At 52.2% G+C, this 42,145-nt stretch carries 41 protein-coding genes; 23 read left to right on the top strand and 18 right to left on the bottom strand.

Translation table 11 applies throughout. The annotated features are described in order from the left end of the window. Nucleotides 1–275 precede the first annotated feature (275 nt). The 4 genes from HUF18_RS13075 to ilvY all read right to left on the bottom strand — a co-directional run bounded on the left by HUF18_RS13075 (nucleotide 276) and on the right by ilvY (nucleotide 3,726). Nucleotides 276–890: a sulfite oxidase heme-binding subunit YedZ gene (locus tag HUF18_RS13075; RefSeq protein ID WP_225692497.1), complete on the bottom strand. Its 615-nt coding sequence runs from the start codon at nucleotides 888–890 to the stop codon at nucleotides 276–278. Nucleotides 891–905: 15 nt separating this feature from the next. Beyond that, complete coding sequence (msrP, locus tag HUF18_RS13070; RefSeq protein WP_145471079.1) at nucleotides 906–1,901, bottom strand: protein-methionine-sulfoxide reductase catalytic subunit MsrP; 996 nt, start codon at nucleotides 1,899–1,901, stop codon at nucleotides 906–908. A 110-nt stretch (nucleotides 1,902–2,011) separates the two neighbouring features. Further along, nucleotides 2,012–2,815 carry a CDP-diacylglycerol--serine O-phosphatidyltransferase gene (gene pssA, locus HUF18_RS13065; RefSeq protein WP_371736687.1) on the bottom strand — a complete coding sequence of 268 codons (804 nt, stop codon included), beginning with the start codon at nucleotides 2,813–2,815 and terminating at the stop codon, nucleotides 2,012–2,014. Nucleotides 2,816–2,850: 35 nt separating this feature from the next. Further along, nucleotides 2,851–3,726 (bottom strand): HTH-type transcriptional activator IlvY, encoded by an 876-nt coding sequence (gene ilvY / locus HUF18_RS13060; RefSeq protein WP_225692496.1) that lies wholly within the window; start codon nucleotides 3,724–3,726, stop codon nucleotides 2,851–2,853. A gap of 142 nt (nucleotides 3,727–3,868) precedes the next feature. On the opposite strand from ilvY, the gene ilvC reads away from it, so the two are divergent. Beyond that, a complete protein-coding gene (gene ilvC / locus HUF18_RS13055) occupies nucleotides 3,869–5,356 on the top strand; it encodes a ketol-acid reductoisomerase (protein ID WP_145471081.1) in 1,488 nt (495 codons plus the stop codon). Nucleotides 5,357–5,437: 81 nt separating this feature from the next. Here ilvC and HUF18_RS13050 read toward each other — a convergent pair whose 3' ends face one another. The 3 genes from HUF18_RS13050 to HUF18_RS13040 all read right to left on the bottom strand — a co-directional run bounded on the left by HUF18_RS13050 (nucleotide 5,438) and on the right by HUF18_RS13040 (nucleotide 7,685). After that, nucleotides 5,438–6,172 carry a fibro-slime domain-containing protein gene (locus tag HUF18_RS13050; protein ID WP_145471082.1) on the bottom strand — a complete coding sequence of 245 codons (735 nt, stop codon included), beginning with the start codon at nucleotides 6,170–6,172 and terminating at the stop codon, nucleotides 5,438–5,440. Between the two features lie 86 nt (nucleotides 6,173–6,258). After that, entirely contained in the window at nucleotides 6,259–6,924 is a 666-nt protein-coding gene (locus tag HUF18_RS13045; protein WP_145471083.1) for an outer membrane beta-barrel domain-containing protein, read from the bottom strand. Further along, nucleotides 6,894–7,685: an SH3 domain-containing protein gene (locus tag HUF18_RS13040; RefSeq protein ID WP_145471084.1), complete on the bottom strand. Its 792-nt coding sequence runs from the start codon at nucleotides 7,683–7,685 to the stop codon at nucleotides 6,894–6,896. Before HUF18_RS13040 ends, HUF18_RS13045 begins: the two co-directional genes overlap by 31 nt. 257 nt (nucleotides 7,686–7,942) lie before the next feature. On the opposite strand from HUF18_RS13040, the gene HUF18_RS13035 reads away from it, so the two are divergent. The 17 genes from HUF18_RS13035 to HUF18_RS12955 all read left to right on the top strand — a co-directional run bounded on the left by HUF18_RS13035 (nucleotide 7,943) and on the right by HUF18_RS12955 (nucleotide 27,179). After that, the gene (locus HUF18_RS13035) at nucleotides 7,943–8,515 is read left to right on the top strand and encodes an AraC family transcriptional regulator (protein WP_222428628.1); all 573 of its coding nucleotides are present in this window, start codon (nucleotides 7,943–7,945) and stop codon (nucleotides 8,513–8,515) included. A gap of 5 nt (nucleotides 8,516–8,520) precedes the next feature. Beyond that, entirely contained in the window at nucleotides 8,521–10,206 is a 1,686-nt protein-coding gene (locus HUF18_RS13030; protein ID WP_225692495.1) for a tetratricopeptide repeat protein, read from the top strand. Continuing rightward, nucleotides 10,203–13,040 (top strand): tetratricopeptide repeat protein, encoded by a 2,838-nt coding sequence (locus HUF18_RS13025; protein ID WP_225692494.1) that lies wholly within the window; start codon nucleotides 10,203–10,205, stop codon nucleotides 13,038–13,040. Before HUF18_RS13030 ends, HUF18_RS13025 begins: the two co-directional genes overlap by 4 nt. Then, nucleotides 13,027–13,755: a tetratricopeptide repeat protein gene (locus tag HUF18_RS13020; RefSeq protein ID WP_186436049.1), complete on the top strand. Its 729-nt coding sequence runs from the start codon at nucleotides 13,027–13,029 to the stop codon at nucleotides 13,753–13,755. Before HUF18_RS13025 ends, HUF18_RS13020 begins: the two co-directional genes overlap by 14 nt. Before the next feature lie 3 nt (nucleotides 13,756–13,758). Further along, nucleotides 13,759–14,040: a hypothetical protein gene (locus HUF18_RS13015; RefSeq protein WP_145471088.1), complete on the top strand. Its 282-nt coding sequence runs from the start codon at nucleotides 13,759–13,761 to the stop codon at nucleotides 14,038–14,040. A 1-nt stretch (nucleotide 14,041) separates the two neighbouring features. Continuing rightward, entirely contained in the window at nucleotides 14,042–14,731 is a 690-nt protein-coding gene (locus HUF18_RS13010; protein ID WP_145471089.1) for a MotA/TolQ/ExbB proton channel family protein, read from the top strand. Next, nucleotides 14,731–15,219: an ExbD/TolR family protein gene (locus HUF18_RS13005; RefSeq protein WP_145471090.1), complete on the top strand. Its 489-nt coding sequence runs from the start codon at nucleotides 14,731–14,733 to the stop codon at nucleotides 15,217–15,219. The genes HUF18_RS13010 and HUF18_RS13005 overlap by 1 nt, the downstream gene beginning before the upstream one ends. 5 nt (nucleotides 15,220–15,224) lie before the next feature. Further along, nucleotides 15,225–15,728 carry an ExbD/TolR family protein gene (locus tag HUF18_RS13000; RefSeq protein ID WP_145471091.1) on the top strand — a complete coding sequence of 168 codons (504 nt, stop codon included), beginning with the start codon at nucleotides 15,225–15,227 and terminating at the stop codon, nucleotides 15,726–15,728. A gap of 1 nt (nucleotide 15,729) precedes the next feature. Then, nucleotides 15,730–16,650 carry an AgmX/PglI C-terminal domain-containing protein gene (locus HUF18_RS12995; RefSeq protein ID WP_225692493.1) on the top strand — a complete coding sequence of 307 codons (921 nt, stop codon included), beginning with the start codon at nucleotides 15,730–15,732 and terminating at the stop codon, nucleotides 16,648–16,650. A 436-nt stretch (nucleotides 16,651–17,086) separates the two neighbouring features. Further along, a complete protein-coding gene (locus tag HUF18_RS12990) occupies nucleotides 17,087–22,879 on the top strand; it encodes a PKD domain-containing protein (RefSeq protein ID WP_225692492.1) in 5,793 nt (1,930 codons plus the stop codon). A 427-nt stretch (nucleotides 22,880–23,306) separates the two neighbouring features. Further along, nucleotides 23,307–23,618 (top strand): phage virion morphogenesis protein, encoded by a 312-nt coding sequence (locus HUF18_RS19855; RefSeq protein WP_225692500.1) that lies wholly within the window; start codon nucleotides 23,307–23,309, stop codon nucleotides 23,616–23,618. Nucleotides 23,619–23,880: 262 nt separating this feature from the next. Further along, nucleotides 23,881–24,768 (top strand): hypothetical protein, encoded by an 888-nt coding sequence (locus HUF18_RS12980; RefSeq protein WP_225692491.1) that lies wholly within the window; start codon nucleotides 23,881–23,883, stop codon nucleotides 24,766–24,768. A gap of 31 nt (nucleotides 24,769–24,799) precedes the next feature. Further along, the gene (locus HUF18_RS12975; protein WP_225692490.1) at nucleotides 24,800–25,048 is read left to right on the top strand and encodes a hypothetical protein; all 249 of its coding nucleotides are present in this window, start codon (nucleotides 24,800–24,802) and stop codon (nucleotides 25,046–25,048) included. After that, complete coding sequence (locus HUF18_RS12970; RefSeq protein WP_225692489.1) at nucleotides 25,048–25,440, top strand: hypothetical protein; 393 nt, start codon at nucleotides 25,048–25,050, stop codon at nucleotides 25,438–25,440. The genes HUF18_RS12975 and HUF18_RS12970 overlap by 1 nt, the downstream gene beginning before the upstream one ends. A 348-nt stretch (nucleotides 25,441–25,788) precedes the next feature. Then, entirely contained in the window at nucleotides 25,789–26,004 is a 216-nt protein-coding gene (locus tag HUF18_RS12965) for a hypothetical protein (protein WP_225692488.1), read from the top strand. Nucleotides 26,005–26,016: 12 nt separating this feature from the next. Next, nucleotides 26,017–26,841 (top strand): DUF2971 domain-containing protein, encoded by an 825-nt coding sequence (locus HUF18_RS12960; protein ID WP_225692487.1) that lies wholly within the window; start codon nucleotides 26,017–26,019, stop codon nucleotides 26,839–26,841. A gap of 158 nt (nucleotides 26,842–26,999) precedes the next feature. Next, nucleotides 27,000–27,179 (top strand): phage protease, encoded by a 180-nt coding sequence (locus tag HUF18_RS12955; RefSeq protein WP_225692499.1) that lies wholly within the window; start codon nucleotides 27,000–27,002, stop codon nucleotides 27,177–27,179. Nucleotides 27,180–27,328: 149 nt separating this feature from the next. Here the strand turns inward: HUF18_RS12955 and HUF18_RS12950 are convergent, their stop codons facing one another. From HUF18_RS12950 to HUF18_RS12940, 3 genes are all read right to left on the bottom strand, one after another. After that, nucleotides 27,329–27,880 carry a PepSY-associated TM helix domain-containing protein gene (locus tag HUF18_RS12950; protein WP_225692486.1) on the bottom strand — a complete coding sequence of 184 codons (552 nt, stop codon included), beginning with the start codon at nucleotides 27,878–27,880 and terminating at the stop codon, nucleotides 27,329–27,331. 217 nt (nucleotides 27,881–28,097) lie between these two features. After that, nucleotides 28,098–29,312 carry an alkane 1-monooxygenase gene (locus HUF18_RS12945; RefSeq protein ID WP_145471094.1) on the bottom strand — a complete coding sequence of 405 codons (1,215 nt, stop codon included), beginning with the start codon at nucleotides 29,310–29,312 and terminating at the stop codon, nucleotides 28,098–28,100. 26 nt (nucleotides 29,313–29,338) lie between these two features. Beyond that, complete coding sequence (locus HUF18_RS12940) at nucleotides 29,339–30,412, bottom strand: 2Fe-2S iron-sulfur cluster-binding protein (protein ID WP_225692485.1); 1,074 nt, start codon at nucleotides 30,410–30,412, stop codon at nucleotides 29,339–29,341. Nucleotides 30,413–30,586: 174 nt separating this feature from the next. Between HUF18_RS12940 and HUF18_RS12935 the strand changes: the two genes are divergently transcribed. Beyond that, complete coding sequence (locus HUF18_RS12935; RefSeq protein WP_225692484.1) at nucleotides 30,587–31,639, top strand: AraC family transcriptional regulator; 1,053 nt, start codon at nucleotides 30,587–30,589, stop codon at nucleotides 31,637–31,639. On the opposite strand, the gene HUF18_RS12930 is transcribed toward HUF18_RS12935, so the two are convergent. The 3 genes from HUF18_RS12930 to HUF18_RS12920 are packed head-to-tail and all read right to left on the bottom strand — an operon-like array spanning nucleotide 31,631 to nucleotide 33,726. After that, nucleotides 31,631–32,479 carry a patatin-like phospholipase family protein gene (locus HUF18_RS12930; RefSeq protein WP_225692483.1) on the bottom strand — a complete coding sequence of 283 codons (849 nt, stop codon included), beginning with the start codon at nucleotides 32,477–32,479 and terminating at the stop codon, nucleotides 31,631–31,633. The genes HUF18_RS12935 and HUF18_RS12930 overlap by 9 nt on opposite strands. A 1-nt stretch (nucleotide 32,480) precedes the next feature. Beyond that, nucleotides 32,481–33,026, bottom strand: coding sequence for a PaaI family thioesterase (locus HUF18_RS12925; protein WP_225692482.1), 546 nt, complete (start codon nucleotides 33,024–33,026; stop codon nucleotides 32,481–32,483). Then, nucleotides 33,013–33,726: a TetR/AcrR family transcriptional regulator gene (locus HUF18_RS12920; protein ID WP_186436051.1), complete on the bottom strand. Its 714-nt coding sequence runs from the start codon at nucleotides 33,724–33,726 to the stop codon at nucleotides 33,013–33,015. Before HUF18_RS12920 ends, HUF18_RS12925 begins: the two co-directional genes overlap by 14 nt. Nucleotides 33,727–33,966: 240 nt before the next feature. Between HUF18_RS12920 and HUF18_RS12915 the strand changes: the two genes are divergently transcribed. The 3 genes from HUF18_RS12915 (at nucleotide 33,967) to HUF18_RS12905 (ending at nucleotide 35,745) form a co-directional block, all read left to right on the top strand. Next, on the top strand, nucleotides 33,967–34,380 hold the full coding sequence (locus tag HUF18_RS12915; RefSeq protein ID WP_145471100.1) for a MarR family winged helix-turn-helix transcriptional regulator: 414 nt from the start codon (nucleotides 33,967–33,969) through the stop codon (nucleotides 34,378–34,380). 16 nt (nucleotides 34,381–34,396) lie between these two features. Next, a complete protein-coding gene (locus HUF18_RS12910; RefSeq protein WP_225692481.1) occupies nucleotides 34,397–35,239 on the top strand; it encodes an alpha/beta hydrolase family protein in 843 nt (280 codons plus the stop codon). A gap of 65 nt (nucleotides 35,240–35,304) precedes the next feature. Continuing rightward, nucleotides 35,305–35,745 (top strand): hotdog fold domain-containing protein, encoded by a 441-nt coding sequence (locus HUF18_RS12905; RefSeq protein ID WP_225692480.1) that lies wholly within the window; start codon nucleotides 35,305–35,307, stop codon nucleotides 35,743–35,745. A gap of 48 nt (nucleotides 35,746–35,793) precedes the next feature. Here the strand turns inward: HUF18_RS12905 and HUF18_RS12900 are convergent, their stop codons facing one another. Beyond that, on the bottom strand, nucleotides 35,794–37,023 hold the full coding sequence (locus HUF18_RS12900) for an NADH:flavin oxidoreductase/NADH oxidase family protein (protein WP_225692479.1): 1,230 nt from the start codon (nucleotides 37,021–37,023) through the stop codon (nucleotides 35,794–35,796). An 84-nt stretch (nucleotides 37,024–37,107) separates the two neighbouring features. Between HUF18_RS12900 and HUF18_RS12895 the strand changes: the two genes are divergently transcribed. Beyond that, nucleotides 37,108–37,605 (top strand): MerR family transcriptional regulator, encoded by a 498-nt coding sequence (locus tag HUF18_RS12895; protein ID WP_225692478.1) that lies wholly within the window; start codon nucleotides 37,108–37,110, stop codon nucleotides 37,603–37,605. Here the strand turns inward: HUF18_RS12895 and HUF18_RS19725 are convergent. The 4 genes from HUF18_RS19725 to HUF18_RS12870 form a co-directional block, all read right to left on the bottom strand. After that, on the bottom strand, nucleotides 37,596–38,894 hold the full coding sequence (locus HUF18_RS19725; protein WP_274704269.1) for a methyl-accepting chemotaxis protein: 1,299 nt from the start codon (nucleotides 38,892–38,894) through the stop codon (nucleotides 37,596–37,598). The two genes, HUF18_RS12895 and HUF18_RS19725, sit on opposite strands and share 10 nt — an antisense overlap. 244 nt (nucleotides 38,895–39,138) lie before the next feature. Next, nucleotides 39,139–40,140 (bottom strand): NADPH-dependent aldehyde reductase Ahr, encoded by a 1,002-nt coding sequence (gene ahr / locus HUF18_RS12880; RefSeq protein WP_225692477.1) that lies wholly within the window; start codon nucleotides 40,138–40,140, stop codon nucleotides 39,139–39,141. A gap of 106 nt (nucleotides 40,141–40,246) precedes the next feature. After that, nucleotides 40,247–40,669: an organic hydroperoxide resistance protein gene (locus HUF18_RS12875; RefSeq protein ID WP_145471107.1), complete on the bottom strand. Its 423-nt coding sequence runs from the start codon at nucleotides 40,667–40,669 to the stop codon at nucleotides 40,247–40,249. Nucleotides 40,670–40,840: 171 nt separating this feature from the next. Continuing rightward, on the bottom strand, nucleotides 40,841–41,278 hold the full coding sequence (locus tag HUF18_RS12870; RefSeq protein WP_145471108.1) for a MarR family winged helix-turn-helix transcriptional regulator: 438 nt from the start codon (nucleotides 41,276–41,278) through the stop codon (nucleotides 40,841–40,843). Between the last annotated feature and the right edge of the window lie 867 nt (nucleotides 41,279–42,145).

Raw genomic sequence — 42,145 nt, 5'->3', positions numbered from 1 at the left:
TCAAGCGTTAATTTTCAAAATTTCTTTTAAAATCAAACACTTAACTCAGCTTCAAACAACCCTTCCGGGTCACTCTCAAAGCAGGTGGCGCATTCTACGCTCTTACTGACCGAAATCAACACCTTTTTCGAGAATTTTTCAGCGACTGGCGATTCGTTAGAATATTGCAAGTCATTGAAAAATAAAGCTTTTTCAATCTCCTCGACATGCCGCAGCGGTCGAGAGGGGCGCATTATAGGGATATGAATCCGGGGGTCAACTGCTTTTTACATTACTTAACTATTATGTCCATCAGCGTGCTTCGTGACCGTGGCTTTCTGCCACCGCAGTAATAGCAGACAGAGTACGAGCGCGGCATACAACACAGGCTCGAACCACGAAGAACGGATCTGCAGCAGATAATGAACCGCCACGAGAACAGATAACGGATAAATCAGCTTATGCAGACGCTTCCACCCCTGCTTCAGCCGCCGTTGCCAGCCACGGGTGGATGTCACCGCTAATGGCAACAGCAGCAACCAGGCTGTCATACCTAATAGTAAATAAGGCCGCTTAATCGTTTCAGCCCCCAATTCAGCGAAACGCCACTCCAGAAGGAACGCAAAGTAAGACAGTAGGTGCAGAGAGGCATAGAAGAAAGCAAACAAGCCCAGCATACGGCGGTGCTGAATCAGCCAGGGCTGTTTCAGTAAGCGGCGCAGCGGTGTGACCGCCAGCGTCAGCAGCAGAAAGTTGAATGCCCAGGTACCGGTAAACCAGACAACCGCCTTCCCCGGTTCCGGGCCTAAAATATCCCATTCACCAGACTGTAGCCGAACGATTGCCTGACCTATATACAGGAATGGCGTGATACCTAATAAGAAGAGAACAATGCGGCGCAGCCTGATCATGCAAACAATCCTGGTTCAGTAGTACTTGTGCAGGTCCATGCCTGAATAGAGAGAAGCGACTTCGCTGTAACCGTTAAACAGACGCGTCGGAATCCGGTTTGGTTTGAACAGACCAGATGGTAAGCGCCGCTCACTGGCCTGACTCCAGCGCGGGTGATCAACCTGCGGGTTCACATTGGCATAGAAGCCGTACTCATTCGGTGCAATATCATTCCAGGTCGTGCGCGGCATGGTTTCGCGGAAGCGGATGGCAACAATCGACTTGATGCTTTTAAAGCCGTACTTCCACGGCACCACTAACCGCAACGGCGCACCATTCTGATTAGGAAGCACTTCACCATACAGGCCGACTGCCATCAGCGTCAGCGGGTGCATGGCCTCATCCATACGCAGACCTTCTCTATACGGCCAATCGATGGTTGAGAAAGCCGAGCGCTGACCCGGCATCTGCTTTTTATCTTCCAGCGTGATGAATTCAATGTATTTAGCGCTGGCCAGTGGCTTGAAGCGTTTAATCAGATCTGCCAACGGAAAACCAATCCAGGGAATAACCATCGACCAGGCTTCGACGCAGCGCAGACGATAAATGCGCTCTTCCAGCTGCTGCCCTTTCAGCAGATCTTCAAGGGAGAAGGTACCTTTTACTTCGCACTCACCATCCACAGTCACCGACCATGGATCAGTCTTCAGCTTACTGGCATAACGGTAGGGGTCATCTTTACCGGTACCGAATTCATAGAAGTTGTTGTACTGAGTAACACTGCTGTAGGGCGTCAGCACCTCATCTTCGCCAAACGCGGTTTCACGCGCAGAGCCTATTTGCTCCCGCAGCCAGGGCGAGCCACTACTGCCCGGATCTTCACGACTCTGCAACGCCTGAACCGGCAAAGCACTGGCAGCAAATGCTAATGCCGCACCCTGACCAATAAACTGGCGACGCTTAAGATAGAGGGAGTGAGGAGTGATTTCGGACGCTAAAGGATCGGAGGGATTGTGCGGCTTAATGATCATGGAAGCTCCTCGGCTGGCGGTTTAACCGCCTTCCCGCGCCGGCTCCGGATAAGAGCAGATAACGCGCGGGAAGACTCAGAGCAAGGTTAGACTCAAATTGAGCTAAGAATTCAACCTTTGGCTCTTTTTTCACGCAGACGCAGCCAGGCTTCATACACCGGACCCGACAGCGCGTAGGTCATAAACACGCCCAGCAGTACCTTGGCCGGATCAATGGAGACCACCACAAACACGAAGACTACAGCCAGCATGGCAACAAACGGCACCTTGCCGCGCAGATCCAGACCTTTAAAGCTGTGGTAGCGGAAGTTGCTGACCATCAACAAACCCGCAGCCGGCACTACAACAGCCATCAGCCAGGCGATTTCCGCACCCGGTGTTCCGGTTTCACTGAACACCCATACGGTACCAGCCACAATAGCTGCCGCCGCCGGACTGGCCAGACCGGTAAAGAAGTTCTTATCGGCCACCGCCAGCTGGGTATTGAAACGTGCCAGACGCAATGCCGCACCGGCGACATAAATAAAAGCACCCACCCAGCCAATCTTACCCAGATCCTGCAGTGCCCAGCTGAACGCAACCAGCGCTGGTGCCACACCAAAGGACACCATATCCGCCAGACTGTCGTACTCAGCACCAAAATCACTCTGGGTATTGGTCAGGCGGGCAACACGTCCGTCCAGACCATCGAGGATCATGGCAATAAAGATCGCGATCGCCGCGTTTTCGAAATGGCCGTTCATACTGGCCACTACCGCATAAAAGCCGGAGAACAAGGCACCGGTAGTGAACAGGTTCGGCAACAGGTAAATGCCTTTGCGTCCCGGCCACTTGGCAGACTTACGTCCGTTCTCGTCTTCGTTATCCATCAGGGGTACAACCTTGTTGTCATCATTCATTTGTTGCAGGCTCATAAACACACCTCAGTAGAACCGCTCATTATGAGGCATTAAATGGCGGCTGTCTTCCATAACGCCTGCAACAGGGGTTCCTGCAAACGCTGACTCTGGGCACACAGACCAATGGCAAAGGGTTCAAGTTCCGGCTGCACATTTAAAACCCGCACCCGGCCAGCCATCGGGCTGTTGCGCAACACCAGCTCCGGCACCACACCAACGCCTACTCCCAGTGCCACCATACTAACGATCGCCTCATTACCCGTTACCTGAGCATAAATATGCGGAGCGATATTGCGTGCGGCAAACCAGCGGTTAACGCGGGTGCGTGCCAGTCCGGATTCCGACAGCACCATCGGCACCTGCGCCCAGTCAATTTCCGTCTGGTTCAGCGGCAGCACAGCTCCCGGTGCGCGTGGCGCTATAAAGAGAAGCGGTGATGCCGCCATGGCTTTAAAAGTCAAACCGCCAGCCAGCTGTTCCGGACGCGCGGCAATCACCACATCCGCCTCGCCGGACTCGACCCGGGGAATGGATTCCGCCGCATCGCCGGTGTGAATACGCAAATCGACCTGCGGATATTTTTCGCGAAAGCGCGACAATAAGTCCGCCAGAAAGCTGTAGCTGGCGGTAACGGAGCAATACAGTGTCAGCCGGCCGCTCAGATCGCTGACCTGAGTTCCCACCGCACTGCGCAACTGCTCCCAGCTGAGCAGGGTCTGCTCAGCATGCTGACGGAACAGCTCGCCCGCTGGCGTCAGCTGCAGGGGTGAACTGTCACGACTGAACAATTGTGCCCCGGCTTCTTCCTCCATCCGCGCCAGACGGCGACTCAGTGTCGACGCACTCATATGTAATTGCTGACTGGCTTTACCCAGATGCTGCAGCGAACTGAGACTGAGGAACACCTGCAAGTCCTTGTAATCCATCGTATTTCCTTAGCCGAAATAAGGTCGTTGCATAAAACGCAACGAGACGGCGCAAATATAGCATTTTACGCAACAGCCATCTTCCCCTACTATTCGCCGCAACGTTTTTTAATCCACATAACCTCAATTTAAGGAGCCAGAGATGGGTGCTAACTACTTCAATACTCTGAACCTGCGTCAACAGCTGGATCAGCTGGGCCGCTGCCGTTTTATGGACCGTTCTGAATTCGCTTCCGAAGCTGAATTCCTGAAAGGTAAGAAAGTTGTGATCGTTGGTTGTGGTGCTCAGGGCCTGAATCAGGGTCTGAACATGCGCGATTCCGGTCTGGACGTGTCTTACACCCTGCGTGCTGAAGCCATCGCTGAGAAGCGTCAGTCCTGGAAAAACGCGACTGACAACGGTTTCGTTGTTGGTACTTACGAAGAGCTGGTTCCACAGGCTGACCTGCTGATCAACCTGACGCCAGACAAGCAGCACACTGCTGTTGTTTCTGCTGTTATGCCTCTGATGAAAGAAGGCGCCTGCCTGGGTTACTCCCACGGTTTCAACATTGTTGAAGAAGGCATGCAGATCCGTCCTGACCTGACCGTTGTGATGGTTGCTCCTAAGTGCCCGGGTTCTGAAGTGCGTGAAGAGTACAAGCGTGGTTTCGGTGTTCCGACCCTGATCGCTGTTCACCCTGAAAACGATCCTAAAGGCGAAGGCTGGGACATCGCTAAAGCATGGGCTGCCGGTACTGGCGGTCACCGCGCTGGCTGTCTGGAATCTTCTTTCGTTGCTGAAGTTAAGTCTGACCTGATGGGCGAGCAGACCATTCTGTGCGGCATGCTGCAGACCGGTGCGATTCTGGGCTTCGAGAAAATGGTTGAAGACGGTATCGACGAAGGCTACGCAGCCAAGCTGATCCAGTACGGTTGGGAAACAGTGACTGAAGCTCTGAAGTACGGCGGCATCACCAACATGATGGACCGTCTGTCTAACCCGGCGAAAATCGTTGCGTTCGACATGGCTGAAGAACTGAAAGAACTGATGCGTCCTCTGTTCCGCAAGCATCAGGACGACATCATGACCGGCGAATTCTCCCGCACCATGATGGCTGACTGGGCCAACAACGATAAGAATCTGCTGACCTGGCGTGAAGAAACGGCAGAAACCGGCTTCGAAAAAGCACCGGCTTCTGACGTTGAAATCAACGAACAGGAATACTTCGACCACGGCATTCTGCTGGTTGCCATGATCAAAGCCGGCGTTGAACTGGCGTTCGAAACCATGGTTGAGAGCGGCATCGTTGAAGAATCTGCATACTACGAGTCTCTGCACGAAACTCCGCTGATCGCCAACACCATCGCCCGTCGTAAGCTGTACGAAATGAACGTGGTTATTTCCGATACTGCTGAGTACGGTAACTACCTGTTCTCTCACGCTGCGGTACCTCTGCTGCGCGAGAAGTTCATGCCACACATCAGCACCGACGTTATCGGTAAAGGTCTGAAGCTGAAGTCTAACTCTGTAGACAACAAGCGCCTGATCGAAGTGAACGAAAACATCCGCAACCACCCGGTTGAGTGGATTGGTCAGGAACTGCGTGGCTACATGACTGACATGAAGCGCATCGTTGAAGCCAACTGATTCTGGCTTGAACCCGCAGTAATAAAAAACCCGGCAATTGCCGGGTTTTTTATGTCTGCTTATCCGCTTAGATAATCCGGATCAGAGGCATTCAAGCTCCAGTGTGGTCTGAAACTTAAAGTGCGACTCCGTGGTATGGCGTTCGGCAAAGAACAGATCAAAAGAGTAGGTATGGTAAGGCTCAATACCCAAACGCTCGGCAACCTGATCCAGATCGAGGGTTTTCTCGATCATGCCATGAACACCACCGATATCCATCGCCAGCTTACCGTTGATAAACAGAAACAGGTCATCATCACCGCGGAAGGTAAAGTGGCCGCCCGGCACATAATAAAACTTCAGGTGTGTTTCCAGCGTGAAGTGGTAATTATGATAATTTCCCTGATTACCGAAGCCTTCACGGTCAATCGGAAAGAAACTGTGATTGCTGTATTCCCAGAAGCCAGAAGCAATTTCGCGAATCGTCAGGTTCTTGCTGATGGCCATATTCACGCCCGGCACATCACGATACCACTGGTCAAAATTGGCTTTGCCCGTTGTCGTTCTGCTGCGGCCTTCATGCGCGTAAACCGGACGGCCATCGTCACCCAGATCTTCTTTTACGATGCCATAATCGACACCATCCATGGTTTCAAAATCCGGATGGCTGGTTTTAAAGTCGCGGATTAAAACCGGAATGGTACGCGTACCATTCTCTGAGGTTTTGCACTCACAGGCTTCGCTATAGTCTGAGGGTGAACCGGCAACACTGATATTGCTGAAAACGAGCGGCAAAACAGACAGCAGCATACCTGTTGCGAAATTCCGACTAGCCATAAAGCCTCCAACCTTAAAGTAACACCAGCATAGTAAACGGAATGACGACTACAAAATGCGACCTGTGTTTACAAACCGTTATGCAATTAAAAGAAAACTGTTAACCCGGTAGCAAATTCAATGTTGTGCGTCTGCTTCTTATGCCCCAACAGCTCCGTGTCAAACATGTGGTCACGATAATCCAGGTTCCAGGTCAGCCAGTCTGAAAAAATAATGCGGTAACCTGTGCCAATCACCAGAGTAAATTGCTCATCCCCGGCAAAACGCGTATTACCAACACCACCAACCAGATAAAATGCAGAATTAAACGTCAGATTACGGGTAACAAAGGTTTCACCAGGGAACAGGTTGTAGCCCACCAGAACATCGTAATAACTGTATTCCCGTTCGGCATCAGTCAGAATATTAATGCCACTGCCATTAATGGTTTCATAGCTTGTACGTCCGGCTTCACTGCGGCCATAGTTTGCCTGCAGGAAAAAATCTTCCGTCGCATGAAATGACGCTTTTACGCCATATAGCGGATGTGTGCCGAAATCTTCGATACTGATCATGCCCAGGAAAAAACCAGCCTCAAACACTTCGTTGTCGATTTTTGCCTGATCATTTTTGCTTTGCTGAACATCCGGCTCAATAATTTTGATCGGATTAATCACCACCGATCCATCATTACCCTCTTCTGCAGACAATGCCAATGGGCTGAGCAGCAACACTGCTGCCGTCAGAAGAAACTGCTGAAACCAATTCGCCATATTGCGTTACTCACTGTGTCATTGTCTGAAAATATTGTCAGATTGCGGTATTCACCGCGTAATACGAAGTTGAAACCGATGTAGGCATTTACACCAATGCCTAAACTGCGGAAATCATCGTTAACCGGTTTATTGCCAGGCAGTTTTTCTTTCAGCTGCAACTCCTGACGACCAAATCCCGCTGACAAAAAAGGAGTGAAAGACCAGCGATCCGTCGGTTCAACAATCAGGCTGACCGAGCGCTGGTAACCATCGACGGTATCTGCGAACAACTGACCATATTCGGCTTCGATACCAAAATTACGGCTCAGGCGGTAACCCGCCAGCAGACTTACCTGTTCGGAGCCCTCCTGCTGGCCGACAGTAAAACCAAGACGCGCTTTATGACGTAAAAAATCACCGTGGCGGGTTTCCGGTAACGCCACTGGCGTGCCGGTTTCCAGCAGTGTCCGCGCCAGGCTCTCGCGGGTTACCCAGCCGGTTTTGCCGCGCCGGTCGGCGATCAGATACCAGGTTGTACGGCGACTGACCACTGCAATCTCTTCGCCTTTTTCCACCACATAAATAACCGGATAACCACGCCCCGGGCCGGTATGCAGCTCAAGAAACGGATCAATCACCTTCACTTTAAGGGCCTGATCAATATCTTCACTGGAAACTTGTGGAGGTTGTTTTTCCTGCTGTGCCGGTTTGTCTTGTTGCGCCAGGGCGACAGAAGCCCCCAGACAAAGGCTCAGCGCCAGTATCAGGTGTTGTTGCATGATGATGCCGTCATAACAGATTCGGCGGGCATCTTACGGAAAAGGCCTTCCGGCTGTCTGGCAGTGAATCACCTTCCGACTGTTAACCTGTTCACACTGTGATGCCTGTTGCAGCAAAAATGTGACACAGACCTCATTAGCGATAAAAAAAATTGGCACTATTCCATTTTTTGAACAGGTGCAGGTTTTTAAATTCATAAGTGCAGATAATGCCCGACCGTCCAACGTCAGCGTAAAGAGCGGCAGGAGTAACAGACGTGCGTTTTTGGGCATTATTGTCATTTTTCATCAGTTTTTCCGTATCTGCCCCCCTGTTAGCAGCAGATGCCAGCATTGATTTCGGCCAGCAAAAATCGGAAGAAAAAGCCCACAAAGCCATGAGCGAAGTGCAGCGCCTGTCAGGAAACATTCAGGCGCTGAAGAACCGTGTTATCACGCTGAACAAAGATCTGCGGGTAATGGAAGAAGCACTGCTGTTTCCGACCAACACTCAGTTTTCAGTTTTTGTGGCCGTCGAAGGTGGACAGTTTTTTACCCTGGAAAGCGTCAAACTGAAAATCGACGACAAGATGGTCTCCACTCATCTGTATTCCGCCAAACAGCGTGAAGCCCTGAACCGCGGTGGCGTACAGAAACTGTTTATGACCAACCTGTCTGAAGGCAAGCACGAAGTCACCGCCTTTTTTACTGGTATTGGTCCGAATGGTCGCGCTTATAAAAGAGCAGCAGAGCTGACTCTGGAAAAAGGCAAAGCAAGCCAATATCTGGAACTGGCCATCACGGATGACAGCGCCCGCCAGGAACCTGTGTTTACCATCAATCAGTGGTAGTGCTTATGCGAATGTTTATGCGCTTTCTGCTGCCACTCATACTTGCCAGCCAGTGTGCCACCGCCGCGCAGGTTAAAGACCTGGAGTACGGCGGTATTCTGTTTGATTACTACCAGCAGGATTATTTTTCCGCTCTGGTACAGTACGAATACGCCCTCAGCCAGAACGCTCTGCAGCATCATGGCGATGAAGCCCGCTTACTTAAAGGCGGTATGACCCTTTCTTATGGTATTGCCGGTCAGGCCGAAGAAATCTTCAGCCAGCTGCTTACCCCGGAAGTTGCTGCCGGGCAACGCAACCGCGCCTGGTTTTATCTGGCCAAGCTCTATTATCAGAAAGCCGATACTCCGCGTGCTGCGCATGCCCTGATGCAGATTAACGGTCAGGTACCGCAGGATATTGCCGGTGAATATAACTACCTGGCGACGCTGATTAATATCCGCAACCGCCAGACTGATGCTGCCAACGCCGGTATTAATCAGTTGTCAGACAATATTCGTTTTCAGCCTTACCTGATTTACAACCTGGCCATCAGCCAGCTGAAAAGCGGCAAAACCAAAGAAGCTATGGCCAGCCTGAACCGCGTAATGACCACTGCGGCATTGCATAAAAGTGAAGAACTGGCCGTACTGGCCGACCGTGCACGGCACGCGCTGGCACAACTGGAAATGACCGAAGGCAATCTGCTGGCTGCCTGGAATTATCTGCAGGGCGTGCGTACCACTGGCCTGTATTCCAATCGCGCACTGTTAACCTATGCCTGGGCCGCGATCAAATTAAAACGCTATAGCGACGCAGTACCTGCGCTTAATCTGTTAAATCAGCGCTCAATTACCATTCCCGAAACCCAGGAAGCCAAAGTACTGCTGGCCCATGTTTATGAAACCGAAGGTGCCAAGCGCAGTGCCCTGAAACAATATCTGCTGGCCGAAAAAGCGTTTAAAGACGGCCTGAGTGCTATTGAGATGGCGCGTAAGGTTATCGCCTCGCAAGAAATTCCACAGGAATTTGTTATTAACCTCGAAGCCATGCTGGATGAATCTGACTGGTATGGCATGCAGCCAAGCCTGGATTACAACAAGCTGACCCCTTTTCTTACCGAGCTGATGGCTTCCAATAATTTTTACTCAGTCATCAAAGAGCTGCGCGACCTGTATGGCATCCGCCGCAACCTGCAGTTCTGGCAAATGCAGATTCACGAGCATGAGCTCATCATCCGTATCCGCCGCGATCAGACCGGTATGGAAAAGCTGATGGCAGCCGCCAACGAGGCGCAGAAAAAATTCCGTTTCTATAAAGATGGATTAATGGAACAGAAGCTGACCACCCTGACACTGTCCGAACGTGATCAGGAACGCTTTACCAGTCTTTGGGCCAATACCCAGAAAGAGCTGGAACTGGTTGGCGATAAAATGGACCAGGTGGCCGCCATCAAAGAACCCTACAAACTCAGTTATCAGCTGCAGGCGCGCAGTAAAAAACTGGCAGCGCAGGTTGAACAGGAACTCAGCAATACCAACAGCCTTATCCGCTCACTGGAAAAAGTGATGCGCGGTGTCATTACCGCCGAGCTGGATAAGCACGAAGAACGGATCCGGTACTACTGGGCACAGGCGCGCCTGGGTAAAGCGCGGCTTTACGACAAAGCCCTGAATAACATCGAAGATTCCAGCAGCGGAGCACAGCAATGAAACACCTTAACCACATAGGCTTGCTTATGGGTTTGCCAATATTGTTGAGCGGATGCAGTCTGTTTGGCGGCAACGACACAATCGGCAGCTTAAAAAGCCAGGAAACCGAAGAAAGTAACCTCGATTTTTCCGATATGAATCACCATCAGGTGCGTGAGGAATATCAGGAACTGCTTGAGCTGGTCGATGACAAGTTTCTGAAAGAGCAGATCGAACGCCGTATCGCCGGTGTCTCCATGGCCGAAGGTGATCACCTGCAAACCAGCCCGGAGAATAAACCAAGCAAAGGTTACTACCGCGACGCCATTAATTCTTATATCGACATTCTGGAAAAATATCCGAACTCTCCGGATAACGCAGAAGTGCTGTACCAGCTGTCAAAAGCCTATGAGATGGAAGGCGAGCCCAAAAATGCCGAAGCCATGCTTAAGCGTCTGGTGGCTCTGCACCCGGATTACTCCGGCATTGCCGAAGCCCATTTCCGCTTAGGCGACATCAATTTCAATAACGAAAAATACAAACAGGCCGAATTTCATTACCGCACGGTAACGGAAGCCAATGCCCCATCGCTGAAGCTCAATGCCCATTACATGCTGGGCTGGGCTCTGTATAAGCGCGGACTGTTTGATGATGCACTGGAATCTTTTGCTTATGTGCTCTCCGTTGTTCTTGACGAGCAAAGCAGCCAGACCCTGAGCAACGCCGAAAAGCCATTGGTTGATGACACCCTGCACTCCATCAGTCTGACACTGGTAAACCTCGGCGGTGCCGAAAAAATCAGTGACGTAAAAGGCCTGCGCAACAAAGCCTATATCTGGCAGGTGTATGAAAATCTGGGGGCCTATTACCTCGAGAAAAACCGTTATGCCGACAGCGCTGCAACCTATCAGCACTTTATTGCCAGCTACCCAATGGATAGCCGCACGCCGGGTATGCACAGCAAGCTGATTGCAGCCTACATTAAAGGTGCGTTTGCCAAAGACGTATTACAGGCCAAGCAGGCTTATGTTGCCCAATACGGTATGCAATCCGCTTACTGGGCACAGGCCAGCGAAACCCTGCGTGCTGATATCAGCAGCAACCTGAAACCCTATCTGACCGAGCTGGCCGCACACTTCCATGCCCAGGCCCAGGCGCAAGCCAAACTGGCTGGCGAGAAAGACGCCGCCAAAATTAAAGGTGCCGATGAGCTTAACGAAAAATCAGCCGTCTCTTATGCCAGTGCGACTCAATATTACGGCGAATACCTGAGCAGCTTTCCGCAAAGCAGCGATCTGGCTAAACAACGTTACCTGAAAGCAGAAGCGCATTTCGAAGCCCGCCAGTACGATCAGGCTGCCGCCGACTATGAAATTGTCAGCTACCAGTATCAGGATAAAGAATTCGGCAACCGCTCAGGTTATGCCGCGATTCTTGCTTATCAGAACCGTATTGCGGAACTGGAACAGAATCCAAAAGAAAAATCCCACGCACAGGAAAACGCAGTCGCCAGTATGCTGCGCTTTACCGAGCGCTACGATACCGACAAGCGCTCACCTGCCGTACTGACTAACGCCGCCGAATATTTATTCAGCCTGAACCGTTATCCACAAGCGATTGACGTGGCCAGTAAGCTGATCAGCGGCAATAAAGCGCTGGATAAAAATCTGAAACAAACCGCATACGGTATTATCGCGCACTCGTATTACCAGCAGAAAAATTACCTGGAAGCGGAAAAAAACTACGACAACCAGCGTCAGCTGTTAGGCAAACAACACCCACAATACGTCGCCGTCAGCGAGCGCATGGCCACTGCCGTGTATAAAAAAGCCGAAGGCATGATGGCCGCCGGGCAAAAACTGGCAGCCGCCGAACAGCAGCTGCGCATCAAAACCATTGCACCTGACAGCAAAGTCCGTGTTATTGCCCAATACGATGCAGCCGTGACTTTACTTGCAGAAAAACAATGGCAGCCAGCCATTACAGAGCTGAAAGAATTACGAGCCCTCTATCCACAACATGAGCTGGCAGCCGAATTCCCACGCAAACTGGCCTATGGCTATGAACAGGATGGCCAGCTGCAGCCTGCTGCCAAAACCTACGACTACCTGTACGCCAACGACAAAAGTGCTGACGTAAAACGTGATGCCCTGTTCGCCGCTGCAGGCTTATACGAAAAACTGGGTCAGCTGGATACTGCGCTGGAGTATTACAAGACCTGGGCACGTAATTATGAACAGCCATTCGATAACCGTATGGAAGCGCGCTATCACATTGCTCTGATTTACGGCCAGCAAAATGATGAGCGCCGCAAACTCTATTGGCTGCGCCGCATTGTTCAGGGTGATGCCAGTGCCGGTGAAATGCGTACTGACCGTTCCCGCTGGCTGGCGGCCTGGGCCAATAACGAATATGGCGACTACTTTGCTGCTGAGTTTAATAAACGCCGTCTGGCTGCCAATCTCGAGCGCAATTTACCGCTGAAAAACCAGAGTCTGCAGGATGCCGTCAGCCGTTATCAGCTGGCTGCCGAATATGGCCTGCTGGAATTCACCACCCAGGGCAGTTTTAAAATTGCCCGTCTGTATCAGCAGATGGCTAACGAGCTGCAGACCCTGCCCGTTCCGGAAGGCATGTCCGAGCAGGATAGCGCAATGTTCCGCGAGCTGATTGCACAACAAGCTGCGCCGATGCTGGAACTGGCATTGTCGGTATATACCAGCAATGTTGAGCAAGGCTGGAAAGGTCACTTTAACCAGTGGATTGATGACAGTTTCAAAGCGTTGGCGCTGCTGTCTCCGGCACGCTTTAACAAAACCGAAGAACAAAAGAGGTATGGCGATGAAATTCGTTAAGCCCATGCTGTTTCTGGCACTGCTCAGCGGCTGTGCCGCCCAGCAGACGCAGACAACAACAGAAACTCAGACTCTGACCCAGACAGAAAAGTACCTGCCACACCAGGCGTATGATGAAAAAGGGCAAAAAATTCCCTATGTGCCGGCAGAGAATCCATATCTGAAACAAACCGGTACCATCAGCAAAGGTTCAGTACTGCTGTTTATCGAAGCGAAAAAAGCACTCGCCGCCGATGATGAAAAAACCGCAGTGCAGAAGCTGAAAGTGATTGCCGAAAAAGATCCGTCACTGGCCGGCCCTCTGGCCATGCTCGGTGATATCAGCATGACCAATGAGCGTTATGCCGAAGCTGCAGAGTATTATCAGAAAGCACTGGCGATTAACGACGTAAATGTTAATGCCTGGCTGGGTCTTGGCGAAGCACAGCGCCGTCAGGGGCAATTTATTGCGGCCCAGAATACTTATGCCAAAGCCCTGCAACAATGGCCTGACTTTCCTGAAGCACATCTGAATCTGGCTGTGCTTTATGACCTGTATCTCAACATTCCGCAGCAGGCACAGGCACACTATGAAGCCTACCTGTTTCTGACCAATAAAAAGACGCACGCTGCGGCCGACTGGTATCAGGAAGTACAAAGCCGCACTGGCATCAATAAGAGCTTTATCGATGCCGGACCGGCGGTAAAAGACAGCACCAAACTGGCGGCGGAATAAACCATGAAATATCTGTTCATTGCCTGTTTATTCAGTCTGCCAGCTATCGCTGAAGAACCAATCAAACTGGAAAGTAAGATTGTCGGCGATAAAGAACAACCCTCTGTCAGTTACTTTGTGCCCTGGCAGGAAGCCAGCGGCGTCGACCGGCTTTACCAGAACGTGGAAGACCGGTACGACAACAGTCTGGAAGCGATTGATCGTGACGTTATGCTGCGCTCGATGCGTATCTATGACGAAATGAATCTTGAAAATAACCCAAGTTTAAATTCTGAGGCTAACTAAAATGGGCGATATCTACAGCATCGTGGTCAACTTCCTGAAAGAAGGGGGCCTGTTTATGTATCCGATTTCTATCGTACTGGTACTGGGCCTGGCGATTGCTTTTGAACGCTGGATATTCCTCAAGCGCGAAAAAGCCCGCAACGAAAAAACCTTTCAGGATTTTCTGCCATTACTGCGCACCAACGATCACGAAAAAATGACCCTGTTCACCCGTGATCATCAGGCGGCGGTATCGCGCATTATTGGTTGTGGTCTGGATATGATGAAAATCACCAAGCAGCGTGCCGATATTGAGCAAGCCATGAATGAAGGTGTGATGGAAGTTCTGCCGCGCCTGGAAAACCGTACCAACTACCTGGCCATGCTGGCCAACGTTGCCACCCTGCTCGGTCTGCTTGGTACCATTATTGGTCTGATCGCGGCTTTTGCTGCCGTTGCCAACGCCGACCCGGCGGATAAATCTGCCCTGCTGTCACAGTCTATTTCGGTAGCGATGAATACCACGGCATTTGGTCTGATTGCGGCGATCCCGCTGCTGATTGCCAGTGCGGTAATCAATAACAAAACCAATGCCATCGTCAGCAGCATTGAAATGGCCGCGATGAAATTTCTCAACGTAATGACTCTGAACCGCGCCGTTGAAGCCGGTTATCCGAAAGACAATCGTGGCGACGATCAAAAGGCATCCTGATGGCTTTTAAAATGAACCGTCGCATGGCGGAAGATACCGATATTGATATCACATCCTTTATGAATCTGATGATCGTATTGGTACCGGTATTGCTGCTCAGTCTGACCTTTACCAAAGTGCGGGTGCTGGATATTAACCTGCCTGAGCTCAGCGGTGGCCAGTCTGCAGCGGAACTCAGCCAGTCGCAGCTGGATGTGATGGTCGATAATGAAGGCTTTACCGTGTATTTCCCCACCGGAAAGCTGCTGAAAAAGATTCCGCTCAGCGACAACCAGTACAATTATCGCGAGCTGTCACAGCTGATGCGTGATCTGAAAGATCAGCTGAGCGATAAAAAAGACGCAACTATTATTGCTGCCAAAAACGTCGAGTATCAGACTCTGATTTCCACCATGGATACCGTTAAATCGTATAAAACGGTGGTGGCTGCCAGTCTGGTCGAAGTTGAACTCTTCCCGGAAATTTCTCTCGGGGATAAAAAACGGTAACGGATATGGCCTCAAACAGCTTTATTCAGCGCAAAGTCACCAAGACAGCCACACTGAACCTGACCTCGCTGATGGATATTTTTACCATCCTGGTGTTCTTCCTGCTGATGAATACCGGTGAGAGCCAGGAGTTGGCCAAAGCCAATTTTGTCAAACTGCCTGACTCCAATGCCGATGGAGCCCTGCACGGACAATTGGTTATTAATGTCGCTCAGAATGCCATCATGATCGACAACGAAGAAATTGTTGCCGTCAGCGACGTTAACCGCCGTCCGGGCGAAGTTAATAAACCGCTGGGCGAAGCGCTAAAAGCCTTTGCCGAAGAAAGCGGTGAGCTGACCGAAGTAGAAAAGAAAATCGGCCGCTCGGTAACCATCATGGGTGATCAGAGTGTGCCCTACGATTTATTAAAAGCCGTGATGACAACCTGCAGTGCCTATGGATTCCGTGATGTATCGCTTGCGGTTAATCAGGTTGCCGCCAGCGCACTGACTGCCGGAGGACAATAGTATGTCAGCCAGTGCTCAGTTTGTTTCGCTGCAACTTGATCTGCCATGGAGCGTTAACGAAGAAAATAACCAGCGTTTTATCCGCCAGGTTAAACGTCTGGCTATTGTGTTGCTGGTGCTGTTTATTGCCGTGCCTTTTTTACCGACCTGGGATGTGCATTTCAGTGATATAGAACAGCCTCCTGTCGTGCGTACCAAGGTGATGCTGGAACCTCCGAAAATGCCGGAACAATCCAAACCGGTACAGGAAGTGGTGCCACCGCCACCCAAGCCAAAACCGAAACCACAGGAAGCAGTAACCGCTGCCGATCGTCCGCAGCCCAAAGCCGGAGGAAAAGCACCGGCTCAGGCACTGCAGGCTCTGTCTTCGTTGAACACCATGAAAACCAAAGTGGATGTCAGCAAATTACAGAATAAAAACCTGTCGGAAAAAGGCGGGCAAGCCAAAGCGAATACCCGCTCCAGCCTGGGTCAGGAGAATCTGAACAGCAGCGGCGGTCTGAAAAATGCCGATCTGGATATGCAGGTAAAAGGAACCGCTCTGGCGCAACATCAGGGGACAGCGATCGACAGTCCGATAGCCTATCTCGATTTACCGGATGAAGGCGGCAGCTACAGCGAAGGGGCCCGCGGCCGGCGCGATATGGAAAGTATCCGCCGGACCATCGAAAATACCAAAGGCAGCGTGTATGCCCTGTATGCCAAAGCCCTGCGTCAACACCCGGATCTGAGCGGTAAGTTTGTCTTTGAACTGGTGGTCGAACCTGACGGCACGGTATCGCGCCTGAAGTTAATCCGCAGCGATCTGAGCATGCCGGATCTTGAGCAAAAGATGTTGGCGAAAGTATCCGGTATTAATTTCGGTCAGGAAAAGGTGGCACCAACGAAAGTGCAGTACACCTTTGTACTGATTCCGAGCTGAACGGCATTGTTAGAATAAATCTCTCCGTATCCTTTTTTACGGGGAGATTTACTCTGCCGAATCTTCTTTGTGCAACATTTTGGTTACGTAAAAACCAGAAATAAGATAATTCGGGCCGCCTGTTGAAAGCGTCCTGATTTGTGTAATTCCGGCTGGCCATTTAGCGACTTCCACATGGAAAAAGCGCAATAAAACCCGCGGATTTTCACGCTTAATCCAATCTCTTCTGACAAATCAGCACTGGTTCACAATATCGGAAACTGCCCCCTTTGCCCTTCTGGTTTGTGATCATGTTCCATCTTCCCATTTAACAAAATGACACAATAGCGATGCCCAATTTCGGGTCCGGATCTCGCTGTTGAGCATCCGGTGTAAGTACTGGTTCAACACGTTGCTCAGGCAGCGTTACCGGTTTTTAGTTCAAGGGTGAGCAACGATGAAATCAGCTGTAATTAAATTCTGTTCTTCCGGCGTACTGTGCAGCAGCCTGTTATTGGCAGGCTGTGGTGAAGATCTTGGCGTTGATCCGAAAATCAGCGAAGGTGACACCACCTTTACCAACGATGTGCCTTTTGCTTATGTGCAGCGAACACTGAGCAATGCAACAGAAGCTTCCGCTCAGAGTTATCTGGCCGGGGCACAGCTGATTGTACGCGAGCGTGTTTCGTCCAGCGCCAGCGATAAAGAAGTTCTGGCCAACGCCATCGACAGCAGTCTCTACGATGTTAAAGACCTGAACGTCTCACCCGACGGTCGCTTCCTGATTTTTTCTGCCCGTGCCCTGAACGAAAAAAGCGCAACCGCCAACAGCGGCGAAACCTGGAATCTGTACGAATACGATTTTAATCAGGGCAATGTCCGTCGCGTGCTCAGCGATGATAGTCTGGCAAACAGCGGCCAGGACACCAACCCTGCTTACACCAGCGATGGCGATATTGTTTTTTCCTCCACCCGCGGACAAAACGACAGCGCAAACTCAGTACTGTTTAAAATGGGTCGTGATGGCAGCGATCTGACCCAGCTGACCAGTGGCAGCGTTTACGACTACAAACCAACCATGATGGCCGATGGCAGCCTGGTCTTTATCCGTATTGCCAGCGGCAGTGAAGCGCCGGTATGTGAAAGTGACAGCAGCACTGTAAAAGCCACCAGCATCAGTGCCAGCCGCTGTGTCAGTGCCAGCGGTGCAACCGCCGCCAGTAAAAAATACAGCCTGCTGCGCCTGAACAGCAGCAACGGTGAGCCGGAAGAATTAGCCAGCGGCGAAATTCCGCTGGGCAGTGATGAAGCCAGCCTGCAATTAATGAATGTTGTACAGGATGCCGATGGCCACCTGGGCGCACTGATTAAACACCAGAATCACAGCCTGATGGGCGGCGATGTTATTACCATTACCGGCGGCCAGCAGGCCAATACGGTATTTGCCGGTTTATCACCTGAGTCTTATACCGGTGGTCAGGTTAACGTATACCCGGGGCAGATTTCCCGTGGTGGCTGGTACAGTGCCTTCTGGCCTTACCGTGATGGCAGCGGCCGTATGCTGATCAGCTGGACTCAGTGTCTTAGCCAAAAAAGTGGTCTGACCGATTCCTGCCGTGACACAACCGATTTTGATTCGGTCAGTGCCCGCTATGGCGTCTGGGCCTATGATCCGGCCAGCAATACCCGTCAGCCGGTTATTAATGGTAAATCCGGAGTGGTGTATACCGAACTGGCCGTTGCTTACCCATACCAGGGCAGCAATCTGAATTTTGCACCGGTTATTCCGGACCCTACTGATCCTACTGATCCTACCGATCCTACCGATCCTACCGATCCTACCGATCCTACCGATCCTACCGATCCTACCGATCCTACCGATCCTACCGATCCTACTGATCCTACCGATCCGACTGATCCGACTGATCCGGCAGAGCCAACCGGTGCCGCTATTAATGGCACGCTGAGCACCAGTGAAGATATCGCCGTAGCACTCAACATTGATCTGTCCGCCTATAAAAGCTGGATTGATGATGGTTCGATGGGTGCGCTGGTTGTCCGTGACGTACCTGCCGCGGCTGCATTTAATGTCGGCGTCCGCAATGCTGACGGCAGCTGGACCATCGCCCTGAATAAACTGGCCGAAGCGCAATTTATTCCTGCCGAACACAGCGGCAGCGATGCCCTTCTGAAAACCGCCGTTACCTACAGCGCCAAGGGTAAGAGCAAAACCTTTACTGGTCAGATCAGCGTGGCGGTTGAGGCCGTTGCCGATGCACCGCAGTTAAGCCTGACCCGGCAGCCTCTGGCCAGTGACCGTTTTACCAGTGCTTATCTGCAGGAAAACCGCGCCATCCTGAATATTGATCAGGTCATCAGCCAACTGAACAGCAGCAATTATGTTCTGGTCGGAACCGCTCAGACCCGTGGCGATATTCAGGCCGGTGCCGCCGATGAATGGATTGTCGCAAACGATGCCAATATTTCTGCTTCTGCGGGCGACGATGTTATTCAGGTTAATCGTGGCAGTGTCGATGCCGGCGATGGTAACGATATCGTGCAAATGCTTGGCGGCAGCGTAAATGGCGGCCGTGGTAACGATCTGATTCAGATTAATGCCGGCAGTGTTAATGGCGGCGAAGACGATGACGTTATTCAGATTAAAGGCTGGTCTGATGCGGTTAATACCGATATCGACGGCGGTGATGGCTTTGATCACCTGATCGTTGATCGGTCGCTGGTCAGCCGTATCGAATCTCTGGGCGAGCACGCCGGCCGTATCGAATTTATTAGTGGTGGTTCGGTAACCTACCGCAGCATCGAAAACCTGAGTCAGGGCGGCGAGTTGATTTTTGCTCAGGGCGTCGAACTGACTGCCAGCGCACAGCTGCTGGATACTGATGGCTCCGAAACCATTCTGAGCACCGTTATTTCCGGCGTACCGGAAAAAGCCCTACTGAGCCATGCAACACGGATTGACCAGAACAGCTGGAAAATCGACAGCGATTATCAGGGGGCACTGCAATTGCTGTGGCCATCCAGCCTGAGCGATGATTTCACTCTGACCATGACAGTAAAAAGTCAGGACAGCGATGCTGACAGCAGCGTGATTTATCCGCTGAGCACCAGTACCACTCTGGCAGTTACCGTGGCAGATCTGCTTGATCCAACCGATCCAACCGATCCTACCGATCCTACCGATCCAACCGATCCGACTGATCCAACCGATCCGACTGATCCGACTGATCCGACTGATCCGACTGATCCGACTGATCCGACTGATCCGACTGATCCGACTGATCCGACTGATCCGACTGATCCTACCGATCCTACCGATCCTACCGATCCTACCGATCCTACCGATCCTACCGATCCTACCGATCCTACCGATCCGACTGATCCGACTGATCCGACTGATCCGACTGATCCGACTGATCCGACTGATCCGACTGATCCGACCAATCATAAGCCGGTTGCCAATGCCGGTGCGGATATCCTGAATCAGCAGGTTGGCACAACCGTTATGCTGGATGGTGGCGCAAGCTCCGATGCCGACGGTGATACCCTGACTTACAGCTGGAGAGTGATCAGTTCACCGGCAGAAATCGATGTTGACCTGCTGACCGACCCTACCGCCCAGCAGCCAACGCTGACGCTGGTCGAAAAAGGTTTCTATGTTGTTGAACTGACCGTGAGTGACGGCAAAAGTGTCAGCGCGCCGGATACCGTAATGATCGAAGCCGTTGCTGATGATCAGATGTGTGTAAGCGGCAAGAAATTATCCATCTGGGCGGCAAAAGCCAGTGAAAATAACCCGGACAAACTGGTTAAAGATGTATTCCTGGGCAATATCACCTCGTTCAAAGGAACCAATACGCCAGCGGCCAGTTACAACTACTACAGTGATTCAGCGCATCCGACCTATGTGGCAGACGCATACAATGATGCACTGCCGCAGCCAAAAGACAGCTCGGCTCATATTTTCTTCTATGAGTCGACGGTTGCCCATGCCGCACGCAGCTACTCGAACAATTCTGCGATTAAACCACGCGGCCAGCTGAATGAAGGCGATCTGTTCCTGTACTTCTTCTTTAATAAAGATGCCGCCGGACAGAGCAACAACAAAGTGTATTTTGAGGTGCTCACCGACAACAATCTGAATGCCGCAGGCATTCCGGTTGATCAGGTGATTCTGTCAGACGATGGCCACGAACTTTATTCAGTAAGTAACGGCAGCGCTGCAGACAAGCATTATGTTGGTGACTTCCAGTACTGGTACAACACCGATGGTGGTGTGGTCGGTCCGTTCCGTGGTGAAGAATTTACCATCGCAGTGCGCGCAACATCACAAAGCCCGGTGGGTGAAGACCTGACCGGAGCAAGCTTCTTCTCCCGTGAAGGAACTGAATATAACTTCTTTAAAGATCCTAAAATCACGTCCTTTATCGTGACTTATAAAGAAGAGAAAAATTGTGATGATGTAGATCCTACCGATCCTACCGATCCTACCGATCCTACCGATCCTACCGATCCTACCGATCCTACTGATCCTACTGATCCTACTGATCCGACTGATCCGACTGATCCGACTGATCCGACTGATCCGACTGATCCGACTGATCCGACTGATCCGACTGATCCGACTGATCCTACCGATCCTACCGATCCTACCGATCCTACCGATCCGACTGATCCTACCGATCCTACCGATCCTACCGATCCTACCGGGCCAACTCCGGGCGCCTGTTATTCCGGTCAGGGTTACTGGAAAAACCATAACCGCTACGCCAGCAACCCAAGCCAGCAGGTTGCATGGCCTGCCGTTCCGGATTATCTGGTCAGCGAAGACACCAATATCTGTGGCCAGACCTGGCTGAATAACCTGCATACGCCACCGCGTGGCGATGCACTCTTTATTCTGTCACATCAGTGGATTGCCGCCCGCCTGAACCAGGCCAATGGCGCTGCCTTAACCGGCACCATCAGCGATGCCATTAACCGCAGCAGCGAACTGCTGGCTCAGTGCCGCATCAGCCGTGCTGAGCGTGAAGAAGCCGTTGCTCTCGCATCATTGCTCGACGATTTTAACGACAGCGAAGACTGCGCCTACACCGAGCCGGACCAGCCTATCGGCAACCACTATGGTGTGGTGAATATCCGCAGCATTTATGAAGTTGAAGGCGTCGATATGATGGCCAGCCAGGGTGGCATTGCTGCTCTGCGCGATCCGGCCCTGTTTCCGCTGAATGAACGCAGTGAGCGTTTTATCCGCGTCCTCAGTTCAGACAAAGAACTGCTGGGTTACGCCGCGGTTCAGCCCGATGGTTCCGCTCTGTTTAAAGTACCAGCCAACACCGATTTTACGCTGGAAGTGGTGAACAGCCGTCTGAAAGCACTGGCCAGCAAGAACGAGCATTATGCTTACCTGAATGCTCTGTCAGCGCACACGCTGAACGTTGCTGCCGGTGAAACCCTGCACTATCAGCAAGATTCTGAGGCCAATCCGGGCGGTCATGCCGGTTATGCCTTCGCCAATACCAACAGCGCGATTGTTGCCAGCGAAGATGGTCAGACCATGGCTGAAGCACTGGCAGATCATCAGCACAGTCTGCCTGTTGTCAGCGCCGACATCCGTTATCAGGACGTGTGGAGCCTGAGCAATGCCGCCGCCGATATCAGCTACAGCTACAGCCAGCTGGATACTCCGGCACCGGCCAGCAGCGCCTGTATTAACAGCTGGGATAAAGACTGCAGTGCCCGCATCACCTACACCGACCATGTGCAGCCGTTGTGGGAAAAAAGCGGACGCGACAACAGCGGCCGCAGCTGCGTTGCCTGCCACGATAATTCCGGCGCCACCGGCCTGGATCTGACCTGGGACGGCGTAGCACTGGATAAAGCCAATATCGTGTCATACCGCGAGCTGTTCAGCCCACGCGCGACCTATATGTATCTGGCTAACCAGTTCAGCCCGGTGAGCAGCAACCACTGCCGTCGTCAGCAGGAACTGCCTTTTGTCGAACAGCCAGGCAACGACTGCTTTACCTGCTACAGCCGCGTGCTGATGTCCGATCTGGGAGCTCTTGAATCAGCGAATTTCTTCGAACTGTTCAGCACCGAACCGGATCACAGCAACTACCTGTTTAACCCGGATGAAAATACCCCGCGCATTAATCACAGCGCCATGCTCAGTGCAGAAGAACTGCGTTTAATCAGCGAATGGCTGGATAGCGGTGCACGGGTACATTAAAAATAACGAGCAATAAAAAAGGGCCTCAATTGAGGCCCTTTTTTTATTTCTGCATCTGGCTGCTTCAGTCCCACAGAGTGGAGAAATTCCCTGCCGTTCCAAAATGCATCACTTATCTAACTACTTTCTTCAATTCGACCGCCTTTCCGGGGCAAGCCCCTGGCCCCCTGCAAGGAGAGGTATCTCCTTACGATCCTCTCTTTTCGGTGCGTCCGGCTTTATCCATACAACTACAATAGTTATGCGGCACGCAAAACAATTCGCCCAGGCGTTCAGCGCCGCTATGCTCGCCAGCTGGCCGCCCGGTTAACGGAAGTTAAATCAGCGTTAAGGTACTGATTAACGACTACCAGATCCGCCCGGCGCTGGAAGCGCTGCACGATGCAATCGGCAATACCGATCCGGCCCTGCGCCAGATCGGCGCCAGATCGGCGAATACCTGGTAGGCAGTACCAAAGAGCGCTTCCGCACAACAACAGCGCCAGACGGAAGCCAATGGGCGCCCAACACTGACACCACGCTGGATAACTACACCAACCGCTTTAAAACCTCGTTTACTAAAACAGGCCGCCGCTCTAAGGCTAGGCGCGAACGCCGGACGAACAAAAAGCCCGGCACCGGCGAACTCCGCCAACTCAAAACCCAGATCTACTACAACGTCCGCAACGGCGAATTAGAGGTAGGCTCGCCGCTGATCTACGCCGGCACCTTCCGGTGCGGCGCTAAGAAAGGCCAGTAAGGTAAGGGCGCGCCCTGGGGCGACGTACCGGCGCGGGAGTTCCTGGGCTGAGTGAGGTAGATGAGCGGGAGGTGATGGCGATTATTGAGGATCACTTGCGAAATGAGTGATAGTTGATATAGAACCGATAGTGGAAGATTAGTTACCTTAGTAGAGGGGCGACACTTGAGGAGGCATAGGTAAAGAGTAATTAACGCATATGGAACTGGTACGAATAATCGGTTAAGGTCATCGCCGCTGACTCTTTATAAGGACATTAATAGTGACGAAATTCACTGAAACAAAGATATCTCTACACTACTCTAGCGATGACCCATCTAACCCCCTATACCACCACCAGATTGACTTGGAACAGCTTGCTCCTATTTTGTCCGCAGTGAGCAAGATGTTTCGGGATGTTAACCGTATAAGTAACGACGACGATCAGGACATCAAGGTGAGAATCGGTGAGGGGGGCGTCAAGAAAGGCTCAATTGAGCTTTTGTTTACAATCCTGCAATCTCCTGAAGCCATCAGCGTGTTGAAGGCATTAGGTATTACGGTCACCGGTGGATCAATCAGCCTCGGCGGTGTCATGGAAGTCATAAAGAAACTGAAGGGGCGTAAGATCAAAGCCGTGATTCAAGGCGATAATCCGGATAGTATCACTATTCAAACAGTCGACGGTGAAGAGCTTTCGTGCACGCAAGCCCAAAAACGTCTGATTACAGATAAAACATTCAGAAAGCACTTAGATCAGGTTTTTAGTGAGCCGTTCCAAAGTACGAATGCCACTAAAATATCCTTTGGTGTAGTCGATGCCAAAACTGACGAAGAGGCTACATTTGACATCAAGCTGCATGAGTCTGATGCTCTTTCAACACCTGATGAAATATTCGAAACCAATGTAGTCAAAACGAATCATACAGTTAATGTAAAGTTTCGTTCAGTGTCGGTAAAAGATTCCGAGGACTGGATTGTAGAGTTTTCACAAAAAGAGCATAAGGTAGAAATACTAGACAAAGCTTTTTTGACTAAACTACAGGATGAAGAGACAGGCTTTAACTTTGGACGTCTATACAAGTCTGACGTTGAAAAAACGGTAACAACAAAGCCGGGGCATGGCCGGGCTAAAACTGAGTACAAGATAAAGAAGGTTTATATAAGTTAAACATGAAGTTTCTAGGGTTAAGGGTGAAACAATGAAATACGAGGCACTTTTCTGGATTGGGGTGATTTTAGCCGCGCCAGTTTGGTATATGCTGGCTCGTACCTTTTTTTCAATACTCTTCGCTTATGTTTGGCGGTCAGAGAAAATCACCTTGGAAATTGAAGACGATAATGGAAACATATCGAAAAAAGTTTTTTATGTAAATAAATCTGATGACTTAGTAAAACTCATTGATGTATTAAACAAAAAAAATCCTCATTCAAAACATAGGAGCTGTTAGTGTCCGACGCTTCTGGTGTAGTAGAAAATAAACGAAGAATTACTCCTGATAATACTGTCTTATCGGCTAGCAGTACGGGAGGCCTGTCGGTTTTGATTAACTGGTTTGTTCTAGTGTTTGATTTAGTTCCGAAAGAACATATGTCGGTGACACTTTCTGCGACACCAGTATTAGGCATCATGATAACTACTGCTGTCAGTTATTTGTGGAGAGGGTTTGGAAAAGATCCGGAAAGACTGGAGCGGGAGCAGGTACTAAAAGCTGCAATCAGCCGTTGTAAAAAGGACATGACGGATGATCTTCTTAGTGAAGAGGAACAGAAGAAAGCTAAAGAACAATACGCTATCTTTAAAGAAGCTTATAGAAGCATCGATACACTTAAATTAAAGTAGTTCTTCCACTGATACAAAAGCTCAACTCGTTTGAGCCCCGCGCTCTGCATGAACTTTTTACCGTTTCTCCTGAGCAGAATTTAAGGCTCTTTAGCGCAGGCTAAACCTGTTTTCCCGGTAAGTTGATTGTCCTGCTGCAGGCTGAATTGCCCCTCGACCCATCGAATATAACCCAGTTCCGAGCCAGGCCCGCGATGTCGAATGTTAACGCCGAGACGGCGCAGGATTATGCTTATTGCTAACATCGCACAAGGCCATAAGGATTTACAGCGTATTCGGCCGTTTAAACGTGTTTTAAACGCTATCCGGTGGTAGCCTTCAGCCTATCCAGTCAGGGAGCGATAGGTTTTGGACAAAGATACCCTCAATCTCATCATCGGCGGTGTTGTGATTCTGCTGATCATAATTACGGCGATAGCTCAGCAGTCTAAGCTGGACGATCCCGCCGATCTGACCGTCATCTATACCCATCAGTTGGACGAGCTGGTCAAGCTGACCGCCGGACGTTTAAAAACTATCAGGGCAAAGACGGCCGCAAGGTCGGCGTGTTTGTTATCACCTTAATGAGTGAGTGATATGAAGCTTTATAGATTTGAAAAGTTCGATGCTAAGCGGGTAGATAGTTTGCGCCGGGGGAGCGTCTGGATGTCTACCCCAGATCAATTCAATGATCCATTCGACTGTAAACTGAAGACTTATACTGAGAGCATGATGGCTGTTTTCACTACAGATTCTTATAGAGAGGCAGTAAAAGGACTGTATAAAAATGCATCAGACTACCTGAATGATTGGCCTAGTCTGACTTGGGTGTATAACAAGAAAATCCTCGACAGAATATTTAAGTGGATGGAGGCGGAGCAGTTTGACTCTTTTTTGTATAAAGATGCCGTTAACGAAATTTTAGATCACATTCGTAATTTCAGAATGACCTGCTTCATAGACGGTTCACCAAACGACACTATTATGTGGAGCCATTACGCAGCTAATCACTCTGGATTCTGTGTTGAATATGAGGTTGATGAAAAGCTTATAGATACAGATTCGGATGGCACGTTTTACATAAGTCCTGTGGTTTATTCATCACGTCTGCCAGAGTTTGACACAATGGAAATGCTTCTGACTCCTTCAGAATTTGCTATGCGATATCTTCTATCCAAAGGAATAAACTGGGCCTACGAAAGAGAATATCGACTAATAAACTTTACGGAAGGTTCAAGTCAGGAAGTTTCGTTGCCCGCAGGTATTCACCCGACCGCAGTATATGCTGGCCTCCGGGCAAACAAAAATACTCATGAGCTGGAATGCATTGCCAGTGAATTGGGTTTAGATTTTTACAGAATCGAAAGACACCAGTATCTGTCAGAGTTGAAGGCTGTAAAAGCCCCCCCTAACACTCGTTAAACCAACGCCCTCCCGGCCCCCCGATATTGTGGGGCCATGAAGACACAAAACACCCCCAACATTAGTATTGCAGCGCTCTCGTTTACGGTTAACGCCGGCGGCGTGATTCAGCTGACCCCGGACGGCACCTTCAAGGCCCGCGACGGCGCCCCGCAGGGCTGCCCGGTTTTGTTATGTCCGCCGATATTGCCGCCGCGTTAATCGCGCGCCTGCAGTCCCGCCAGAACGACATCGTCGTCGATTACGAACACCAAACCCTTTACGCCGAAGAACCTGCAAAACATGCATTTCCGCCATCCATGGCGGTCAGGTATAAAGCCCCGCCGGCAAGGGGATAAGTTCCCTTCGGAGGCAATAGGCCTTGATATTAAAAAATCTGTTCTTTGTCACCGCAATACTGATTAAAACTGCAGGACACAGTAGCCTCAATTGAGGCCCGCTTCTTCATAGCGCTTTAAAATCTGTGCCTGAGTCTATGCTCTGCGCTTTACAGCAAGCCAAGCACAATAAACAGCGCCAAACCCGCACCGCTTAATACCAGCGTTTTGTTTTTCAGCATCGGTGATTGCAGGCCGAGATACAGGCCGCTCGCCATAATCAGCACCAGAGCGATAGCGAACAATTTTTCCAGCCATTTAAACAGCGAAGGGCCATGACCTTTGTGCAGTTCCATTAATCCGGCCTGCAGATCCGGTTCGCCCCGCTGAATCACAATATTGTTGCCCTGCTGCTGCAGCAGGTAATGCTCACGGCTGGTCGGACGGGTGTAAAAACTGCGGCCTTTATCTTTTACGTATTCGAAACTGGTATCGATACCCGCACTTTTTAATACCGCCTGAACATCAGCAGTCAGTGTCGGGCTTTTTGCACTCAGCGTCACGCCAGCAACCTGGCCAACGTCGGTATAGGTGGTGTTGCCCTTTACTCCAAACAGGTACAGACCACCGGAAATCGCCATAATAATGATGATGGGAGCAAAAAAAGATGCCAGATACAAATGCACCGACACCAGCGTTTTGCGTGAAATAAGGGCCGCCATTGGAAATCTCCTGATACATTAGTTATCAGCAGATTATCCTCCCCGCTACCGGGCTTTGCATGTAAAGAATCGTAGAAGCAGACTGCCCGTCGCGCCGGAATGGCTGTTTCTTGACCTGCAACAAGTCATAAGACGAAGTGCATATCATTCAGCTGCTGGTATAAAAAAGCCGGAGTCTGTACACAGAACTCCGGCAAAGCTCACTGGCGTGTTGTTCTCAGGCTGCTTGTGCAGGCTTATTCATAGCGGCTTGTTTGGCCGCGATCAGTTCGCGGTAATCCTGCTGCATAAATTCTTTAATACCGCTGCGTTTATTCGCTTCCATCGCCAGCTCTAATTCTTCTGCGCTGGCATAACGGCGATCCCAGTCCAGTACCTTTGGTACCATAATGCGGTTCCACAGCGGTGGAATCAGTGTCAGAAAAATCGTGGTCAGATAACCATTCACCATCATCGGTGCGTCCTGATACGAGCGCAGTTTATGGAAAGGAACATCGCCTTCGGCATGGTGATGAGAATGGCGGGTCAGGTTAAAGGTTGCCCAGGAGCTGACGCGTTTATTGGTATTCCAGCTGTGATATGGCTGTACCGGCGTTTTGGGGTTACGCACCATGCCGTAGTGTTCCATAAAATTCACAATTTCCAGAAAAGCTTTGGCGATCAGTGCAGAGGCGGTAAAAACCAGCACACCGATCCAGCCGGCCATGGCAAAGGCAGCAATTTCCAGCAGCAACGACATCAGCAAACCGCGGATATACAGATTATGGTGGCTGAAGACCGGCAGGCGTTTTTTCTGCAGGCGCTGCTTTTCCAGTTTCCAGGCGCTGATATTTCCTTTCCAGGTTGAAGCCAGAATATGGAAGTACACATTGCGGCCACGCGGGGCCGTCGCCGGATCACCAACGGTGCTGACATAAATGTGGTGGCCGTAAACATGCTCAATTGAGAAGCCGGTATCCCAGCTGAACGCCAGCAACCAGCGGCCGATAAACATCGCCACCGGGTCCCAGGTACGGTGCGTTAATTCATGGCCAACAATAGTACCGACTACCGATGACAATAACCCACAGCTGAAAATCGCCACTACATATTGCAGCAGGGTATTGTCGGCACGGGCAGCGGCGGCGTCATAACCGGTCAGTTGTTGCACCAGTGCGCCGTACCCCAGCACATCGGAATCGGCGACCGTCCACACCATTAAAAAATTCATCGCAAAAATCAGCACCAGCGATGAATAAAGCTGCAGATTCAGAATCCATTCATGGCCGTATACCGGCTCTACGGTATCGTCGCCAAACAACAGATCGCCCAGAATCACAAAGCCTGCGGCGGCGGCCAGACCCAGATACATCCAGTCGCCACCCAGTGTCAGGCCGATGGCGAAGGGAATGGTCAGCATATGAAACAACGTATATTTCGCATATTTGAACATAGGAATTTTCCTTTTTTTATAATAAGTCAGGCGTTGGCTGCCAGTGCCACAGCGGCACCGGATAAGTCACGGCTGTCGAGAAATTTATCGAAGAAAATCTGATGCGGGCGCACGCTGAATTTCTGGCATTCGCTTATGGCGGCATCAATCATCGGCGCCGGACCACACAGATAAACCTGACTGTCTGCGGCAATGCGCCCTTCGATCGCCTGGGTTACCCAGCCACGCAGGCCGTCCCAGTCAGAATCATCAGGCTCGCCGGACAGCACAGGGACAAATTCAAACGGCCCGGCCCAGCGATCCGCCAGCTGCTGAATTTCTTCGAGGCAATACAGATCGTTTTGCGTACGAGCACCAAATAACAACGTCACCGGACGACGTGACTGCTCGGCCACGCCCTGCCGCAGAATACTCAGCAACGGGGCCAGGCCACTGCCGCCGGCAATGGCAAAAATGGGCGTGTCATCCGGGCGCAGCCAGAAATCGCCGAGCGGCCCTTCTACCTGCACCCTGCTGCCGATACGCGCACTGTCCTGCAATAAAGGAGATAACGCGCCACCGGGAATATGGCGGATAAAAAATTCCAGCCCGGTACTGCCACCGGCGGCACAGGTTCCGGCAAAAGAATACGAACGCGCCGGCGCAGCCGTTCCGCTCAGACTTAACTGCGCATACTGGCCGGGAGTAAAGGTCAGCGGCTCATCCAGCGTGATGGTCAGCGCGCTGATATCGTGAGTCAGCGGGCGGATCATCTGAATCACGCCGGATACGGTCTGCAGCGAATGAGCCGGACTGCGGTTATCCCAGTGCGGAATATCCAGCAACAGATCGCTTTTCGGTACGCTCTGACAGGCAAGAATGTAGTTATTATCGAGATCCTCAGCGCTTAACACATAAGCGCTTTCGGTTAATTCTTTCACCTTACCCTGCTGCAGCCGGCATTTGCAGGCGGCACAACCACCCACGCGGCAGCTGTGCGGAAAACGGATACCTTCACGCAGGGCCGCCTGCAAAATGGTTTCGCCCGGGGCGGCGGTAAAGCTCTGGTGGGTACTGGCAAGGGTGACTTGTCGGGCTTTCTTCTTAAACAATGACAGCATGAGCAAATGACCTTTATTGTTTTATTAGCCGCACGTTACGCTGCGCAGAACATGCAGTGGACAGGGACCAGTCTATGTCTGGCAGGTTTTCCGGGTTACAGCAGCACCAGACAGAGAATGGTCATCTGGGGCCAATAATCTGGTCAGTCAGAAATCGCGGGGTAAGATAAAAGAATGAAAACAGCACAGTCAGAGACTTCGATACAACTGCCCACCAACTACCTGCGCAACCTGCTGGATCTGGTGGCCGGGCGTGGCGGTGATGGTCTGCAGATGATGCAGCGCAGCGGCCTGAGCCCTGAGCTGATCGATACCATTGACGGCCAGATCAGCTGGGAGCAGTTCAGTGGCGCGCTGCGCGAAAGCCGCAACGAGATTAACGAACCCGGACTGGGCCTGTATCTCGGCAGTCAGCTGACCATCACCACCCACGGTCTGCTGGGACTGGCGGCGATGAGCAGCCCAACGCTGGGCGATGCTGCGCGGCTGGCCTGCCAGTACGTGGTAACACGAACACCATTGGTTTCTCTGCGGCTGGAAAAGAAAGGCATGCAGGTATCGCTGACCATCGACGAGCTGTATGCACTGGGCGATATCCGCGCCACCTTTCTGGAAACCCTGACCGTAACGCTGCTGGCGGTGATTGATTTTGTTGCCGGCGGCCAGGCCCGTGTCAGCCAGGTAAACTTTGCCTTCCAGACGCCGGAATACAGCTCACTGTACGAAGCCTTTTTCCCCTGCCCGGTGCGCTTTAATCAGGAACAGAATCAGATCATTCTGCCCGCCGCCGACCTGAATATCCCTTCACGTCTCGCCGATATTCAGGTACAGCGTCAGGCCGCCCAACAGTGTGAACAGCAATTAAAACAGTGGCAGGAAAGGCAGAAATTATCGGGCCAGATCCGCATGATGCTGGGCCGGGCCAAGGGACGCTTTCCGGGCTTTGAACAGGTAGCCGACGAACTGTCGCTGTCACCACGCACCCTGCGCCGGCGACTGGCAGAAGAAGGCACCAGCTATCAGGAATTACTGGAAATCTGGCGTCAGGAAATGGCACACCAGTATTTACGCACCACCAATCTCAGTGTGCAGCAGATCAGTTATTTGCTGGGCTATAACGACCCGGCTAATTTTGGCCGCGCCTTCCGCAAACGTAACGAGGGGATTTCGCCGCTGCGCTTCCGCCAGCAGGGGCAGGAAGCACCGGCAATCAGCCGTTCAGAATAACTTCTGCCGCAGCAGGTCTTCACCCTGTTTCAGGCCATCCTGATAGGCTTTATTCAGAATGTTCATATCGGTGGTGAACTGCCCGGCAGAAAAATCGTCAGGCGGACAGATTTCAACGATATTGCAGCCGGCCGGTGGCTGGCGAATAAAATCCAGCGCCCGGTTATAGTCGTCATGACGCTGCTGCAGGCGTGCCGCAATGTGCGGATAGTCTTTTAATAAGCGCGGAAAAAAGCGTGCGATTTTATAGGCTTTTTTACGGTACGAAGCCGGGTTTGAGCGCAGCACCAGAATATTACGCGCACCGCGGCGCCAGGCTTCCTCCACCGGCAGTGAGTCGGCCACACCACCATCGAACCAGATGTTATCGCGCAGCTGTACCTGCCCTTTAAACGCCAGCGGCATATTGCCCGAGGCTTTTAACGCCTGAAAAACCTCGTCGGCCTGCGGCGATAAATAATGTGCTTCGCCGCTGTGGGCACAGGTCGCCACCACCAGAAAGCGGTGTTTAACCGCTTCGATATGCTCCAGCCCGATCGGTAATTCGCGCTCGGTAATATCCCACAGCCAGTCGATATCAATTAAATGCCCGCCGCGCAGAAAACGCCGCCAGCTTTTAAATTGCGGCCGGCGGCAGTAATCGGTGTAGACCTTATAATTACGACCGTATTGCTTACCTAAATACGCCGCCACATTCGATGCCCCAGCCGATACGCCCAGATACCAGTCGAAAGGATAATAATCGGCGGCGATAAAAGCATCGAGAATACCGGCGCTGTAAATACCGCGCATAGCGCCGCCTTCAACAATAAGAGCACTGGCAGAATGATCGGCGCTCATGTCAGGCTCCTGCGTTTTCGCTCTCGGCTTGCATCACACGCATCTGCTCACGCTGCACCGATGAAAACATTCCTTTCATACGCTCCAGTTCATCAGCCGGCATGATATTCATAGCGGCAAATTTTTCGGCAGAAAATAACGCAAAATACCCTTCTGCTTTGGCCGCCACCTGACCTTTGGCATTACGCAGCTCAGCCGCCAGAACAACCTGACGGTCGTTTTTCTGTTCGGCAATAAAACCATAAACACTGACCGGCTCGCCGATACGGACCGGTAATTTAAAACGCACCTTAATATCGCGGGTCAGCAAAAACTGATTGAGCAGATACATGCCGGCCCAGCCCATCACTTCATCCAGCACCGTGGTAATAACTCCGCCGTGGGCCAGGTTGCTCCAGCCGCGCAGATGTCCGGGAATAACCAGATCTGAACGCACCTGCTGCTCGTTGGTAAAGAAGCGCATTTTCAGCCCCTGATGATTGTGCTGACCACAACCAAAACACTCATGGGCAATATTGGTCATCGGTCGCCATTCATTCGGCTGCATAAGAACCTCCATTCATCTCGGTAACAGTAAAATCGTTCAGTCCGGCACGCTCGGCCTGGGTCAGCGGACCGGCTCCGAGCAACAACAGTGCGTGTTCCACCATACGCAGGCCATAAGCGCCGGGGGCTTCACTGATCTGTGGCTGCAGCTGGTCGGAGAAATAATGCGCGCCTTCGGTCAGAGCCATCAGCACCTGAGCACTGGCGGCTGCATCGGCAATACGCACACACCCCTGCTCCTGCTGGAAACGCAATTCCTGGGTCAGCACGCGATGATAACGGCGATACATACGGGCCACCGCCAGCCGCACCTCTTCGTGGCGACGGGCCAGCGACATAATGGCGAAGACTTCCGGTGCCGCGAGGGTGTTCATCCAGCGCAGACCGAAATAAACAGCCAGCATCTGTACCAGCCGCAGGCGGGCATCGCCGCTGCCCGGTAATTCGCGGAACAGCTGGCCATAACGCTGCAGGCTGACATTCACCAGCGTGAGCATCAGGTTTTCTTTACTGCCGAAATGATGCATCAGCAACGACGGATTCACCCCCGCCGCCTGCGCCAGCCGTGCCATCGTTACCTGCTCATAGCCCTCACTGCGGATCACCTGTACCAGTACATCCAGCAGCTGTTCGCGCCGGTCACCGGCACTCAGACGGGTTTTGCGCGGCGAAGGCTGTTTGCTTTCCTGAACTTCAGACAAAGAACACCTGTTTATTTAAAACACCAATATGAGCCAAAAATAGCGGTTAAAAACACCATTATCAAGTAGTTATTGAATACCTATTTAGTTAATGGCTGAAACAGAGGGTTCGGAAAAGCGGTTGAGGATGGGCTTAACCCCTGTCTGAAATCAGGCAAAGCAAAACCTGCTTGCCACTTACTTCACATGTGAACTATATTTGATTCACATGTGAACTAAATTGCCGTGCGGTCATTAACTATGGATAAACGTCTCTTCTACCTGCTCAACAGCGCACGCCACCGGGTATACAAACACGCCGATCAGAAGGCCGAAGAAGCTCTGGGCATTTCCGTAACCCAGCTTGGCGCCCTGATGCTGATTGCCGCCAATGAAGGTTGTCTGCTGAAGGATCTGGCGCAGAGCCTGAATCTGAATAATTCGGCCCTGACCGGTCTGGCAGCACGGATGGAACACAACGGCCTGATAGAACGCCGCGCCTGTGAGCTGGATGGCCGCGCTTCGCGTCTTTATCTGACCCTGCTCGGACGCAGCAAGATCGACAGCGCCAGGCCGCTGATCAGCCAGCTGAATGCCGCCATGACCGAAGGTTTCAGCGAGCAGGAAGTGCTGGTCATCCTGCGATTTTTAAACCGCTTACTGAGCGAATTCTGAACATACGGAGGACAGCATGGAAAAAATTGAAGTGATGACTCAGGGCGGGCGACTGCTCAGCGCACGCTTATTCAGCGCCAGCGAAGCCCGCTCGGTTGTTGTCGTTGCCGGCGCGATGGGTGTACCCCAGGGCTGCTATGAAAAGTTTGCGCATTTTCTCTGCGAGCAGGGCCACAACGTTATTACCTTCGATTACTTCGGTACCGGAGAATCACTGCAGACACCTCTGCGCCATTGCCAGACCAATATCAGCGACTGGGGCGAAGAAGACTGCACCGCCATTATCCGCTTCGCCCGGGATTATTTTCCCGGACTGAAATTACAGTGGATCGGCCACAGTGTTGGTGGCCAGTTGCTGGGAATGATTCCCGCCGTTAATCAGATTGATCAGGCCATTACCGTGGCCTCAGGCAGCGGTTACTGGCGCGAAAATTCACCGCCGACCAAACGCGTGGCCTGGCTGCTTTGGTATTTCATCGCACCATTAAGCGTACCGCTGGCCGGTTATTTTCCCGGTGCCCGATTAAACATGGTCGGCGATCTGCCCGCCAATGTGATGCGCCAGTGGCGGCGCTGGTGCCTGAACCGCGAATACGCCGTGGGCGCCGAAGGTGAAGCCATGCGCGCACGCTTTGCCAGTGTCACGGTTCCGATCACCTCGGTTGCCTTCAGCGACGATGAAATGATGTCACGGCGCAATGTCGAATCACTGCACAGCTTTTATCAGAATTCACCACGCACCATGATCCGCCTGAAACCGGCGGATATCGGTGAAAAGAAAATCGGCCATCTGGGCTGGTTCCGCGAGCGCTACCGCGATTCCGTCTGGGCCGGGCAACTACTGCCCTTGCTGCAATAAGTTTTACCGCGAATTCATCACAATAGCTCACCACCATAATTCACCCAAATAAGAGAGAGAAAACGATGAGCCAGTTTTTAAAAATGTTTGAACAGTTGGGCGCACAACAATTTTCTGCCGGTATCGGCATGGTCGCCCCGTATTTTTCCACCATTGATCCGGAAGTCACCGAACTGCGTCCGGGCTACGCCAGTATGATTCTGCGTAACCAGAAAAAAGTGCATAACCACATTGGTACTATTCATGCGATTGCCATGTGCAACGCGGCTGAATTAATGGCCGGCATTGTGACTGATGCCAGCATCCCGGCTGGCGCACGCTGGATTCCGGCGGGTATGAGTGTGAAATATGTGGCTAAAGCCAAAACCGATTTAAAGGTTGAGGCCGATTGCAGTGCGGTGGATTTTTCCCAACCCGGAGAAGTGCATATTCCGGTCGCTGCTTACGACGACCAGAACACGCTGTGCTTTACCGCCGATATCACCATGAATGTGAAGCATGCCTGAAGCTTATAAAAACAGGTGTCCGTTAATGGACGCCTGTTTTTCCTGTAATCAGACACCAATCAGCTTACGATAACGCTTAATCAGTTTTTTCAGCCGCACCCGGTCGAGTATCAAACTTAACAGCGGATTTAATACCGTTTCTTTTTTTGCCCCACTCCCCCAGCGACGTAAATGGCGTTTGATTAATGCCATGGTAGCGACGCTGGCGATGGCCTTATCTTTCCATTCGATACGCGCCAGCGGTAACTCAAATGCCGGGTTCTGTTGCCAGCGTTTGGGCAGATCAGGGCAGACCGCCAGTGCACTGGCCATCCCCAATAATGCCACACCGGCATTAACAACCTGTTCCGCCGTCTGCAGACGGGTAATACCACCGGTACTCATAACCGGCATATTGGCGACTGCCGCAATCTGTGCGGCGAATTCGAGAAAATACGCTTCGCGTGCCAGAGTGCGGCCATCGGCGGTGCGTCCCTGCATTGCCGGAGCTTCGTAACTGCCGCCGGAAATTTCAATGGCATCGACCGCCAGCGGATTGAGCCATTCCACCACCGCTTTGGCATCGGCAATATCAAAACCGCCACGCTGAAAATCGGCGGAATTTAATTTAACCGCAACAACAAATTCTGGTTTAACCGCAGCGCGGATACGGCGGGTAATTTCCAGTAATAAGCGCGCACGGTTTTCCAGACTGCCACCCCATTCATCCGTGCGCTGATTGGTCAGTGGTGATAAAAACTGGCTGAGTAAATAACCGTGCGCCGCATGAATTTCCACACCGTCAAAACCGGCTTCTTCGGCACGGCGAGCGGTAGTTACAAAGCGTTCAATCACATCGCCGATATCGGCTGGCGTCATCGCCTGTGGCCGGGCGAATAAATGCGAGTGCTTACCCAGGTCCACCGCCACTGCAGATGCCGACAACACCTTACCGCCCAGTGCGGCATACACCTGACGGCCCGGGTGATTAATCTGCATCCAGATTTTTGCGCCCTGCTCCTTCGCCGCCTGTGCCAAAGCAATAAAAGGGGCCAGCGGCGTTTGCGCTTCCAGCGCCAGACCACCGGGGCCGGTCATCGCCAGATGATCGACCATAACGTTACCGGTAATGATCAGACCGCTGCCGCCCTGTCCCCAGCGCCGGTAGAGATGAGTCAGTGCCGCATCCGGCAGTAACCGCGCATCGCCCATATTTTCTTCCATCGCCGCTTTGGCGATGCGGTTAGCAAGCTGCTGACCGTTAGGCAGGGTCAACGGCGTAAAGACAACTGAGCTCATAACAACTCCCGATCATTGGTTGGTGATAACTGAACAGCGCCCATGTTAAATTTAAAGTTAACTTTAAGTTCAACTGGTTTTTTTATGCCGTTTTCATCTGTCGATAAATCCTCTGTAACCCCCTCCGGCAAAGCGGATACACGCTTAATGCGCATTGGTGAGCTGGCGGCCCAGAGTCAGACACCTGCGTCCACCATCCGCTATTACGAACAGCAGGGCCTGCTGAGTGGCGTGCAGCGTACCGCCGGCGGCAGCCGCCGTTACGATGGCAGCGCACTGTTACGCCTGCAGATGATCCGCAGCCTGCAGAATATGGGCTTTGCGCTGGGGGATATTCCGGCCCTGCTGCGCGATGAGCAGCAAGCTGTGGATCATGAGCGGGTAATGACGACCCTGAATGGCCGGCTGGAGGATATCGATACCTTACTGGCCAGCCTGCAACGGCAGCGCGATCAGTTGCATTCGCTGCGTTGCCTGCTGGAAAGCAGCTGGGAAGCAGGCCATTGTCTGAGTGACGAGCAGATTCTGGCGCTGCGCGATCAGTATCTGCAGCCGCCAGACAGTGCGGGCAATCAGGACTGATTCAGGCGCGCGACTGTAGCGGCCACATCTTCAGCGCTGTGGCGGATCTGCTCAATCACATCCGCTGCTTGCTGAATCTGCTCGCCCACCTGCTTCGTCTGCTGCTGGGTTTTTTCCATCTGCTCCATCGCCGCACGGGTCAGGGCTTCATTCGCCTTAACCATTTCGTCGATTTCCAGCGTTGAGCTGTTAGTGCGCGATGCCAGACTGCGCACTTCATCGGCGACCACCGCAAAACCACGGCCATGCTCACCGGCACGCGCCGCTTCAATCGCAGCATTTAATGCCAGCAGGTTGGTTTGTTCAGCAATGCTGCTGATGGTGGTGACGATGGCGGAAATTTCCGCCGATTTACTGCTTAGTTTGCTGATGCTCTGTGCCACATCACCCACCTGCGTCGCCACCTGCGCCGATGCCGTAACACTGGCACGTAACAGACCACTGCCATTCTGGGCCAGGTTAACGGTATCGGCCGAATTACTGCGTGCCAGCTCCGATGCTTCACGCACCTGCTCGGCCTGCAGCACCCGTTCGGTAATATCGCTGGCAAACTTAATCACCTTAATAACGCGTTTTTGCGCATCAAAAATCGGGTTATAGCTGGCTTCCAGCCATACAGTACGGCCACGCTTGTCACGTCGTTCAAACTTACCGCTCTGCACCCGCCCCTGTGCCAGCCTTTGCCAGAAGTCCGGCTGCTCGCGGTAAAAAGCGTCATTGCAAAAAATGCGGTGATGTTTACCGCGCAATTCTTCCGCCCGGTAGCCCATGGTGTTCAGGAAATTGTCATTGGCATTGAGAATGGTGCCATCCGGGGTAAATTCAATAATGGCCTGCGAGCGGTTCAGCGCATCCATTACCGCTTCCTGGCTACGGCGTTTTTCTGTATTAGCCGTTACGTCCTGAGCCAGCTTGATAACACGAATCACACGGCCATTCTGCAACACCGGAAAATAGGTAGCGCGCAGCCACAGGCGCTCCCCCTGTTTATTAATCCGCGGAAAAGAGCCGCTCGCAAATTGTCCGGCGGCAAGCTTTTTCCAGAACGCACGGTACTCTTCTGAAGCCGCATAGTCGGTGCTGCAAAACATACGATGATGCTGGCCCACCACCTCATCGCGGCGATAGCCAACCACCTGCAGAAAAAGATCATTCACATCCTTAATCGTGCCATCCGGGGCGAATTCAATCATTGCGGAATCCTGACGCAATGCCTGCTCCAGTGCCTGAGCACTGGCCAGTGCCTGTTCAAGCTGCTGAACCTTGTCTTTGTTTTTATCGAACCACATAACTGCTCCGGAATAAGTTTGCATACAGGGTACACACGCTCTCAATCTAGCCCAGTCCTGCCTGCCCGCCAGTGCTGACTACAAGCGACAGGCACTATTTATAAAAACCAGTGATGTATAACAATCCGGCATCGTGTTGCAGGCATAAAAAAGCCGCCAAACGAGGCGGCTCCGGGCTTTAAGTACAACAGCGGTACAACAGCGGTACTACAGCGGTACAACAGCAGTACTACAACAATGCCGCTTACTTTTTCAGCACCACACGATAGCGCGGGCTGCCGTTTTCCAGACGGTCAATGGCGCTGTTCACGTCCGCCATATCAAACACTTCTACTTGAGGTTCAATATGATGGCGGGCGGCAAATTCCAGCATCTGCGCAATCACTGCCGGGCTGCCAACCGGCGACGACGACACCGAACGCTGGCCGCCCATCAGCGAGAACACATTCAGCTCGACCGGTTCCAGTACCGCACCGACCAGATGCAAACGGCCTTTCGGACGCAGGGTATTTACATACGAACCCCAGTCGAGTTTTACATTCACCGTCGACAGAATCAGATCGAAATAACCGGCGGAATCTTTCAGCGCCTGCTCATCACGGGAATCCAGCGTACGGTGTGCGCCCAGCTCCAGCGCTTCGGTGCGCTTGGCTTCCGACGAGGTAAAGGCCGTTACTTCACAGCCCCAGGCATTGAGGAACTGCAGCGCCATATGGCCAAGGCCACCAATACCCACCACACCAACACGCGCCGTGGGCTTAACACCAAACTGCACAATAGGGTTAAACACCGTTACGCCACCACAGAACAGCGGCCCGGCCACTTCGCTGCTGACGTTATCCGGCAGTTTCACCACGCTGGCTGACTGTGCCCGCACCTTGTCGGCAAAACCGCCATGACGGCCAACAATAGTGCCGCGCGCACCGGCACAGAGGTTATGGTCGCCTTCCATACAGGTCTGACACTCGTTACAGTAACCGGAATGCCAGCCGAGGCCGACCCGATCACCCACCTGCAGTTTTTTCACATGAGCGCCCACCGCACTGATGCGCCCCGCCACCTCATGGCCCGGCACAAAGGGATAGCGAGTCATGCCCCATTCGTTATTCAGCATGCTCAGATCACTGTGGCAGATACCGCAGTATTCCACATCGATTTCCACATCATGGTCACCCAGCGGGCCCGGATCGTATTCAAACGGCTTGAGTTCACCACCCGGTTCGAAGGCTGCGTAGGCTTTGATCATGGTTGTTCTCCTGACATAAAAAATGGGCTTAGCGGTTACACCTGAGCAGATGCCGGCGTGCTGTATTCACACGCCATTGTATTACACCGACAAAAACTGCGATGACTCAGACCAGCACCAGCTCAACACGGATATTACCGCGGGTAGCGTTAGAGTATGGACATACCTGGTGTGCCTTTTCCACCAATGTCTGAGCGACAGTGTTATCCATGCCCGGCAGGCTGATATGCAGCTCAACGTCAATGGCAAAACCCACACCCTTATCATTAGGGCCAATACCCACATGCGCGGTAATGGCGGTGTCAGCCGGCAACGCGGTTTTATCCTGCATCGCCACATACTTCAGCGCGCCGATAAAACAGGCGGAATAGCCTGCCGCAAACAGCTGCTCCGGATTTGTACCATCACCACCGGCACCACCCAGCGCTTTGGGTGTGCTGAGTTTGACATCCAGCGCCTGGTCGGATGAGACAGAGCGGCCATCACGGCCACCGGTTGAGGTTGCCTGGGCGGTATACAAAATTTCCATAAGATTCTCCGTTTTCGGTTCGTCGTTGCTGGCACCGTCTTCTGCTGCTTGCTTCTGCCCGCTGCCACCAGGATATAGTTATCGCGATAACTATTTACCTGTAAAAAATGGCCTTGTGCGGCCAGAACGGAGAAAAGATTATCGCAATAATCTATTGCGTGCAATATAAAATCATTCCCCCTGCAATGCCCGGCGCAGAACATCCAGCCGCTCTTTCAGATCCATCAGCTCCGGAATGGCTGCATTGCAGTGACTGGCGGCACAGGCATTCACCTGCAACGCCTTCTCGCGCAGGCTGCGGCCATGCTCACTGAGGCGAATCTCCAGCAACCGCTCATCGGCGCTGCTGCGCGAACGGCTGATCAGGCCCTCAGCCTCCATCCGCTTGATTACCGGCGTTAACGCCCCCGGCTTCTGCCCCAGACGCGCGGCAATATCTTTCAGCCCCAGGCCGTCCTGCTCCCACAGAATCAGCAACACCAGATACTGCGGATAGGTCAGCCCCAGCGGCTCCAGCAGGGGTTTATACACCTGAGTCATCGCCAGCGAGGTGGCGTACAGAGAGAAGCACAATTGCTTATCGAGCAGCAGCGGATTGGAATCGGACATAAAGGCTCGGGCCTGTGGTGATCAAAGATGACAATGAGGGAATGCTGCCATAAGCCGGCGTTGCGGAACAGTGTTGGTGGCAGCTGCAGGCTGGCAGGGTGTGGAAGCGGATCTTATCCGCGACTTGTGGGAGTGACCTGTAGGAGAGACTTTCAGTCGCGATACGACTCGCTACACCGCTCTGCTTTCTACTCGCTCCCACGCTCTGCGTGGTAGTGCTGCCGCTGGTGGTGGTTGTGTTCTGAGTTGTAGCCGCTGCGCGGCTTAGCTTTTGCGACTCGCTCCCACGCTCTGCGTGGTAGCGCTACTGCTGGAGGTAGTTGTGTTCCGAGTTGTAGCCGCTGCGCGGGCTGGCTTTTTGGGCTACCGCCCGGCCTTATGACCTCTTTGAGGGGTCTTACCCCTCACGCCGGTCGGGCGCTTACTCCTGACCGCCATGGATGGCGGAAATGCAGATTGTGCAGGAGCACACAATCGGCCTGCTTCGCGCTGTGCAGGACTTCATCCGATCTGAACAATCCTGCGGTCTCGGTAACGCGAATAATGGGCTCCATGGCCCTATTCGCTCGCCCGGCATCCATGCCCGGACGTACCCCGGCGCAGAATGATTCAAACCGGCGTCCTGCAGGCGCACAAACCATCAATCACGCAAAGCCGAATATGAAACAAACGCCGAATCGTAGGAGTGGATCTTATCCACGACAGACAAGAGCCTGTCATTCACACCAAAATGTAGGGAGGGCACTGCCCACCAAATATCTGAAAGGAAAGCCGCTGCTCAACAATAGGTGGCGGATTTCCACTGTCGCCTTTTGCCACTTGTAACCATTTTTATCAATTATTGAACCCATACCAGAACTTCAGTAC

Origin of the sequence: Thalassolituus sp. ST750PaO-4 (assembly GCF_020320405.1) — a bacterium.
Lineage (GTDB): Bacteria > Pseudomonadota > Gammaproteobacteria > Pseudomonadales > Oceanobacteraceae > Venatoribacter > Venatoribacter alkanivorans.
This window is presented reverse-complemented; position numbering and strand designations above follow the sequence as displayed.

Excerpts from the sequence above, each read along its gene's own strand:
- HUF18_RS13075 (WP_225692497.1), bottom strand. The coding sequence starts at position 890 with ATGATCAGGCTGCGCCGCATTGTTCTCTTCTTATTAGGTATCACGCCA.
- msrP (WP_145471079.1), bottom strand. The coding sequence starts at position 1,901 with ATGATCATTAAGCCGCACAATCCCTCCGATCCTTTAGCGTCCGAAATC.
- pssA (WP_371736687.1), bottom strand. The coding sequence starts at position 2,815 with ATGAGCCTGCAACAAATGAATGATGACAACAAGGTTGTACCCCTGATG.
- ilvY (WP_225692496.1), bottom strand. The coding sequence starts at position 3,726 with ATGGATTACAAGGACTTGCAGGTGTTCCTCAGTCTCAGTTCGCTGCAG.
- ilvC (WP_145471081.1), top strand. The coding sequence starts at position 3,869 with ATGGGTGCTAACTACTTCAATACTCTGAACCTGCGTCAACAGCTGGAT.
- HUF18_RS13050 (WP_145471082.1), bottom strand. The coding sequence starts at position 6,172 with ATGGCTAGTCGGAATTTCGCAACAGGTATGCTGCTGTCTGTTTTGCCG.
- HUF18_RS13045 (WP_145471083.1), bottom strand. The coding sequence starts at position 6,924 with ATGGCGAATTGGTTTCAGCAGTTTCTTCTGACGGCAGCAGTGTTGCTG.
- HUF18_RS13040 (WP_145471084.1), bottom strand. The coding sequence starts at position 7,685 with ATGCAACAACACCTGATACTGGCGCTGAGCCTTTGTCTGGGGGCTTCT.
- HUF18_RS13030 (WP_225692495.1), top strand. The coding sequence starts at position 8,521 with ATGCGAATGTTTATGCGCTTTCTGCTGCCACTCATACTTGCCAGCCAG.
- HUF18_RS13025 (WP_225692494.1), top strand. The coding sequence starts at position 10,203 with ATGAAACACCTTAACCACATAGGCTTGCTTATGGGTTTGCCAATATTG.
- HUF18_RS13020 (WP_186436049.1), top strand. The coding sequence starts at position 13,027 with ATGAAATTCGTTAAGCCCATGCTGTTTCTGGCACTGCTCAGCGGCTGT.
- HUF18_RS13015 (WP_145471088.1), top strand. The coding sequence starts at position 13,759 with ATGAAATATCTGTTCATTGCCTGTTTATTCAGTCTGCCAGCTATCGCT.
- HUF18_RS13010 (WP_145471089.1), top strand. The coding sequence starts at position 14,042 with ATGGGCGATATCTACAGCATCGTGGTCAACTTCCTGAAAGAAGGGGGC.
- HUF18_RS13005 (WP_145471090.1), top strand. The coding sequence starts at position 14,731 with ATGGCTTTTAAAATGAACCGTCGCATGGCGGAAGATACCGATATTGAT.
- HUF18_RS13000 (WP_145471091.1), top strand. The coding sequence starts at position 15,225 with ATGGCCTCAAACAGCTTTATTCAGCGCAAAGTCACCAAGACAGCCACA.
- HUF18_RS12995 (WP_225692493.1), top strand. The coding sequence starts at position 15,730 with ATGTCAGCCAGTGCTCAGTTTGTTTCGCTGCAACTTGATCTGCCATGG.
- HUF18_RS12990 (WP_225692492.1), top strand. The coding sequence starts at position 17,087 with ATGAAATCAGCTGTAATTAAATTCTGTTCTTCCGGCGTACTGTGCAGC.
- HUF18_RS12975 (WP_225692490.1), top strand. The coding sequence starts at position 24,800 with ATGAAATACGAGGCACTTTTCTGGATTGGGGTGATTTTAGCCGCGCCA.
- HUF18_RS12960 (WP_225692487.1), top strand. The coding sequence starts at position 26,017 with ATGAAGCTTTATAGATTTGAAAAGTTCGATGCTAAGCGGGTAGATAGT.
- HUF18_RS12950 (WP_225692486.1), bottom strand. The coding sequence starts at position 27,880 with ATGGCGGCCCTTATTTCACGCAAAACGCTGGTGTCGGTGCATTTGTAT.
- HUF18_RS12945 (WP_145471094.1), bottom strand. The coding sequence starts at position 29,312 with ATGTTCAAATATGCGAAATATACGTTGTTTCATATGCTGACCATTCCC.
- HUF18_RS12940 (WP_225692485.1), bottom strand. The coding sequence starts at position 30,412 with ATGCTGTCATTGTTTAAGAAGAAAGCCCGACAAGTCACCCTTGCCAGT.
- HUF18_RS12935 (WP_225692484.1), top strand. The coding sequence starts at position 30,587 with ATGAAAACAGCACAGTCAGAGACTTCGATACAACTGCCCACCAACTAC.
- HUF18_RS12930 (WP_225692483.1), bottom strand. The coding sequence starts at position 32,479 with ATGAGCGCCGATCATTCTGCCAGTGCTCTTATTGTTGAAGGCGGCGCT.
- HUF18_RS12925 (WP_225692482.1), bottom strand. The coding sequence starts at position 33,026 with ATGCAGCCGAATGAATGGCGACCGATGACCAATATTGCCCATGAGTGT.
- HUF18_RS12915 (WP_145471100.1), top strand. The coding sequence starts at position 33,967 with ATGGATAAACGTCTCTTCTACCTGCTCAACAGCGCACGCCACCGGGTA.
- HUF18_RS12910 (WP_225692481.1), top strand. The coding sequence starts at position 34,397 with ATGGAAAAAATTGAAGTGATGACTCAGGGCGGGCGACTGCTCAGCGCA.
- HUF18_RS12905 (WP_225692480.1), top strand. The coding sequence starts at position 35,305 with ATGAGCCAGTTTTTAAAAATGTTTGAACAGTTGGGCGCACAACAATTT.
- HUF18_RS12900 (WP_225692479.1), bottom strand. The coding sequence starts at position 37,023 with ATGAGCTCAGTTGTCTTTACGCCGTTGACCCTGCCTAACGGTCAGCAG.
- HUF18_RS12895 (WP_225692478.1), top strand. The coding sequence starts at position 37,108 with ATGCCGTTTTCATCTGTCGATAAATCCTCTGTAACCCCCTCCGGCAAA.
- HUF18_RS19725 (WP_274704269.1), bottom strand. The coding sequence starts at position 38,894 with ATGTGGTTCGATAAAAACAAAGACAAGGTTCAGCAGCTTGAACAGGCA.
- ahr (WP_225692477.1), bottom strand. The coding sequence starts at position 40,140 with ATGATCAAAGCCTACGCAGCCTTCGAACCGGGTGGTGAACTCAAGCCG.
- HUF18_RS12875 (WP_145471107.1), bottom strand. The coding sequence starts at position 40,669 with ATGGAAATTTTGTATACCGCCCAGGCAACCTCAACCGGTGGCCGTGAT.
- HUF18_RS12870 (WP_145471108.1), bottom strand. The coding sequence starts at position 41,278 with ATGTCCGATTCCAATCCGCTGCTGCTCGATAAGCAATTGTGCTTCTCT.